The organism is Sabulibacter ruber, from assembly GCF_017355955.1.
Classification (GTDB): domain Bacteria; phylum Bacteroidota; class Bacteroidia; order Cytophagales; family Hymenobacteraceae; genus Nibribacter; species Nibribacter ruber_A.
This window is the reverse complement of record NZ_JAFFID010000001.1, coordinates 1-57,671: the sequence shown is the minus strand read 5'-3', so window position 1 is coordinate 57,671 and position 57,671 is coordinate 1. Positions and strand designations below refer to the sequence as shown.

The window sequence follows — 57,671 nt, the reverse complement described above, 5'->3', positions numbered from 1 at the left end:
TGAATACAAATGAAAACTAAGGAATTAATATTCATTAAGATGCTTGGGCTTGCCATGACAATTCTGTACGGCTGGAGCTTTCTATGGATTTCTATAATGTACTTGTATGGCGGATTGTATTATCCTATCAAAGAATCAGGGATTAGAAAGTATATTCCGTTTGAGATTACTGTTGTGGCCTTTTCTACTATTATCATTGGGCTAATAATCTTCTATGTAAAAAGAAAATCATTCTGGTCAGTTTTACTTCAGAACATAGGATTGATAATAATATCAGTTCCTTTATTCGCGACTATTGTAGGATACTTTGAAAATGGATTCGACGAACCAGAAAGTTTAAAATTTGTTTACACCAGCATATTTTCCTTACAATACTAACCATTAACTTAAATGACTGGGTAAAAATAAAAAAGCCTACCGCTAACAACACCTAAACGTCAGCCTTAGGCCGACGGCCTCGCCCGTCGTTTAGCCCAGTACGTTGTATGGCATTGAATACATTAAAAAACAGCACAACATCAATTAAACTGATAGATTAAGTAAACGCCCAGAAAATATTAATGGACTTATATAACTTTATCCTAGGTATAATCTTCCTTTTAGTTGGGATAATTCTCATCTTGATTGACAAACGGACAAGTCCTAAAGAAGGTAAGTGGCTCACCTATGGAAATGTAAAGTATAAGTTCGGAATTTTATTTTCTGTTGGAGCAGGAGTAATTTACATCATTTCAGCCTTTTAAAAACATAAAACCGTTCTGATTTATAGCTGTTTTCCCCAAAATACGCGCAAAACGATTAACGGGCTTATTTGCGTTTTCGGCGTGTTTTTCCGAAATAAGGCCAAAAACAGATGGATAAGAATTGACTGAACTTCGGGAAAGCTGATTAGCGGCTCTTTTCCTGAAATCAGGCCAAAAACAGAAAGAAGAAATGCGCGTGGCAACCGCTAAAGAACAACGCCATACAACAACGCATAAACGTCACCATCGGCCGACGGCCCTCGGCGTCGTTTATACCAGACGTTAGCATCAATTAGAATTATAGAATGAGATTTTTCTTAATAATAATTATTTTCTCCATAGGTCTAACTTTCAACTCTTGTATGTTTAAGGTGCCATCAGAATTAAAGCAAGGATTTAAATATTGCTATGATGGAAGAAATACTGGTTTGGACACCTTATTAAATATAAAAGGGTATTATACTATGAGATCAATAAGAGGCTTTTATCCACTAAAGCCAAACAAAGCCTATTACAGCTCAAATAACATTTATAATCGGAATTATGATTATAATACCATCAAGAACATTGATACATCTAATATTTATTTACTGCTTTATCCAGATGGCACATTTTTATTCAATTTTTTCCCAAGCCACCATCAGGAAAACATAAATAATTACTTTAAACAAATTATAGAAACTACCAATAAAAGAGAAAAAAATATTTTTTATAAGGCTTACCGTTGGGGGAGTTATATTGTTTCTAATGATACGATTAAAGCTCAATGGTTCAATATACCAAGGAGTTTAAATGATCATTGGTATGGTGGAGAAATTTGGTTCAAAATTATATCAACTAATGAGATACAGGAAATTGACCATCCAAAAAGTTCGGAGTTAAAAGAAAAAGCAAAAAAGGAAGGAATTGCCACGTTTAAATCGCTTCCAGCAAAATTCACCCCAGTAGAAGTATTACCAACCCCTGATGCTAAACTTAAAGAAGAGGATTGGTTTTGGTGCAAACCTAGGGATCTAAAAGAAACTAAAAGTCGCTAACCACACCTATACGGCAGCTACGCCGCCGCATAGCCCATTACGTTAGGTCTAATTTTAAATATTTAATAAATGAAGTTAATAATTTTGCTTTTCCTGCCAATAAGCTGGCTATTAGGATTGAATGAATGTTCTTCGTTAAAAACGGGAGTTTTCAAAATGGTTACTACAGTTGAAGACTCTTCTCCAATTACGACTATAATTGAAAGAACTGGTGATTTTCAGTACGAACGGATTAAAGAACTGGGACTTGAAATAAAATATAAAGTTGAATGGATAGATGAATGCACCTACAAACTTGTTTGGGTTAAAACAATAAGAGATGGAAATAGTATTGGATATCCCACCAACCAAATTATAACAAACACAATCACAAAAGTGACACACGATTATTACATGATTTCCTCCATTTCAAATTTATCCAAGGAAAATTTTGAGGGAAGAGTTGAAATAGTAAAAAGGTAAACGAAAACAAATAACAAGCTGTTTTCGGGCTCAATTTTGAAAATCAGGCCAAAAACAGAAAAAGCCGTGCGGTCTTTGCAAAGATAAAACTAGACCTAACAACACCTAAACGTCATCTCCAGCCGACGGCTATCGCCGTCGTTTAGCTTAGTCCGTTAGCACAAATGAAAACCATAAAATGAAAAAGGGCTTACTTTATCTGGTGCTCATCTTTTCTACTTCCTGTGCTGAAAACAAGAATAATTCCTCTTTCAAGGCAAATGAAACCCTCGTTGAGAACAGAGAGGCTTCACCTCTGATAGATTTAAAAGAAAAGTTTAAATATCCAGGACTGAAGAGCTTTGAAATTGATACATTCAACTGGGACACAAGAATAGGTAAATATCAGGAACTGGATAGCAGTACATTTAAGCTGGTTTGGCAGGATGGTAAGCGGAACTTTGTCGGGCAAGGCTATGACAGAGATTACTTTTACTCTTGGCAGAAAAGAAACCCAGAATTAATTGAATTTACGATTCTGACTCAGGACGAGAGTAGCTCTTGTGATTTGCTACATTACTGCATTTACGATAAGAATGGAAAAGCAATTAACAGTTTCATAGTCGCAGCAAGCTGCGGTGACGGTGGTTGGGGGAATAAGACCACTGGCAAGTTTATAACAGAAAACATCTACGAACAGATAAGTATTGATTTGAACACCGAAATCGTAGATTCTGAGAACACTAAATTTAGCACAGAAGGGGATTCAACCGTCACGCATTTCACTATAGCGAAAGACGGTAAAGTGACAGAGAAGGAAATTTCAAAGTCCCTCATCAGGGAAGAAGAATAAAAATCACTTGTGCTAACATGATGCATAAGCCATGCTACGGCCGACGGCCTCGCACGCTTTTTATACCAACCGTTGTATGGTATTGATAAATATAAAATGAAAGAAGCTTTATTACTTTTCTTTTGCTGTTTCACCCTTTCTTGCTCCTTTGCCCAGGACGGAGAAAAAAGAACAACACTTGGATTAGACTTCTCAAAAAAGGAACTGGCTGAAGCGCTCAAGAACACCGATAAGACACAGATACTTGTAGATAAGGTAATAAAAGACAAACCTACAGCAATCAACGTAGCAGAAGCAATACTGTTCAGCATCTATGGTAAAGAGAACATAGTGAAACAGCGACCTTATGAAAGTTACCTTATTGACGGCTACTGGTTAATCAACGGGACTTTGCCACAAGGCTGGGTTGGCGGCACATTCCTAATAATCATAAACTCGACAAACGGAAAAGTCATCAAACTCACGCACGGGAAATAAGACTTCTGTAATCGGCGTTTCTGACCTGATTTTAGAAAAACAGGTCAGAAACAAAAAAAAAATGCGCGTGGCAGGCGTAAAAGAACAACACCATACAACAACAGCTAAACGTCATCTCGGCCGACGGCCTTCGCCGTCGTTTAGCCCAGCCGTTAGCATTAAATTAGAAATATGAATCAGTTTTTTGCCTTTGTACTACTTATAGTCTCTGTTATCCCTTTACGGGTTCCAGAACCAAGTAATGAACTACTGATTGACTCAGAATACAAAGGGAATATTGCCGTATATGACCAACCAAGTGGAAAGGTAATTGCAACGGTTAAGCAGAACTTTGAAGAAGGGGATTTTATGGTTCTTACCGCCACAAAGCAAAACACCGATTTCCTGTATGGAACATTAGAATACTCGATTTCTGGTAAACAGGTAAAGGGCTGGATTAAGAAAGACAAGTTTATCGGTATCTATGCGAGAAACTATGAAGCAGGAAAGCAATTAAGCCTTTATGCAGAACCAAGGAAATCTTCAAAGATTAGCTCGACAATACAGGAATACGACAACAGATTATTTCAAGTAACATCAATCAATAAAGGCTGGGCATATGTTAAAGTTGAGTTCAAGGGCAAAATTAAGCAAGGCTGGCTCGCTCCTGACATGCAATGTGCAAATGTATATACATCCTGTAATTAAAAGGAAGATCTACGGCTAACATTGTATAAACGCCAGCATCAGCCGACGGCCTCCGCCGCCGTTTAGCCTAACCGTTGAGCGGTATTAATTAGATGAAATTATTGATTCCTTATATCTAATGAAAATCATTAATTTAATAACAGGTGCATTATTGTTAGGTATTATAAGTTGTACTCAGGTACAAGAGAAAATCAGCCTACAAGAGGAAGATGCCAAAATCAAAGCCATGTTAAAAGGTTTTTATACCTTTTATATTACAGAAATGGCTAGTAGCAATGATTTAAAATTATCTGGGGAAAGATTAGATTCCATTGCAAGAAAACATAGTACAGTTGCTCTCTATAATAAGATTCCTGAAATAATTAAAGCTACTGACTCTGACCCTTATCTATATGCTCAAGATAGTAACATAGATTGTTTAAAAACTTTAACCATTGTTAAAGATCCTAGAAATGATAACCGATACGTCGTATCTTATACCGATATTTATAGTGACCCCAAAACTGATTTCAAAATTTATTTAGGTGTAATCAAAGAGAACAATGAATACAAGATAAATTCAATTGAATACAAATAATTTTCATAGGACATTTTTTTGTTAAACTTTGCAGCTTTATTAAAATAGAAAGTAAAAAGCATAACAGCGCCCTACAAATTAAAAAGCCATACTTCGGCTAAGCCTCGTTTTCCTTTTATACAAACCGTAGGACATTTTAAAAATGAAAAATTGAGATATTTAGTCATTCTATTATTCAGTGTTGCTTTATTCAGCTGCGACCCTGTACACAACCTGACGTTGAATAATCAATCAGGCAATGCGATAGAAGTGCTTTATCGACCAAGCCTTGACGATATTCCAACTGACGGCATACAAATTGAAAAGGAAGAAATTCAAGGACAACAGCTGGATAAGATAACCTTAGACTCGGCTGAAATATTAAGAATTGGTAGAGTTACGGCAATGTATACACCGACAGCAGACGACGTTGAACTTGATTATTTAGAAATAAGGAATGGTCAAGATACTATTCGGCTGACAGGAAAAAGAGCAATACTCTCAACTATACAGAAAATAGAAAGCCTGGACTGGAGGCTTGTAGTAAAATAGAAAAACGCTTTACAACAACGTGTAAACTCCAACACTGAAATGAGAGACTAGATTCAAATACACATGTAAAAGTGTCCGACATAGGTCCGAACCAAAACAAAAAGCCCTGTAAGATTTTAACTTACAGGGCTTTCTACATTTCAGCGGAGAGGGGGGGATTCGAACCCCCGATACCGTTTCCAGTATACACACTTTCCAGGCGTGCTCATTCGACCACTCTGACACCTCTCCGTGGTCCTTAATTTTCGGAATGCAAAGAAAGGGAGAAGTATTGGCTTTTGCAAATATTCCCCTCACTTTGTACAAACTATCTGGAGGTCATCTCCCCTCGTAGATCGGTTTGCAGTACTTCGGCTATTTTTTCTTTAGATAGATTCTGTGCCAGCACAAACATCAATTTGGTGACCGCTGCCTCAGTACTAAGATCATAGCCGCCTACTACGCCCATCTCTTTCAGGTACATACTGGTTTCGTACTGACCTTGGTGCACCTCGCCTTCCTCACACTGCGATACGTTCAGAATAGTGATGCCGCGGTCGATGGCTTCCCTCAGCAGAGCCAGGAACCAAGGGTACGTGGGTGCGTTACCGGCCCCAAAGGTTTCCAGTACCACTCCTTTCAATCCTTCCGCTTCCAGAATCGCTTTGATAAGGGTGGGGCTGATACCCGGAAACAGTTTGATGATAGCTACCTGGCTTTCCAGTTCCTGGTACACGTGCAAAGGCCTGGTGGGCGCGGGGAGAATTGCCGGCGGGTTGTACTCAATGTCAATGCCTGCCTTGGCAAGTTGCGGGTATTTACCGGAGTGAAAAGCGTTGAAGTGCCGGCTTTCTACTTTCGTAGACCTGTTCCCACGCAGCAGCACGGTATTAAAGAAGATGCTTACCTCGGGCACCAGGGTTTTGCCCATGCGGTGGGCAGAGGCAATTTCCAGGGCGGTGATCAGGTTACGGCGGGCATCGGTTCGCATTCTGCCAATGGGCACCTGGGCACCGGTGAAAATGACGGGTTTCTCCAGGTTCTCCAGCAAAAAGCTCAGGGCCGAGGCGCTGTAGGCCATGGTATCGGTTCCGTGCAGGATCACAAAGCCATCATATTCCTGGTAATTCACCTGGATGATCTGAGCCAGCCTGATCCAATGGTCCACGCCCACGTTGGAGGAATCAATGGGCGGGTCCTGGCTAAGCACGGTGAGCATCACCTTGAACTGCCGCATCTCGGGAACGCGATGAATTACTTCACTAAAATCAAAGGGCACCAAATGCTGGTCCTCTTTGTCAGAGACCATGCCAATGGTACCACCCGTGTAAATAAGCAAAATGGAAGCCTCTGGATCACGTGGGGCTGCCGTATTGATATTTACCTTTAAAAACTTCATAACATCAGGCAAAGAGGTTTCTGGCGTTGGCGGTGGTCACCTCGGCAACCTCATCTAAAGTGAGTGATTTAACTTCTGCGATCTTCTGCGCCACAAAAGGAAGATATGAGGGCTCGTTCCGTTTCCCGCGCTTGGGTACTGGTGCAAGATACGGACTGTCTGTTTCTAATACTATGTGTTTTAGGTCTATTGCCCGTAAAACAGGCTCCAAACCGCCGTTCTTGAAAGTACTTACGCCGCCAATGCCCAATAGAAAGTTCTGGTCTATAGCCGCTTGGGCTTCTTCTACTGTTCCGGAAAAACAATGGAAAATTCCGCGCAGAGAACCGTCCTGCTGCTCTTTGATAATCTGCAGCGTATCCTGGAAAGCATCACGGGTATGAAGCACAATAGGAATCTGGTGGTTTTTGGCCCAACCGCACTGAATACGCAGGGCTTCCTGCTGCTCTGGTACAAAGGTTTTGTCCCAGTAATAATCCAGGCCAGCCTCCCCTACTCCTTTGAAAGTTCTTTTCTCAAACCATTGTTCTAATTGAGACAGCACCTCACGGTAGTCCTGAAACACATGGCAGGGGTGCAGTCCCAGCAGAGAATGACACCAGGGGTGCCGCTGCTCAAGTTGGAACATGGCCTCCAAAGAAGCCAGGTCAATGTTGGGCATGTAAATCTCGGCCACCTGGGCGGCCTGGGCCCGCTGCAGCATTTCCTCAACGTCCTGGCTGAACTCCGGGGAGAAAACGTGCGCGTGCGAATCTATGTAGTGCATGTACTTGAAAACTAAACCTGAACTGTTTTAAGGCTGTTTTTGGGAAACTACGCCTAAAACGACAAAGATAATTCAATTCCCGGCCATTCTGGTTAATAAAGCCTCCCCTTCCACCTGATCTTGAATGGCAGAAAAAAGAAAACGATCAATACTAAGGAAGAAACCAGAAGGTAGATCTCAAGCCAAAGCAGGTCAAGCCAATTGGTTTTCCGGTTCACCCGTTTAAGGCACAAATGCACAAACAGGCTTTGGAGCAGCAATTTGGCTACGAAAACCCCTCCCGCCACAGATAAAGAAGTATGGAGAAATAGCGGAAGCCAGACGGGATAGTACGAAGAGTGAATCACAAACAGCAAGAGCATGTACCAGGGCAGATGTACTGAACCGCGCATCCAGCGGCGGCGCTGGTTAAGAAAGGTAAGCACATCTGGAGCCGGAGCCGATAGAGCCAGCACTTGCGGCCCGTACACGTTGGTGGAGGAATATCCTTTAGAAATAATTTCTTTGAACAGCTGCACATCCTCTGTGATAGAGAACGGAATGCACTCAAACCCTCCTACTTCTTTATACGCCCGCCGGGTAACCAGCATGTTGTTTCCCATGGTTGAGACTGGAACCTGTCTGTCTGCCACCACTTGCATGAGGCCCAGGTTATAGAACCAGTCCAGGGTTTGCAGGCGGTCAAACAACCTGGTTCCGGTAGTGGTGGTGATTCCGGTGACAATTCCGGTTGTGGGCCTTACCTGTCGTAACATGGTTTGTACCCACTGCGGGGGCACTTCAATATCGGCATCGGTAATGAAAAAGTACTCAGAGGTAGCCAGGCCGGCAAGTTGGGCCAGCACGTTGGCTTTCCCTTTGGTGGAGGGCAAATCCTGGGTAATGGCAACGCAGTTTATGTACGGGTGGCTTTGGCTGAACTGAGAAACCAATAGCCGGGTGTTGTCGGTAGATCGGTCATCCCCTACCAGTACCTCCAGCTTCTCTTTGGGATAAGCTAACCGGCTGATAGCCTCCAGGCAGTTAAGGATGTTCTTTTCTTCGTTGCGGGCGGCAACCAGGATACTGACTTTGGGGAAGTCCTGCAGCTCGGGCATCTGGGCCGGTCTCCTGAACCACCATAGCAGCAGCAAGACCACAAACAAACTGAAATACAGGAAAAGAAATCCTACGGAAAAGAGCATTCGCTACAGGGTTTTGAAGGAGTAACCCAAGGTAGAGAAATGCTGGAGAAGCCGGGGAAGCAAAAATCTGAGATTACGCTCTGCCTTTAAGCTGTCATGCATTACCACCACACTGCCGGGCTTGGTTACCTGAATGGCTTTGGCCAGGCATTTTTCAGGCGAGAGCGTGGCGTCAAAATCATAAGTGAGGCTGCTCCACATCACTACTTGGTACTCTGCTGAAAGGGTACGCAAGTAACTCCAGTTCAGTTGGCCGTGCGGCGGTCTGAAGAGCTTGGTACCATGCGTTTCTGCCCCAACCTGCCTTAAAGCCGACTGGCATTGCTCTACTTGCATCAGGTAGGTTTGGGTGGGAAGTTGGTAGGCTTTTACGTGCTGATGCGTATGGTTTGCCAGCTTGTGCCCCTCCGCCAAGGCCTGCTTTGCAATCTCAGGGTACCGCTCCAGGTTCTCGCCTACGCAGAAAAAAGTGGCCTTGGCATTGTACCTGGCAAGTTGCTCCAGCACAAACGGAGTCACCTCCGGAATTGGTCCATCATCAAAGGTGAGGAAAATGGTTTTGTCTTTGACCGGCCTCCTCCACCAAACCTTGGGGAACAGCCATGGCAAAACGGGTGGGGTTTTGTGGAAGCGCATTGGTTCTTAACGCGGATTGTTAACCTGGTTTCTGCCTGCTATTTACTCTTTTCCAAGCTTTAGCCTTACAGATGCAGTGCATGCTGCGGTCTTATACTTCTGTTTTACCTCCTGTTCTCCAAAACCAGGCCTAAAACAACCAGCAAAACGGGAAGCAAAGACGAAAGCTGCAAAGCCTTTTCACTGCACCTGTTTTGGGCTTGTTTTATTTAAACCGGCAGGAAAGCAGGGTGATGTCATCGGCGAACGAGGCTCCGTTGCTATAGGCATTGATCTCATGCAGCAGTTGCCGGTGGATGTTCATGGAACTTACGTAGCGGCAGTTTTGCAGCACCTTGATAGTATTTTCAAGCCCAAACTCGTCTTCGTCCTGGTTAAACACCTCGGTTAACCCATCGGTGTAGCAGAACACAAAGGAATTGTGCGGCACGTGGATTTTGGTCACATTCAGGAACGGTAACTCATCAAAGATACCCAGCATGGTGCACCCTTCTTCCAGCAGACGGTAGGTGTTGTTCTCGTACAGAAGAATAGAAGCGTTATGCCCCGCATTCACGTAGCTGAGTTCACGGGTGGCCCGGTTGTAGATGCCTAAAAAGCAGGTGATGAACTTCTCGGCGATGGCGTTGCGGTAGATGAGATCGTTCAGTTCGCTTACGATGGTGCTGAGGTTATTGGTCTGCCGCAGGATGGTACGCAAGCCAGCCTGAAAGTTGGACATCAGCAGCGAGGCCGGAACCCCTTTACCCGATACATCGGCCACGCAGAACAGGAACTGCTCTTTGTCAATGGCAATGTAGTCATAGTAATCGCCGCCGATGGAAGAGTGCGGGATGTACGTGGCGTACACAGAGAAGTCTTTGTTGTTGGGCAGCGACTTGGGGAAGAGCATGTTCTGCACCTCGCGGGCAATCTCAATCTCCTTGCGCATGGCTTCCTGGGCCAACCGGTTACGCTCTAACCGGCGGTTTTCCATGGCCACCAGAATGATGTTACTCAAGGTCTGCACAAAACTAAGTGCCCCCAGGGTGGTGTAATAGGCATTCACGTTCCCGATCATGACAAACGCCAGAATGCGGTTGTTGTGCATGATAGGAATGACGGTTTCAAAATCCTGCCACCGGCGGTCAACGTCTATGCTGGCCAGCGAGGTGATCTCTCTCAGCTCGGTGATGGCCGAGGGAAGCTCAATCTCCCTGAAGTTATGGTCGGTGCCAAAGCAGACTTTACACTCCCACTTCTCATCCAACAGGAACAAAGACAGACGCCTGATGTTCAACTGCGCCAGCAACGTGAAATGGTAGATTTTATAAAGAGCCTCTTCAGGAAGGTTGTTATTGATAGCCTTGGTGATTTCCAACAGGGCAGCCAACTCCAACTTTTTCAGGTTCAATTCCTGCTCAACTGTAGGAAATTTCAGTTCAGTCATTTGGTTCAATATTATCCGCTTCCCGGGTAAAGTCGCTCTTTCCTGGTGGGGTGAGTGGCTTTGGCAAGAAAGCACAGGTGATGCAAAGTTACTAAAAATAGGCTCCGCTTGCGGCAGTATAAATCCTAGATTTCTAGCCCGGGAATACGCAATTATGCGGTTTCAGGTAAGCTTCTATAGTGGGTTGAAACTCAGCAGGAAACCACCCTGGCAACTGCCTCTTAAGGTATAAAGTTACCGGGAGTTATGCGTAAGGAGTCCCTCCTTGGTTGCCAGGAAATAATAGGCATGGCCTTCTTTTTCAAAATGCTCCGGGTCATAAGGCACCTCGGTGTCTTGGTCGGGGTAAAGGCATTTGATGTAGTTCATGCTGATCAAGCCCCGTAAAGCCTCGCGGAGCGCTGGTTCAGGCAAGCTTAGTTTTTCCTGTAATTCCTCAAAAGAAGACACAAAATAGAGCTCGTCTAATATGTCAAATTCTTGGTCTGTCATGCAGTTTTCAGTTGGCGTCCCTTCCATTGGTAACGGCCCGTTAAGCCTAAAACCGAGGTTAGCACTATATAGGGTACGTACACCAGTTGTAGCAACCAGATGAGCGAAAGTAATTTCTTTTTACCAAAAAAGCGTAGCACCTGAAACAAAAGTAAGGCATCTGCGCCCAGTTTCAGGCCAATCACCAACAGAAAATACCACCACGACCAGGTTCCTCCTACGGCTTTCGCCAGGGCTGTTAAGACAAATACGTTTGCCGCCAAAACCAGTAAGGCCAGCAGTTGCGAACTGCTGGAGGTGTAGTGCTTCCATTTGCTGGCCCACCTGATCCGCTGCTGGAAAAAAGTGGAGAGGGCCTGGGCGGCCGGCGTACTGACGATGGCTTCTTTTGCCTTCAAAAACGAGATTTTACCCGGAAAACGCTGGTGCATTTTGTGGAGCAGGAACTCATCATCTCCAGAAGGAATCTGTTTATTTCCTTCAAAGCCGTTTACCTCGTAGAACGCTTCTTTCTCATACGCCAGGTTGGCTCCGTTACACATGGTTGGTTTTTGCAGGGCAATGGAAGCCGCTCCCATCCCAATCAGCGCTGAGAACTCCAGGGCCTGTAATTGCTGCCAGATGGTTTTTGTGGGCGCGTACATCACCGGGCCGCTCACCATCTTGGCCTGTGTCTGGTACCGGATGTGGTTGAATGAGGAAAGCCACAGAGGGGAAACCCTACAGTCGCCATCGGTGCAGATAATCCAATCGCCTTTGGCATGGTTGATCCCGGTTTCAAGGGCCGCTTTTTTTTGCCTCTTTCCAGGAAAAGTGCTCAAAAACAGAAGCCGAAGATTCAAGGCGCTTTTCTCCTGAAACTGCTTTACCAAGTGCGGGGTGCTATCCTCAGAATAATCATCCACTACTATCACCTCATAGTGAGTGGTTGGGTATTGCTGGTTCTCTAAATCCTGCAGCAGGTGCAGAATATTCTCTGCTTCGTTGCGTACCGGGATGATGACCGTGAAGAAAACCGGCGGAATGTCCATGGCGGGCCGGGTGACCGGAAGCGTACGCCACGCACTACGGGCTTTTAGCACCACCCAGGCATAGGCAGCCACCACTAAAAAGGCCAGCAATTGCATCACTGGGAGTTGGAAAGTTTAAGCGGGAGCACAAAAATCAGCCCAATGGCGCTTGGCAGGGCAATGTTCAGCGTCCATAAAGAAAGGCTGGCCCCCAGTACCAACAGCGGGTCCTGCCCCATCAGCCCGAAGAAGTGCATGGCCGAAAGTTCCCGCATACCAATATCTGCCAGGGCGTTGATAGACGGCACCACAGATTTCATCAGAAACGTACCGGCTACGCCCCAGACGTATTCCGGCAGGGTTAAATGGATACCGAAGGCCCAGAGCAGGGCAATGAATTGCCCCATGAACACCAGGTACCTGGCCAGGGAAATCAACAACACGTTTCTGAGCTCTTCTGGAGAATACTTTCCTATCACGGCAAAATAGTGGACCCACCTTCTAAGAAAACTAACCCGCTCCAATAACCCGATGGCCCACTGGAAACTGAACAGCAGTGCCAAAGCCCAGCCGTTCACCAAGAGCAAAGCCGCCGCAATGGAGAGCCCCACCGGTGACGCTAACGGCAGGTAATACTTGAACACAAAGTACCCTATGGCTCCTGAGCCCACCAACAGCGTGGCGAACAACTGGCACAGGCGGCCCAGCAGAATAGCGCCAATGGCATCGGCGCGGTCTTCTTTGTGCATGGTCAGGATGCGGCCGGCGTAATCACCCACTCGGTTAGGCGTGACAAAGCCCAGCGTGAGCCCCACCAAAACGGCCCGGTAGGCCTCCAGGTAAGAGAAGGTTTCTATTTTTTTGGAAAGGTATTGCCACTTAGAGGCTTCAATGCCCCAGTTTACGGGCAACAAGGCGGCCGCCACAAACAAAGCAACTCCGTTAGTTTCCCAGATCTGGCGCAGCGTAGCCCAGGAAAACATGCTGTTCTCACTGGCTTCCAGAATAGAAAGGCGTAGGTAATTGAGCGTTAATCCAAAAACAACCAATTTTCCTGCTACCACCAAAAGGCGCCGCGATATCAGGAGTTTGCCTGATTGTTTGTATTTTTGTACTTCATGATTCATTCAACCGCAGTTCTTCCCAATAATAAGTTAATCTTAGGCGTAGACCCGGGCACCAACGTTATGGGCTATGGCCTGTTGGAGGTGAACGGTTCTAAAATAACGGTTCTTCAGTACGGAGTTCTTCAACTGAAAAGTTACTCCAACCATGCCGTTAAGCTTAAGAAAATTTATGATAGCACCCTTCGCCTCATCACAGAATACCTCCCCGATGAAATGGCGATAGAGGCTCCGTTCTACGGCAGCAACGTGCAGTCTATGTTAAAGTTGGGTCGGGCCCAGGGAGTAGCCATTGCCGCTGCCTTGTCCCGCGATATCCCCTTTGTGGAATACGCCCCAAAGAAAATAAAACAATCTGTGACCGGCAACGGAAACGCCTCCAAAGAGCAGGTGGCGGCCATGTTACTTCAGATCCTGAAGATCAAGGAAGCCCCTAAATTCTTGGATGCCACCGATGCCCTGGCCGTGGCCCTCTGCCACCACTACTCGCAGGGCGCCAACCAGAAAGCCGGCGGAAAATCCTGGAAAGCCTTCCTGCAGGAAAACCCAGACCGGATGGCCAAGTAAGCTATTTGTTCATTGCTGGTTGCTGATGGTTTTACTATCGGCAATCATAAAAAAGGCATCGCTCCGTTTCAGGCCACTTTTTAGAAGATAAGGCCTAAAACGGAGCGATGTTTTTTCTTGGATGAAGTCTATTTTTCTGGTGTCTACCTTCCAGCGACTATCCCTTACAGTTCTTGTCTGATTTTCTCTGCGATTTCCTCCATTTCCTCTGCCTCAAACCTCTGTTTCGGGTTGCTGAAGTTCATGTCTGAGATCTGGTTGAGGGGCACCAGGTGCACGTGCGCATGGGGCACCTCCAGGCCGATCACCGCCACGCCTACTTTTTTGCACGGAACTGCTTTCTTCACCGCCACGGCCACCTGCTGGGAGAACTTGTGCAGCTCGGCCAGGGCGTCTGGGTCCATGTCAAAGATGTAGTCAATAGGTTCCTTCGGGATAACCAACGTGTGGCCTTTCACCAGCGGAAACACATCCAGGAACGCCAGAAAGCGGTCATTTTCCAGAATCTTGTAGGCAGGCACCTCGCCCCTGATGATTTTAGAGAAAATAGTTTCCATGGGCAGTATTAACGGGAAATTTCCAGGATCTCAAACTTAAGTTTGCCGGCGGGCACGGTGATCTCAGCGATCTCCCCTACCGATTTACCCAGCAATCCCTTCCCGATGGGAGACTTCACCGATATTTTACCGGCCGCCAGGTTAGCTTCTTCCTCGGCTACCAGCGTGTAGTTCAACTCCATGTTGTTGCCCAGGTTCTTCAGCTTCACTTTAGACAAGATGAGAACTTTGCTCAAATCAAGGTTAGACTCGTCAATAAGACGGGCGTTGCCAATTACTTCCTCCAGTTTGGAAATCTTCAGTTCCAAATGCCCTTGGGCATCTTTCGCTGCGTCGTATTCAGCGTTCTCACTTAAGTCCCCTTTGTCCCGGGCTTCTGCCAACTGGCGAGCCACTTCGGCACGGCCTTTCGTCTTCAGTTCATGTAACTCTTCCTTGAGCTTCTGCAAACCCTCTGGGGTGTAGTAAGATACTGTTGCCATATTTTTAATGGGTTAGTACAATGATTAAAAAAGAAGAACGGCCTTCCTGTATGGAGACCGTTCTTATGCTAAGGTACCACAAATTTTGTAAACAACATGCATTTGGGCTAATATTTTGTACGCAACCAGTAGCCCAAATGTGCTGTACAATGCAGTCAAAACAGCGGTCTCTTTCAACTGCTTTTTACTTGTTTTTTCTAAAAAAGGCCAAAAACATTACCTGCTTTGAAACAAAAAATGGCTTTTGGTTATATTTTTACAACGTATGTCAGAATCCACCGAACCTCTTCTCAAGCTTGCCGCGGTAGACATAGGATCTAACGCCGTGAGATGCCAGATCTCCAATGTCTTTAAGTTTGTTGACCACACCCTGTTCAAACGGGTAGAGTACATCCGCTACCCTATGCGCCTGGGCGAGGACGTGTTTGCCACGGGGGTTATCTCCAGACCCAAAGCCGAAAAATTCATCAAGCTGCTGCACGCCCTGCACCTGATCATGCAAGTGCACGAAGTAGATGACTTCATGATCTGCGCCACCTCGGCCATGCGTACCGCCACCAACGCCCCTGAGTTGCTGGATGAAATTGAAGCCAAACTGGGCCTTCAGATCCAGGTGATTGACGGAACCACGGAAGCAGATCTCATCAACCTGGTCATCAGGCAGCAATTAGACGGGCAGAACTACCTGCACATTGATGTGGGCGGCGGTAGCACTGAGTTCAACATCTACGTGAACCGCATGAAGGTGGCCTCCCAGTCATTTGAGCAAGGCTCCATACGGCACATGCAGGGCGAAGACTCCATTGAGATCTGGCAGGCCATGCAGAAATGGGTCACAGACAAATCCCGCCTCTACCACCTTACCCGGGCGGTGGGTACCGGCGGTAACATCAATAAGATCTACGAACTGGCCCGCCAGGCCGAAGGAAGACAGTCAGACGGGCAGCCTATTTTCCTGAACCAGATAGAACGCGTGGTAGGACATATCGCCAGCCTTTCCATGGAAGAGCGTGTGAAGGTTCTCCTGCTCAATGCCGACCGGGCCGATGTGATTGTGCCGGCCGCCGAAATCTATCTATCAGCCATGAAGTGGGCCAAGGTAGACTCTATGCTGGTACCTCAGGTTGGTTTGAAAGACGGAATGCTGCAGGCTTTGTATGAGCGGCACCAGGGAGCCACCCAGCACCATTTCAAGCTTGATTTCTAAAAAAAAACCTCAAAACAGAAGAGGCGGCTGATCATCAGCCGCCTCTTCTGTTTTGAGTCTATCTATATGGAACTGCCTAGAACAGGCAAACCTCCTGCGTAATCTCTGAACCAAGATTATAGAACTCACGGTGCATGTTGAAGATCTCCTCCCCTTCAGCGGGCTGGCGCTTGATGTAAGAGCCGTCTTCGCGCATGATGTAGGAGTTCTGGTTGTCCATGAGGTTGAAGCGCAGGATGTTGATGGTCTGGCGCTTCAGGTCCTCGTGTACAATGTAGAACAGGGCCTCAATACGGCGCTCAAAACTGCGCACCATAATATCGGCGCTGCCGCCCAGCACCAGCGGGTTGCCGTTGTTGTGGAAATAGAACAAACGCGCGTGCTCCAGGTACTCGCCCACAATAGAGCTTACCTGAATGTTCTCGCTCAAGCCCTCACGTCCTGGTCTCAGGCAACAGATGCCGCGCACAATCAATCTGATCTGCACCCCGGCCTGGGAGGCGGCATAGAACTCGTCAATCACCTCTTTATCTTCCAGGGAATTGATCTTGATCACGATGCCCGAGGGCAAGCCGTTCTCCGCGTTAACCTTTTCCTGCCTGATTAGTTCAATCAACTGCTGCCGCATGTCTTTGGGAGCCGTGATCAGGTATTCATAATTCTCGGGGTAAGAATGACCCGTAATTACGTTGAAGAACTCAGACACGTCATGGGCGTAGACTTCGTCGGTGGTCAGCAGGCTGATGTCGGTGTACATGCGGCTGGTCTGCTCGTTGTAGTTTCCGCTGCCAATGTGCACGTACCGGGTCACTTTTTCCCCCTCCTTCCGGATGATCATCATCATCTTGGTGTGGGTTTTGTACTTGCTGATTCCGTAGATCACAAAGCAACCCGCCTGCTCCAGCTTCTCCCCTTCCTTAATGTTCCGTTCCTCATCAAAGCGGGCTTTCACCTCAAACAGCGCCGAAACGTGTTTCCCGTTCTCGGCGGCTTTGAGCAAGGCGGCAGTCACGCGTGAATTCTCGGCCAGGCGGTAAATGGTTTGCTTGATCCCCAGCACATATGGGTCCTCGGCGGCTTTCTCTAACAGGGTCACAATGGGTTCAATGCTGTTGTACGGGTGGTGCAACAGCACATCATGCTCCTTGAGGTACTCAAAGATGTTGTCCATGGCCCCGGGCGGAAGCGTGGGTGATGGAACGGGAGCCGGCGGCCGCTGGATTTTATTGGCAAAGTGCGGGTGTTTGATGATCTGCCAGAGCGATTTCAGGTCCAGCAACCGGTCAATGGAAAACACGTTGCCGTTATCTATGTTCCAGCGCTCTTTCAGGAGTTTCATCATGTACTGAGACGGAGCATGCTCCACCTCCAGCCGCACCACCCGGCCCTTCTTCCGGTTTTTGAGCTTCTGCTTCACCTCATGCACAAAGTCCTGGTCCATGTCATCGCTTTCTTCCAGCGTGAAATCACCGTTACGGGTGATGCGGAACAGGTTCACTGATTCAATCTCCACGTTGCGGAACAGCTTGTGGATGTTCCAGCGGATAATCTCCTCAATGGGCACAAAGATGATTTTGTTTTTGCGCGAGATTTCGAAAAAGCGGGTCAGATTCCCCGGGATCTGCACAAACGTGATGCGGTTCTGCGGCTTGGCTTCCTCTGAGGTACGCGTTACCACCCCAAAGATGAGCAACTGGTTCATCATGAGCGGGAACCCGTGGTAGCTGTCATACACCATGGGCGTAAGCAGCGGGAACACCGTGTTTTTGAAGTACGAGGCCGCTTTGTGCTGTTCGCCTTCGGTGAGGTCCTCTACCTTGCAGATGTTGAAGCCGTGCTTCTCAAACTCGGGCCTGATTTCCTCATAGGTCTGGCACTGATCGCCCACAAACCGGTGGGCCAGGTCCATCAGCTTTTTCCGGAACGGCAGCTCCCGCAGGCCAGAATAGTCTATGCGCTCCTTGCCGTAGTCTATGTAGTTGTACAAGCTGCCCACCCTGATCATGAAGAACTCATCCAGGTTAGAGGCGGTAATGGCCAGGAATTTCAATCGGTCAAAAAGAGACGTATCGGGTTTGCGGGCTAAATCCAGCACCCGGTAATTAAAACGTAACCAGCTAAGGTCACGACTGATATAGTTACTTCTCCGGATTTGCTCCGAGGCCTTGATTGAATTCATAGCAGTGGGTCAACTTCTCCTTTATCTGATGCAGTCTCTTCTTTTGCTAAAGTAATAGCTTTTTATGCCCAAGCGCAATAGAAAAGCCTGCTACAAGCAGGCTTTTCTTCGTTAGGCTTTATACGTATCAAACGTCTACTTTGGCGTATTTCGCATTCCGTTCAATGAAGTCGCGGCGTGGAGCCACTTCATCGCCCATGAGCATGGAGAACAAGTGGTCTGCCTCAGCGGCTGACTCAACGGTCACTTGTTTCAAGCTGCGGGTATCTGGGCGCATGGTCGTCTCCCACAACTGCTCGGGGTTCATCTCCCCAAGACCTTTGTAGCGCTGCACGCCCACGGTTTCCTCTTTTCCTTTGCCCAGTTCGGCTATGGCTTCCAAACGGTCTTGCTCGGTCCAGCAGTAACGCTCTTCCTTGCCTTTCTTCACCAGGTACAACGGTGGTAACGCAATGTACACGTAGCCGCTGTCAATGAGGTCGCGCATGTAGCGGAAGAAGAAGGTCAGGATCAGCGTCCGGATGTGTGAGCCGTCCACGTCAGCATCGGTCATGATGATGATTTTGTGGTAGCGCAGTTTAGTCATGTTCAGCGCCTTGTCATCCTCCGGTGTCCCGAAGCTCACGCCCAACGCCGTGATGATGTTCTTGATCTCGTCGTTCTCGTAGATGCGGTGCTCCTGGGCTTTCTCCACGTTCAGGATCTTACCCCGCAGCGGCAGAATGGCCTGGAACTTACGGTCGCGGCCCTGCTTGGCAGAACCACCCGCCGAGTCACCCTCTACCAGGTACAACTCGCAGTTCTGTGGGTCATTGTCAGAGCAGTCGGCCAGTTTACCAGGCAAACCAGAACCGCCCATCACGTTCTTGCGCTGCACCATCTCGCGGGCCTTACGGGCCGCTAAACGAGCCTGCGCCGCCAGAATCACTTTCTGGATGATGATTTTAGCTTCTTTAGGGTTTTCTTCCAGGAAGGTGTTCAGGATCTCTCCCACCACCTGGTCCACGGCCCCCATCACGTCTGAGTTCCCCAGTTTGGTTTTGGTCTGGCCCTCAAACTGCGGCTCGGCCACTTTCACCGAGATCACGGCGGTCAACCCCTCGCGGAAGTCATCGCCCTGGATCTCCACTTTGGCTTTCTCCAGCATCCCGGAACGCTCAGCATAGGCTTTCAAGGTACGGGTAAGCGCCCGGCGGAAACCAGCCACGTGGGTACCACCTTCGTGGGTGTTGATGTTGTTTACGTAAGAGAAGATGTTCTCTGTGTAAGACGTGTTGTAGTTCAAGGCAATCTCCACAGGGATACCGCCTTTTTCGCTCTCCACGTAGATGGGCTCTGGAATCAGGTTCACCCGGGTTTCTTCCAGGTAAGACACAAACTCGCGCAGACCGCCCTCAGAGTAGAAAGACTCGCTCAGGTATTCGCCTGGGGTTACTTCCTCACGCAGGTCGGTGAGGTTGATTCTGATGCCTTTGTTCAGGAACGCCAACTCGCGCAAACGGCTGGCCACGGTCTCGTATTTGTATTCGGTTACCGTAAAGATGCTGGCGTCTGGGTGGAAGTGAACGGTGGTACCGTTTTTATCGGTGGTTCCAATCTCGCGCACCGGGTACGCAGGCACCCCAATATTATAGTGCTGCTCGTACACTTTGCCGCCACGGTGAACGGTTACGTGCAAATCGGTGGAAAGCGCGTTCACGCAGGAAACCCCCACGCCGTGCAAACCACCAGATACTTTATAGGTGTCTTTATCAAACTTACCGCCGGCGTGGAGAACGGTCATTACCACCTCAAGGGCGGAACGGCCCTCTTTCTGGTGAAAATCTACCGGAATACCACGGCCATTATCTGAAACGGAAACGGAATTATCTGTATGGATGGTGACGGTAATCTCGTCACAATGACCGGCAAGGGCTTCGTCAATGGAGTTGTCTACAACCTCCCACACCAGGTGGTGAAGACCTTTGATGCCGATATCGCCGATGTACATGGCTGGCCGTTTACGCACTGCCTCCAGGCCTTCAAGCACCTGGATACTGTCTGCGGAATAAGCGGTCATGTTGTTTTGTTCGATGTCACTCATTGAGTTTTTCGGTGGATTATTAACATGCAAAAATACCAAATTTTATCGGGCTTTGCCAGTTTTTACCCATTAAATATAGCGGTTAACAAATTTTTTATTCCAGAAAGCACCCAGCTACTTAACACTTTATTCTGAGCCCTCCGCAACGCCCATAAAGCTTCCACCCGGCTAACCCTTTGTTTCCACCCTTTTCTCCTGAAAGGAGGCTATAGACAAGATTTTCAGGCAGGTTTGTATTACTCCATAGCAAAACCATCTAGAAATGGTACAGGAAACAAACGATTGTACAGAATGACTAAAGGTCTTGTACTCTCTTGTTTGAAGTTAACCAACCTGTAGCCTGAGCAGTTGCCTTAAAACGGACTCGTTCTTTAAGTGATGCGTCCGTTTATCGCCTACATTTCTCAGGTTGCCTGTAAACCCAGACCTCCCTTCTTTGCAACGAATGTATTGACTTGGGTTTAAGGCTACCTTAAAGATGGAGTGGAAAGGAGTTTCTAAAAGACGGATGATTACCCAATGGGAATTTGGGTTGGGAAAATCTATCTATATAAGTATGGGTTCTGTTTCTAACCTGGTTTTCAGAAAATGGCCATAAAACGCAGCTTCAAAACACATCAGCCGCAGCCTGTTTTTCAGCCCCATTTTGAAAGAATGTCTAAATCTGAGTTTTTTAGGCAAGCAGCGTATTTTTTCGGCTTATACGGAAAAAAGGTCCATTTTAGGGCTCAGAGAATTGTTTATAACGGTTAGAAGTACTGATTATTTGGCAAAATGCAGGTTTCTTCTTAAGTTTCCGACTCGAAAGGAATAAACCGCACGACTTACCTTTTGTACCTCGTGCCTTAACCCGCACCAATCTCTACAAACTCTCATGAAGGACGTAATTTTAGGCATTGACATCGGTGGTACGAACACCAAATTTGGGTTCATTGACCGTGATGGCATCATCTTAACCCAAGGCGAGCTTCCTACTACCGAAGGGGAAACCGTACATGATTTTCTGCGCATCCTCTACAGCGAGGTGCAAAACAAGTTCAAAAAGATTGAAGACGAGGCAAATGTTATTGGCGTAGGCGTAGGCGCACCTAACGGTAACTTCTACACCGGTACCATTGAGAATGCTCCCAACCTCAAATGGCACGGTTCTGTGCCGTTGGTAGAGTTGCTTCACTCTTACTTCAAACTTCCGGTGTACCTGACCAACGACGCCAACGCTGCGGCCATTGGCGAGATGATCTACGGTGGTGCCAAAAACATGAAGAACTTTGTAGTGGTAACGTTGGGCACCGGACTTGGTAGCGGTATTGTGGTGAACGGCGAGCTGGTGTACGGCCATGATGGCAACGCCGGTGAGTTGGGCCACACCCTGGTAAACGTGAAGGGCAGCGGCCGCGTGTGCGGTTGCGGTCGCAGAGGTTGCCTTGAGACCTACGTTTCTGCCACCGGTATCAAGCGTACCGTGTACAAGTTCTTAGCTGACTACACCGATTATAGCGAGCTGCGCAACGTAAGCTTCAATGACCTGAACGCCGAGATGATTACCCAGGCTGCCAAACGCGGTGACAAAATCGCGATTGATTGCTTTGAGTACACCGGTAAAGTACTGGGCATGAAACTTGCCGATACGGTAGCCCACCTGAGCCCAGAGGCTATCTTCCTGTTCGGGGGCTTGACCCGCGCCGAGGAGTTCCTGTTTGATCCGGTTCGTTACCACATGGAGAAAAACCTGCTGAGCATCTTCAAAGGCAAAGTAAAGATATTGCCTTCTGGCCTGGGCTTGAGCAATACCGCTGTAATGGGCGCTGCCGCCCTTGCCTGGAAAGAATTGGAGCGTGTGCCCGTAGCATAAAACATATTCTACAGAAATCAGAAAGCCCGAAGGTGACTCCTTCGGGCTTTTTTGTTTTAGTTCGGGTTCAGGGAAAAAGACAGCAGAGCTCCTCTCATCGTTAAATTTTATCCGGGCAAAGCCAATACTTACAATAAAGTATTGATTTAGAAATCAGCTTCTTTTATTTTAGCTAAGGCAAATGCTATAACCCACCTTAGCAGGTATACCCAATTATATAGAAAATTAAATTAGACCTCCCCTCCTCCTTAACGGTAGATTAAACTCAAGAAACACTACTTCCTTAGAATTACCCCAGATTGGTTCAGAATTAGAGTATCACATAAAGGTCCTTCCCTGCCACCTGTAAAGCTTCAGACAATCACTACCAGGAAGCTTTCCTGCCTTTGACTCTTCTACAGCTTTGTATCAAACCAATCAGAACCATGAAGAAGTTTGTACTATCTACCCTGATTCTTTTGTCAATTGGCTTGCATTTAAGAGCCCAGAACAGCGCTCCTTACTGGAGCCTGGCGGGCAACAGCAACGCAGGCACCGCCAAACTAGGCACCACCAATGGCGTTCATCTTCGGCTTTTCACCAACAACCAGGAGAGAATGAGAATTACCGCTCAGGGCTTGGTGGGTATTGGCACTACCAACCCAGCAGCCCGGCTTCAGGTCAACAGCGGGGCCAGCCAGGATCCTTTTCGGGTATCGGTGAACAACTCCACCAAATTTCTCTTCAACAGAAACGGAGGGCTTAGTGTAGGGCTGGACCTTGCCCCACCCAGCAATGGCTTACTGGTCAATGGAAACGTAAGCATAGGATCTACCTCGTTTGATCCTGATGTAAAGCTGCAGGTGGTGAATGACTCGCTTGAAGGAGCGGGCATTTACACCGTTGGCGGAGTAATTGGCTTAGAAGCTGAAGCTATGCACCCACTTGGTACCGGAATATCTGGGTACGGCGAATATACTGGGATAGAGGGCTTTGCCGGATTTGACATGAATGCCTATGGCGTGTTAGGGCAATCTGGCAATGTAGGTGTGGGTGGCTTTGGAGCTCAGTACGGCGTTACTGGCCACAGTATCAATGGCCCGGGAGTGGAGGGACGTAGCATGGATCTATTTGGTGGTTACTTTGAATCAGAGACAGATGTGGGGCTGTATGCTACAACAAATGCAGACACCTACGCCGCAGTGTTTGTTGGCGACATCTATTATTCCGGTTCCTTTCAGGCTAGTGATAAAAGCCTGAAAAAGAATGTGCAGGAACTGGGCGATGCCTTACGTATTCTGGGCCAACTCAAGCCTGTCACTTACCAACACCGCGACGATAATCAGTTTGCGAAACTCTCCCTGCCCAAAGGGAATCATTTTGGGTTAGTGGCGCAGGACGTAGAAAAGGTTTTGCCTGATCTGGTAAAGGAATCTTCCTTAGTCCTGAGCAGCGGCACCGACCTACAAAAAAGGATTTCTCCCGAAGGCAAACTACTCCGGCAAACAGACCAGAAAGAGACCACGAGAGAAAGCATCAACGTGAAGGCTGTCAATTATGTGGAGATGGTTCCCCTGCTCATCAAAGCCGTACAGGAACAGCAGCAAATCATGCAGGACCAACAGGAAACCATTACCTCCCTCACCGAAAAGGTAGCTCAATTGGAAAGGGCTTTGGGCACCTCTGCCAGTGGCTCGCTGGATTCCAGCGCGAAAGGAATTTCACTGGAGCAGAACCAACCCAATCCGGTAAACCAGGCCACCACCATCAAATACAGAATTCCGGGGGGTGCCCAGGCCCAGATAAGGGTTTATGACTCCATTTCCGGAAGATTGCTGAAAACCATTCCCGCCCCGGCGCATGGCAGCGTAGATATGAACGCCAATGATTTACCAACAGGCAAGTACATCTACAGCTTAGTGGTAAACGGAAAAGTGGCTACCTCTAAACACATGGTGGTAGCAAGGTGATCTTATGATTGATCAAGCAGAAAGGGCTGTTCTCATCAGGAACAGTCCTTTCTGTTTATTACAAAGACTTAGGCCACATCCATTCTCATCCTTCAAAGAAGGGCTATCTTCTTTTTTGTCAGAGTTCTAAAAACAGGTTTGAAACAGATACCAACTTCTTCTTTTACCCTTCCACTCCCCTTGTAAGCCAAACAGGGAAACACATCTCCTGAATGGCTTTTCTGAAATCCTACTTACTGATCTATTTAGTTCATCATCAAAACAAAATCATGAAAAAGACTTTACTCCCCTTGCTCCTGGTATTAATTATGGTCTGCAATACAAAGGCGCAAAACAATGCTCCCTATTGGAGCCTGGCGGGTAACAGCAACGCTGGCCCGGCCAAACTTGGCACTACCAACGGAGTCCACCTCCGGCTTTTCACCAACAACGCAGAACGCATGCGGATTACCGCGGGTGGCTTGATCGGGATTGGGTCCACCTCTCCGGATGCAAAACTGGTTATCAATAGTGGTACTACCGTTGATCCCCTTAAGGTACTGGTCAATAACTCCCCTAAGTTTCTGGTACACAAAGAAGGTGGGGCAAGTGTTGGTTTTCAGGCCATACCGCCTGCTAATGGCTTATTGGTGAACGGGAATGCTGGAATCGGGACTCCCACACCAAATCTCAGTTTCAAACTGGATGTGGTCAACACTTCTCAAGAACCCTTTACCGGGGGCATCTCTACCGCCGGCCTGGACTTTGGCTTACGCGCAGATGCCACCGGGCAGTACGGGTATGGAATAGTTACCCAAGGCGGATTATCGGGGAAGGGGATTCTCAGCTATGGGGGCTTCACCGGTATTGAGACCGATGGCGATTGGTATGGCCTCTACGCTAGTTCTATAGAAACCGGGGTATTTGGCTTTGGAGAATACCAAGGGCTGTTTGGGTTTAGCCCCTTCGGAATTGCGGTAAGAGGTGACAGTGACTATGGACCAGGGGGCGATTTCTTTTCTGTGAACAGCCCGGGAATTGTAGCTTCCACCATTAACGGCTTTTTTGCCGGCGTATTCAACGGGGGAATTTTCAGTTCCGGCACCTTCCAGGCAAGCGATAAAAACATGAAGAAGAACGTCCGCGAGTTTGGGGATGCCATGAGCATCTTACACCAGTTAAAACCTATCCAATACCAGTACCGCACCGATGCCCAATACGGCAAACTCTCTCTACCCAAGGGAAATCACTTCGGGTTGGTTGCCCAGGACGTGGAGAAGGTGCTGCCCGATCTGGTCAAAGAATCTGAACTTACGCTGCCCCCCAGTCCTGATAACCGGAGAAAGCCCCAGCGGGCTGGCGAACTCTCGCCTGCTACTGCTCTGAAAGAGGAGAAAAGGGAGTCTATCAACGTGAAATCGGTCAATTACGTGGAGCTGGTGCCTTTGCTTATCAAAGCAGTACAGGAACAACAAGAAACCATTACTTCTTTGACTGAGAAAGTAGCCCAGCTGGAAGCTGCTTTGCATAAAAACGAAAGCGGTGCACCCGGCACCGGTTCAATGGGGATTATTCTGGAACAAAACCAGCCCAACCCGGTGACCGATGCCACCACTTTCTGGTACAAGATTCCGGCAGGAGCCCAGGCCCAGATTCAAGTGTATGACTCCGTATCCGGCAGGTTGCTCAAAACCATTTCGGCACCCGCCAGCGGTAAAGCGGAGATGAACGCCAATGACTTACCGGCGGGTAATTACATTTATACTTTGACTGTAAACGGGAAAGTAGCCGCCTCCAAACACATGGTGGTAGCAAGGTAGATTTCTCATCTTTTTATGAAGCCTGTTCTTAAAAGAACAGGCTTCTCTTTTTGCACTTAAGCCCAAACAGAATCTCCTACTACAATCTAAGAACACGTTACTCCTGCAGGTAAAAGGAATCTGCTACCGCTCTTCAAAGCAGCTTTCCTTTCAGGAATTTGCTACTCATCTCTGCTCTGTGATTTTGAACTGGACAGGTGAACTCCTGTTCCTTCCTCCTCCATTCCCCCGCAAAGCCCGGCTTCTGCCCGGTCTTTCCTGCTTTCGGTTTTCAGCCCTATTTCTTCAAACCTACCCCAAACCATGAAAAAGATTCTACTTACTTTTCTGGCGCTGCTCACCCTTACGGTTGCCATCGCCCAGAACACAGCACCCTACTGGAGCCTGGCGGGGAACAGCAACGCTGGCTCTGCCAAGTTGGGCACCACCAATGGCGTAAACCTCCGGCTCTTCACCAACAACGCCGAAAGAATGCGGATTATGGCCAACGGTTTAGTTGGGATTGGCACCACCTCACCCCTTTCTAAGTTGCAGATCAATAGTGGCACAACGGTAGATCCGCTGCGGGTTACCCTCAATAATGCCACCAAGCTGCTGTCGCACCGCAACGGAGGGCTGAGCGTTGGTTTCGATGCCACTCCGCCCCCAAACGGCTTAATGGTCAATGGAAGCGTAGGCATTGGCGCAGCGCCGCCAGACCTGAATTATAAACTGTATGTCTCGGCCGTTGGAGGTTCCTCCCCCAGCATCGGGATCCGCGCCGCGGGAAGCCAATTGGGCATTGTTGCAGAGGCAACGAACCAACGAGGAACCGGGCTGACTAGCCACGCCGGCCCTAATGGAATTGGCATCCACAGTTACGGGGACAGTATTGGGCTTGATGCCCAGAGCAAAAACATTGGAGTCAGGGCCTGGGCCACGGATGCGTACGGGTATGGCCTTTACGCCCTTGGCGGGTACCCTCTTGGAACCGGAGTCTATGCCACTGGTGGGTTTATTGGGATTGAAGCGGAAAGTGAGGTTTTTGGCATCAGAAGCAGTGCCTTGAATACGGGCGTTTACAGCACCGGTGATAATATTGGTGTGCACGGGTACAGTTCCTCTGGGAGTGGCGTTAAGGGAGAAAGCGAAGCAGGATTTGCCGGATATTTCACTTCCAATTACGGAATAGGTCTTTACGCCTCCTCAGTGTTCAATGATTATGCGGCTGTATTTCAAGGAGATGTCTTCATTTCCGGAAGCTTTGAAGTAGGTGATAATTCCCTCAGGAAGAATGTGCAGGAGGTGGGCGCGGCCATGGAAATTTTAAACCAACTGAAACCTGTGCAGTACGAGTTCAGCCAGGAAAACCAAAACGCCCGGTTGGGCCTGCCAAACGGAAGCCATTATGGGCTGGTAGCTCAGGAGGTGGAAAAAGTCCTGCCTAACCTGGTCAAGGAAGCTCCCTTGGTTTTGAAGAACCCTGGTGAGACTACCAACGGCACTCCTAAAGGGAAAATCTCACAAAGGTCAGACCTGAAGGAAATCAAAAAAGAGACCGTACGGGTGAAGGGAGTTAACTACAGCCAGTTCATTCCCCTTCTCATCAAGGCGATGCAGGAGCAACAGCAAGTGATGCAGGAACAGCAGCAAGCCATGCAGGAACAGCAACAGACCATCGCTTCCCTTTCCGGAAGGATTGCCCAGTTGGAGGCCCAATTAGGCAGTAAGTGCGATGGGCTACCCGGTACGGGCTCCAGCGGAATCTCCTTGGAACAGAACCAACCAAACCCGGTAGATCAGAGCACCACGTTCCGGTACAAGATACCCGCCGGGGCTCAGGCCCAGATCCACGTTTATGAGGCAACTTCCGGAAAACTGGTCAAAACGGTCTCTGCCCCGGCTACGGGAAATGTACAGATGAATGCCAGTGACTTGCAGCCCGGCAATTATATCTATACTTTGACTGTCAACGGCAAAATGGCCGCCTCCAAGCACATGATGGTAACCCGATGATTTGAGGCAAATTACTATTGAAAAGAGAAGGCTGTTCTTAACGGTACAGCCTTTTCTTTTGTCTTCATCAATCAGGGAGATAACAAAAGTTGATTCCTCCTTTTAAGAAAGTTTATCTGTTCCGTTTTTGCGCCTAATTCTGAAAACAGCCCCAAATCAGAGGGAAAGAAGATATTCTCGCGCGTTTCCGTTGGAGGAAAGATGCCTTGCCCTTTAACAATTCAGCTCCAGTTTTTATCAGGTTGCTTCTTTAAGCGTTTAGCGGCATCAATCACGTCCTGCAGCTCCACAGGATCATTGAAGGGGTTTTCGTCCAGGGCGGTGACGCGGTTCAGTTCTTTCTGCCATCTGCGCAGCTCAGCAATGTAGGGTTCGAACTCCACCCGCCTCAGGATTTCGCCCTCGGGTACCAGGTCACAGATGCCGTTGTGCAGCCACTCGCCGGTGTGCCAGTCGGGCATGTCTACGGCGGGGAACAGGCAGACCCCGTGCAGGTCTATGCCCGCGTCCACCGCCGCCAAGGACTCATCCATGATATCGCGGAGCCATTCTTCCCTACCGTCTTTCAGGCCGCTGGTTTCCCCTATGATCATGGGCCGTTGATAGCGTTCCCAGACCAGGTGCAGCAGATCACAAAGCGGTTTGATGCGGTCATCATCTGGCGGAAGCGCCTGGTGCGGTCCCTGCTCCCGGTACTCCATCTGCCCGAAGGAATAGTTATTGGCGCCCACAATGTCCAGGATTTCAGGGGAGCCGCCCAACTCAGGGTGCTCTTTGCCAGCTATGATGTCCCAGGCCAGGAACGTGTCTACGTACGTTTCGTGCCAAGCGGCAGCCTCCAGGTCGGGCCGGTCTTTGGGGGCCACCACCTGCACCAGGGGATCAATGTGGACCATCCGCGCCTCCGGGACCACTTCCCTGATGGCTTTCACTCCGGCAATGGCGGCCTGGCACAAGTCTATTCGTAACTTGAAACGGTCTTCTTTGGTCTTTTTGTAAGGAGCCACCCAGCCCCATTCCCCGCCGCAAAAAGAAAAGAACGTGATTTCATTGATGGGCGTGAAGAAGTAAGGACCGGGAAGTTTAGGGGTCACGTACTCGGCGGCGGCTTTGCAGTAGGCCGCGAAACGGTGGGTGAACTCAGGGCTGAAAGGGTCCAGGTCATCTGGGTAGCCGTAGTGGCACAGGTCCCAGATGGGCAGGATTTTGTGCTGCCGCATGGCTTCCAGCATGGGGTCTATGCAGGAGAAATCATAGGTACCTCCCTTGTCTACGAAGGGCCAGGGAATCCCCTCCCGGCAGACGGCAATCCCCAGTTTGTGCAGCAGTGCGTAGTCTTGCTGCACAAACCTATCGTGCTGGGTTTCGGCCACCAGGTTGCGGCGCTTTCTGTCTTTCCAAAGAAAGGTGGAACACTCAAAACCCGAGATGAAGAACGTAGGGAAAATACCGGGGCGCTGTGCCATAGAGGTCAGATTTATATCCTTCAGAAAAGCTCTTATTCTGGTAATCCTATCCGGAAACAAAAATTTCCTTTAACCCCGGTCCCGCCTAAAATTCCCAAATTCAAGGAAGAAAGGATCGTTCCAATCAATTCTCCGCAGTAAAATGACTTCTTTCAGGGACGGAAAATCCAGGTATCATCAGATGCTCTTAGCGGGAAAATACTTACACCTTCTACCCTGCTGCCTAAATTCCGTACAAAGAACAGGTACTTATTACCGTACAGCGAATTACACACCTTACTATACTACAAAAACTATGAAAAAGATCATCATGACCAAACTGCTGGCCCTTGCGCTGTGTGCAGGGCTGGCCTCTTGCGGCGGCGAAGACAAACCAGGTGCCACTGAGAAAACGGGCAACACCAACACCGAAGACCTGGTGGAAGGTGCCGACGGCGGCTTAGACTCCTTGAACCTGGAAGACACCACCCAGACCAACTCAACCACCGGAGGCGGAAGCCAGTAGACCAGTTATTTTAGACTGCAAACAAAAGGGCCGTTTACGTGCTGTTTTTCTCTAAACAGCACGTAAACGGCCCTTTTGCTGGTGGTAGCAATATTTACTTCCGGGAAGAGAACAGCCACCGGAAAACACCCGGAAACTCCCGCTGCCAGAAGGCCTCGTTGTGTTTCCCGTCTTCGTGCACCTGGTACTTTAAAGACGCGGGCTTCAGGCCTTGCTTCAGGAGCAGATCACGCATGCGAGCCATATCGGGCACCATCTGCTCTCCCTCCAGAGCTCCGGCCATCATATACAGCTTCAGGTTCTTAGCTGGTTTTGTTTTAGCCGCATATTCATAGAACTCCGGCGAAACCCAGAAAGCGGGAGAGAAAACCCCTGCCTTGCCATATATCTCCGGATACTTCAACGCGGCGTACAGGGAAATCAAACCGCCCATGGAGCTGCCGGCTACCCCAGTGTGTTCTGGTCCGGGCAAGGTGCGGTAATGCGCGTCTATGTACGGTTTTAAGGTTTGCGCCAGAAAATCCACGTAGGCATCGCCTTTGCCGCCGCCGTATTTGGCATTGACCCAGGGCGTGTACTCGTTCATCCGTTCTTCGCCGCCGTTGTCAATGCCCACCACAATCACTTCGCGGCCTTCGGTTTGGAACAGCTTGTTCAGGGTTTCATCCACGCCCCATTCGCCGCTGTAGCTGTAAAAGGCATCAAACAGGTTCTGCCCGTCATGCATGTACAACACCGGGTACTTTTTACCCGAGGTAGCGTAATTGGGTGGCAGGTACAACCAGATTCTGCGGGATTTTTGCAGCTGCGGCATCCAGAAGTTGTTGTTCATCACCAGCAAATTGGAGGTAGCGGTATGCGCTTTCCCCGCCGAGGCGAAATTATCCTGCCAGTTCTCTACCTGAATCCGCATGGTGTCTTTATCGGACTTTGGCTTGAACGCTCTGTTTCCCCTACCGGCTCCGTTGGCCAGGGTCTCTCCTTTTTCCCAATCGCCCCGGGTGATTTTGTACTCCAACTCACCTTCGCCCGCCGGGAGGGTCAGGTAGTACCGGTTGTTGGCGGCTTTCCTGAACGCGAAGTTTGGGTGCCGGGGATTCCAGTTGTTGGCGTTTCCGGCCAGGTACAGGGTATCCTCTTTGGGCGTTTTCTGGGGTACTTTCTCAATCTCAATAGTGACCTGAGCCTCAGCGTTTAACCCCTTAAAAAGGAAAAACAGGCCCAAAACGCTGGAAAACCCTTTAGAACATTTCATATTTTGGCATTTTTAAAACTAGGAAATCGATTTCTTAATTAAAAAAGTGTAGATTTACCTCCATGATTTTGCAATATTAACAATAGTCTCAGAATTAACTAGCACAGGTATTGTTTGGGGGTGAAGAACTTACCTTTTAGCCTCAGAAGTTTTAAGGCAGTTTCTGCCAAAACAGGCTCTACATGGAAAGTTGGAGACAACAGCCTAGAGAACTTCTGCCACAAACCTCTTGCTGGTACTTACCTGAACCACAATACTTTGCAAATCTGAAGTAAAGTTGATTCTTGACCTTATGAAGCACCACTCCAATTTTCTAGCGAAAGGAATTGCTTTCCTAAGCATTCTTATCTTTTCTTATTCAACCCAGGCCCAGCAAAAAGCCTCCATTACCCGCGTGGACCCAACTAACTGGTGGGTGGGCATGAAAAACCAGAGCCTCCAATTGCTGGTATATGGCCCAAATGCCGGTTCTCTGGCCTATTCAATCGATTACCCTGGCGTGAAACTGGTGGAAACGCACAAAGTGGAGAACCCCAACTATGCCTTCCTGGATCTGACCATCGCGCCCAACACCAAACCCGGGACCTTTACCATCAGCGGCCGCAGCGGCAACCAGAAACTCAACCGCAAATATGAACTGAAAGCCCGTGATCAGCAGCCCAAAGGCCAGGGTGCCACTTCCGCTGATTTCATCTATTTAGTGCTGCCCGATCGTTTCTCTAACGGTGATCCCAAAAACGACAAGTTCAAGGACATGGCCGACACCCAGGCCGACCGGAACAATCCTTTCCTGCGGCACGGAGGCGACATACAGGGCATCCTGAACCACCTGAACTACATTGAAGAACTAGGCGCAACGGCTCTGTGGTTGAACCCTGTCATTGAGAACAACCAACCCCTGACCGATGAAGGCGGGGCGATGCGCAGCGCCTATCACGGCTACGCGTTCACTGACCATTATGCCGTAGACAAGCGCTTCGGGGGGAATGAGGCCTATAAGAAATTGGTGCAGGCGGCGCACGCCAAAGGCATGAAAGTAGTGCAGGATGCCGTGTACAACCACGTGGGCATCAATCACTGGTTTATCAAAGACATGCCGTCTAAAGACTGGGTGCACCAGTTCCCAACTTACACCAACACGTCACACAAGTTCCAGGCCATCATTGACCCGCACGCCTCTAAAGCCGACTGGACCGTGATGATGAACGGTTGGTTCGTGCCCCACATGCCCGACCTGAACCAGAACAACCCCTTCATGGCCAATTACCTCATTCAGCACGCCCTCTGGACCGTAGAAAACTTTGGCGTGGATGCCTGGCGCATTGATACCTATATGTATAATGATGATGCCTTCATGAACCGCTGCAACCAGGAGTTATTGGACGAGTACCCTAACATCCACATCTTCGGGGAGTCCTGGGTGAACAACGTCATCGCGCAGTCGCGTTTTACCCGCAACAACATCAACTTCCCCTTCAAGAGCAACCAGCCCGGCACCCTGGATTTCGTGCTCTGGACCGCCATGAACGATGCCCTGAACCAGAACTTCGGCTGGGACGAAGGCGTGAGCAAAGTGCACCAGGTTTTGGCCCAGGACGCCGTGTACCAGGACCCCATGAAACTGGTCACTTTCCTTGACAACCACGACATGAACCGCTATTTCTCCGTGATTGGTGAGGATTTCAATAAGTACAAAATGGGCCTCACCTGGATGCTCACCACCCGCGGCATTCCTTCTTTGTACTACGGCACCGAAATTCTGATGAAGAACTTCAAAGACCCGTCAGACGCGGAGGTGCGCAAGGATTTCCCCGGCGGCTTTGCCGGTGACAAGGAAAACAAGTTCACCGCCGCTGGCCGGAACGCCCGTGAGAACGAGGCCTTCAACTTTGTGAAGAAACTGGCCAATTACCGCAAAGTCACTCCGGCCCTGCACTCGGGCAAACTCATGCAGTTTGTGCCGCAGGAAGGTACCTACGTGTACTTCCGCTACGATGATTCCAAAACGGTTATGGTAGCCACCAACTCCACCGACAAAGAAGTAGACCTGAAAACCGAGCGGTTTACGGAGCGCATGAACGGCTTCACCAAAGCCCGCAACGTACTTTCAGATCAGAACCTGAGCAACTTGGCCAACATCAAGATTCCGGCTAAAACCGCTCTGGTACTGGAACTGCAGAAATAGCCCGTTTTACACCCCAATTCCTCAAAACCCCGGAAAAACGAAGAGAAAATATGAGTACCATTAAAGCTTGCCTTTTTGACCTTGACGGCGTACTGGTTGACACCGCCGTGTACCATTTTAAAGCGTGGCGCCAACTGGCCCAGACCCTCGGCATTGATTTCACCGAGCACGACAATGAGCGTCTCAAAGGCGTGAGCCGCGTCCGTTCCCTGGAGATCATCCTGGAGATCGGCAACCAGACCATGGAGCAGGAGAAAATGCTGGCCCTCTGCGAGCAGAAAAACACCGAGTACCTGCTGGATGTAGCCAAAATGACCCCAGACGAGATCCTGCCCGGCGTGGTGGATTTCCTGAAAGCCCTCAAAGCCGAAGGCATCAAAATCGCCTTGGGATCGGCGAGCAAAAACGCCCAACTCATCCTGGAGCGCACCGAGCTGCTCCCCTACTTTGACGCCATCATTGACGGCCGTCACGTGGTCAACGGCAAGCCCCACCCAGAGGTATTCCTGAAAGGCGCCGAAGCATTGGGCGTGCAGCCAGAAGAATGCGTGGTGTTTGAAGACGCTGTAGCTGGCGTGGAAGCCGCCAAAAACGGAGGCATGCTGTGCGTAGGCGTTGGCCAGCCAGAGGTGTTAACGCAAGCCGACATCGTGGTGAAAGACATGACCGAGATGACCGTAGAACGCCTGCACACATTAGAGCAGAAAGCTTAACCCATATTGAGGCTTTTTTCAAAAAACAGCCTCAAAACAAAAAACAACCGGGCATGCAGATTGTCCCCCTTTGAAGGGGGTTGGGGGATGAAGGCCGTTTGAAGAACCGAAAAGCTACAGCTAAGATAAGCAAGAATGAATCTCTGGAATTAAATCATTTGATGACTATGGCGCGGAAGTTACTTCCGTGACTTCCGAAAAAGTTTCCATAAGGCACGGAAGTAACTTCCGCGCCATAAAATAGAAATGTATTTCTTGGTAGTGAAAATCTGCTAAAGCAATCATCCCCCTACCCCCTTCAAAGGGGGACGAAGAAGTACCTATAAGTAAATCCATTTTGAGGCTGTTTTCCAGAAACCGGCTTTGAAACAGAAAACCAGAATATAGAAAATAAGTCCTGATACGTGTGTCTTGATACTTGATACGAACGATTATGAAACAATACCTTACCGTAGATGAGTGGTCTATCATTGAAGAAGGATTCCACCCGCATTATAACCAGATCACCGAGAGCGTTTTCAGTTTAGGCAACGGCCGCATGGGCCAGCGCGCAAACTTTGAAGAGGCATTCTCCGGCGAGACGCTGCAAGGCAATTACGTGGCCGGCGTGTACTACCCAGACAAAACCCGCGTGGGCTGGTGGAAGAACGGCTATCCAGAGTACTTCGCCAAGGTACTGAACGCCGCCAACTGGATCGGCATTGACGTGAAAGTAGACGGCGAAACCCTGGACCTGCACCACTGCCAGGTACTGGAGTTCCGCCGCGAGCTGAACATGCGCGAAGGTTGGTTGGAGCGTACGTTCACGGCTCAGCTGACCAGCGGCAAACAGGTGCGCGTAAACGCCAAGCGGTTTACCAGCATCGTGGACGATGAAGTAGGCGCCATCCGCTACAGCATCACGCCGGTGAACTTCAGCGGTACCCTCACCCTCACCCCGTACGTGGACGCCGACATCATGAACGCTGATTCCAACTACGACGAGAAGTTCTGGAACGAAATCTTGCAAGATGCACAGCCTACCGAAGGCTACGTGATCGCCGAAACCAAGAAAACGTTCTTCCACGTGTGCACCGGCCAGAGGTTTGTGGTCATGCAGAACGGTCAGGCGGTGGAAGTAAACGCCACCCCTGAAGAGCGCACCAAATACATTGCTTCCACCTTTGAGCTTCCGGTGCAGGAAGGTCAGGAAACAGTGTTGTATAAATATGCCGCAAACCTTTCCTCGGAGAACCATCCTAAGGAAGATTTGCTAACCAACACCAAAAAGGTACTGGCCGCGGCTACAGAGAAAGGCTTTGAGCAGATGCTGCAGGAACAAGCCGAAGCGTGGGCCGCCAAGTGGGAAGAAAGCGACATTATGATTGAGGGCGATGCCACTGCCCAGCAAGGCATCCGATTCAACATTTTCCAACTGAACCAGACCTACACCGGCGAAGATGAGCGTCTGAACATCGGTCCGAAAGGCTTCACTGGTGAGAAATACGGCGGAACCACGTATTGGGACACCGAGGCGTACTGCCTGCCATTCTACCTAGCCACTGCCGATCCGCAAGTAGCCCGCAACCTGCTGGTATACCGTTACAAACACCTACAGAAAGCCATTGAAAACGCCGAGAAATTAGGCTTCACCGGTGGGGCCGCGCTGTACCCCATGGTGACCATTAACGGCGAGGAATGCCACAACGAGTGGGAAATCACTTTTGAGGAAATCCACCGTAACGGCGCTATCGCGCACGCCATCCATGACTACATCCGCTACACCGGCGATGACAGTTACCTGGCCGAGTACGGCCTGGAAGTGCTGGTGGGCATCTCCCGCTTCTGGGCGCAGCGCGTGAACTGGTCGGCGGCCAAAAACCAGTACGTGATGCTGGGCGTGACCGGCCCGAACGAGTACGAGAACAACGTCAACAATAACTGGTACACCAGCACCATCGCCACCTGGACGTTGGAATACACGCTCAAAGCGCTGCAACACGTGCAGAACGCAGATGCAACCCGCTACGCAGAACTGGTGCAGAAAATGAACTTGAACGTGGAGAAGGAAACGGCAAAATGGCAGCACGTGATTGACAACATGTACTACCCGGTAGACGAGGAACAAGGCATTTTCTTGCAGCAAGACGGCTTCCTGGACAAAGAACAGACCCTGGTGAAGGACCTTGACCCGATGGACCGTCCATTGAACCAGAAATGGTCTTGGGACAGAATCCTGCGCTCGGTGTTCATCAAACAGGCCGATGTGCTGCAAGGCATCTACCTCTTCGAGGACCGTTATGATTTGGACACCATCCGGAGGAACTTTGACTTCTACGAGCCGCGTACCGTGCATGAGTCTTCACTTTCGCCATGTGTGCACTCCATTCTAGCTGCCAAATTAGGCGATGAGCAGCGCGCCTACGAGTTCTACCTCCGCACAGCCCGCCTGGATCTGGACGACTACAACAACGACACCGAGGACGGTTGCCATATCACAAGTATGGCCGGTACCTGGATGTCGGTGGTGCAAGGCTTCGGGGGTATGCGCGTGCGCAATAACCAGCTGTTTTTCAACCCATTCATCCCGTCCGGTTGGACTTCTTATTCCTTTAAAATCCGCTTCCGTGGGCATCTTCTCAACATCAAAGTGACCAAAGATAGCGTGACCATTGAGAATCAGGCGGAGAAAGCCATCACGCTGAACGTGTTTGACCAACCGCAGACCATTGAGGCAAACGCCAAAGGTGAGTTTGCGCACCAATTGGTATAATATTTCAAAAGGTAACCTTTCTACTATGGAGCGGATTTACTTCCGTGATTAATGTAAAGTAGAAGTCACGGAAGTAAATCCGCTCCATAGTAGTAGCATACCTCAACTTCTATTTTAGGCCTGATTTACAGAAATCAGGCCTAAATCAGAAAACCACTGGCGCGAGACTGAAGTCTCGTGACAAAGGATGACTGGAGTCTCCAGACTCCCTACGTACCCGGGCCAGGGAGCTTTGACCAAACTCTTGTAAAAAGCCGGGAGTCTGGAGACTCCCCCTACCGTCAGGCACGAGTCTGGAGACTCGCGCCAGTTTAAATGTAACTTTTGCCACCCGATACAAGCTACATGACACCTAATTCTAATAAACAACCGTTTCTTTCCTTTGTGTTGCTAGCCGCACTGGCGGGAGCCTGCACTTCTACGGCACCTACCACCAGCACAACAGAAACAAAAGCATCGGCCCCAGTGATGACAACACCTACCCCCGCCACTGATCCCAACACCACCGAGGAAGAGATCCAGGACCATAAACTGGTGATCTACCAGATGATGACGCGCCTGTTTGGCAACAAAAAAGCGCTGAACAAAACCTACGGCACCCTGCAGGAAAACGGCGTGGGCAAGTTCAACGACATCACCGACAAGGCGCTGCAGGAGATCAAGAAACTGGGCGCCACGCACGTGTGGTACACCGGCGTGATTGAGCACGCGCTCATGACCGACTACTCCAAGTTTGGCGTGCACCTGGACGATGCCGATGTGGTGAAAGGTCGGGCCGGATCGCCGTACGCCATCAAGGATTACTATGACGTAAACCCCGATCTAGCGGTGGACGTGAAGAACCGGATGAAAGAGTTTGAGGCTCTAGTGCAGCGCACGCACAACAACGGACTCAAGATGATCATTGATTTTGTGCCCAACCACGTGGCCCGCTATTACGGATCAGACGCCAAACCCAACGGGGTAGAAGATTTTGGGACTCAGGACAATAAAACCGTTTCGTTCAAGGCCAGCAACAACTTCTACTACATTCCCGGCGAGGCCTTGAAAGTGCCCAACACCTATAATCCTTTGAGCGGCAACTACCGGGGTCCGCAGGAAGACAGCAAGTTCAACGAGAATCCAGCCAAGGTAACCGGGAACGATGTGTTCAGCGCCTCGCCCAGCGAGAACGACTGGTTTGAAACCGTGAAGCTGAACTACGGAGTAGACATTCAGAACAACCGCACCAAGCACTTCTCACCTACCCCAGACACCTGGGGTAAGATGCGTGACATTTTGCTGTACTGGGCCGGCAAAGGTGCTGACGGGTTTCGCTGCGACATGGCCGAGATGGTGCCCGTGGAGTTTTGGGCATGGGTTATTCCGCAGGTGAAAGCCAAGCACTCAAACATCAAGTTCATTGCCGAGATCTACAATCCCAAAGAGTACCACAACTACATCAGGACCGGTGGTTTTGATTACCTATATGACAAAGTAGGCTTATACGATGGCGTGCGCCGCCTGATGGAAAACCGCGGCCAAGGCAACACCGCCGAGATCACCAAAGTGTGGCGCGAAGAAAGCCGCGGCATCTCCAACCACATGTTGCGCTTCCTGGAAAACCACGACGAGCAGCGCCTGGCTTCTTCTGAGTTCGCGGGTACTCCGTGGGCGGCGGTACCAGCCATGACGGTGAGCGCCACCCTGGGCAGCGGTCCGGTGATGGTGTACTTTGGGCAGGAAGTAGGCGAACCCGGCAAAGGCCACGAAGGCTTTCAGGGCGAAGACGGCCGGACCACCATCTTTGATTATTGGGGCGTTCCGGCGCACCAAGCCTGGATGAACGGCGGCAAATTTGACGGCGGTAAGCTCACCGAAGACCAGAAACGCCTCCGCGAGTTCTACACCAAACTGCTGAACCTGAGCACCAACCGAGAAGCCATCCGCAAGGGTAAATTCTACGCCCTCACCGCCGAAGAAAACTCCGCCCCGAAAGGTGTGTACGCGTACCTGCGCCACACCGCCGAAGAGCGAGTGTTGGTGCTGGTGAACTTCAACCGTGAAGCCGCCAATTACTCCTTAACCTTACCTACGGCTGCGTTGGCAAACATGGGTGTAGAGGCCAAAGGCTCCTTCATCTTGCAGGACCTGCTCACCGATACGCCTCCCCTGTTATTACAGCCTTCAGTGAAAACCAGCATCACGCTGGCGCCGCTGAGTGCCCACGTGTTTTTGCTGCAGAACAAATAAATCTCCAAACCTGTGAGGCTTTGAAAACCTCTCAGGTTTTACTTTTTAGACTTGCGTTTCGGGCCTGATTTACCGAGATTATTCCAGAAACGCCTTAACTGAACGACAAACAAATCTTCACCCTTTAAATCTTTGCCCATGGCACAAACCATACAGGCGCAAGCCAAACCCCGTCTGAGTTTCTGGCAGATCTGGAACATGAGTTTCGGGTTTCTGGGGATTCAATTTGGGTTCGCGTTGCAGAACGCCAACGTGAGCCGCATCTTTGAAACACTGGGCGGCACCGAGATCGCTCTTTACTGGCTGGCTGCCCCGGTGACCGGCCTGTTGGTGCAACCCATCATCGGTTATTTGAGTGACCGTACTTGGAGTCCGGTGTTTGGTCGCCGGAAGCCTTTCTTTATGATCGGGGCATTGCTGGCCTCGCTTTCGCTGTTGATTATGCCCAACTCTTCGGTGCTTTGGATGGCGGTAGGCATGCTCTGGATTCTGGATACGTCCATCAACGTGTCCATGGAGCCGTTCCGTGCCCTGGTGGGCGATTTGCTTCCGTCTGACCAGCGCACCAGCGGTTTTGCGGCCCAAACGTTCTTCATTGGCGTGGGTGCCGTAGTGGCTTCCCTCCTGCCCTGGATCTTCAACAACTGGGTAGGTATTCCTAATACCGCCCCAGCCGGTGAGATTCCGCCGTCGGTAAAATGGTCGTTCTATTGCGGCGGCGTGGCGTTCTTCCTGTCGGTGCTCTGGACGGTGGTGAAAACCAAGGAATACCCACCCGAAAACCTGGAAGAATTTGAACGTGAAAACAAGCAGACAACATTCTGGCAAGGCGTTTCAGAGACGTTCTTCGGGATTTTCAAAATGCCGAAAACCATGCTGCAACTGGCCTTTGTGCAGTTCTTCACCTGGTTTGCTCTTTTCGCTATGTGGATCTTCACCACGCCGGCCATTACTAGCCACGTGTACGGCGCCACAGACACAACCTCCAAACTTTACAACGAAGGGGCTGACTGGGTAGGCGTTTGCTTTGCCGTGTACAACGGAATCTCGGCCGTTTTTGCCTTACTTCTACCAACGCTGGCCAAAAAAACCAGCCGCCGCATGACGCACCTGATCTGCCTTGTGATCGGGGGTTTGGGCTTGATCTCGATGTACTTCATCTCTGATCCTAAACTGCTGCTGGTGTCAATGGTAGGCGTAGGCATTGCGTGGGCCAGTATTTTGTCCATGCCATACGCTATTCTGGCGGGTTCTTTGCCAGCCAAGCGCATGGGCTACTACATGGGCGTGTTCAACTTCTTTATTGTGATTCCGCAGATTGTGGCTGGCTCGCTACTGGATTTCATCAACAAGAACATCTTTGACGGTCAGTCCATCTACACCCTGGTGCTAGGCGGCTGTTCCATGATCCTGGCCGGTTTTATGACCTTGATGGTGCGGGACGTGGATGAGAAAGTTGACTAACGGAGCTTTCTTTTTCCAAAACAGAGAAGCCCGGGACATAGTCTCGGGCTTCTCTGTTTTTAGACTGTTTTATAGAAAACAGGCCAAAAACCGATTCTCGGAAATGGGTCTGAAATGCTGTAAGAACCGGTAGGCAATTATGCTTTATTGCTGATGACCACCAGATCCATGGGTTTCACCTGAACGCTCTTCATCGGCTTCTTGGAGAACACCTCTTTGTACTGGCCTTTCTTGAGCAGGTCATGGCTGAAGGAAACGGGTTTGCTACCGCGGTTCACCACCACAATCACTTCCTCATTCTCTAATTTCCGGCTGAAGGCATAGAGTTGCTGCGCATCGTCCGCCGCCAGGGTGGTGTAGTTCCCCCGCTTGATGGAGGCATACTGGTTGCGTAACCCGATGTACTTTTTGTACCAGTTATACAGGTCCTGGTTGAAGACCACCTGATCGGGCTCATGCTTCGTCTGGTCTGGGTTGTGGGTCTCGGGTTCGTACTTCAGGTTCTGCCACACCATGGGTTTGCGGCAATCCGGGTCGTTGGCGCCCCACATGCCTACCTCATCGCCGTAGTAGATCATGGGAGAACCCAGGTAAAGAATCTGGAAAGCGGCGATCAGCTTTTGCTTCTGCAGTTGCTCGGCATTGGGTTTGCGGGCGTTGTACTGTTTGTTGTTGCTCTTTTGGCTCCAGTTAAAGTACTTGCCCCAGTCGCCAAACTTCAGCCCATCGGGGTTGGCGACGGCACTGCCCAGACGGGTGGCATCGTGGCTGTCCATGAGGTTCTGCATGTTCAGGGCCACTCCTTCGCCAAACGCCTCCCGCAGTTCCTTCAGCTTGGTATCAAACTGGGTGACGGTGGAAGCTTTTTTCTCCTGGATAAAGAAATCATGCACAAGGAACGCGAAGTTGTAGTTCATGGTGGCGTCAAACTCATCGCCGCTGAGGTAAGGCCGGGTTTCTTCAATGGAGAAAACCAGCTCTGCCGTCATATAGGCATTGGGGTTGATGCTACGCACAAACTTGCGCCAGTCTTTCCAGAACGGGTGCCCCACGTCATAGGCCACATCCAGGCGCCAACCGTCAATGCCGTTCTTGATGCCTTTGCCCATGGGGTTCATCCAGCGTTGGGTGGCATTGAAGATGTACTCTTTGGGGCCGGCCACAATGCCTGTGTTGTCTTCTTTGAATTCAGGCAAGGTGGAAACACCAAACCAGCCTTTGTACTTGAACTCGGTGCCTTTGGCCGGATCGCGCCAGCTTTCCACCATGAACCAGTCTTTGTACGGCGAGGCCTGCTGGTTTTTCTGCACGTCTTTGAAGGCGAAGCTGTTCACGCCCATGTGGTTAAACACGCCATCAAAGATGATGTACATGTTGCGTTTATGCACCTCCTCAATGAGTTTCAAGGCCAGTTTATCGGCGCTGGTCCACGCCCAGGTTTTGGCATCCAGCGGGTTTTCCTGCTCCATCAGCTTTTTGTCGCCTTCTGGGTCTGGGCCTAAGGTAGGGTCTACGTGATGATAAGCCAAGGCATCGTACTTGTGCGAGGAAGGAGCCCAGAAAATAGGGTTCAGGTAAATGGCGTTGATGCCCAAAGACTGCAGATAATCCAGCTTGTTGATGATGCCCTGCAAATCGCCCCCGTAACGGCGGCGCTGAATGTTGAAGTAAATGTCTTTGCCGTTCTTCTGCTCATACGGCTGCAGCTGGTACCAGTCACTCGTCCAAGGATGAATCTCAAAAGGAGAAGTGACGTCAAACGGGTAAGCACCGGCTTGGTCGGTTACTTTAGGATCATTTTTGGGATCCCCGTTGTAAAACCGATCCGGGAAGATCTGGTACCATACCACCCCTTTGCTCCAGTCTGGGGTGAAGTCTTTCGGTTTTTGGGCGGACACCGCTGCGGGTTGGAAAAGCAGGGCCTGAGCAGCAAGCAGCGGAATAAAAAGTTTCTTCATAGGATGCGTTGTTCTCTTAGATAAAAAGTACTTCGTTAAGGAAGACTCATGATGAAAAAGAAAGAGCCCTGAGAAAAGGATGATGCTTTCTCAGGGCTCTTCAAGTTATTTCTTCAGCACCACACTGCTGTAGGCCGGAAGCACCACAGAAGCACCCTTCTGCTTGGCTCCCTTGTTGTTTTTGAAGTGCACGTTTTTGTAAGCAGCCAAATTCTCTGGCAAGGAAACCGTTACCTCGTTTTTAGACAGATTATGCAAAACGAGCAGAGATTCGTCTTCCTGCGTTCTCACAAAGGCACTCACGCCAGCGGTTCCTAACTGTAGTGGCTCCAAAGCACCATAGGTCAGAGCTTTGCTGTTGTTCCGAAGCGCAATCAACGATTTGTAATGGTTGAAAAGCGAGTTCTTGTCTTTCATCTGGGCGGCCGCGGGGGCCACCGCTCCTTCGGTGTTGTATTTGGGCTGCATCCAGGTGGTGCGGCTCTTGTCTTTGCCTTTCACATCCCAGAGGAACGGCTCCCGGATGTTTTCGTCGGGCTTCTTCCCTAGCATACCAATCTCCTCGCCGTAGTACAGGTACGGGGAGCCGGGCAAGGTCAGCAACAGGGCCGTCGCCATTTTGGCTTTGTTCAGGTCACCGTTCACGGCGCTCATGATGCGGTTCTGGTCGTGGTTGGTCAGGAAGGTGGCGTCCACGTACTCGGGGTTCACCTTCTCGTAGAAATCCCGGATCTTTTTGTGATTGGCCACCAAGTCACCGGCGTTTTCCTCGTTCACGGCTTTGGTGATGGCAAAGCCCATGTCAAAGTTGAAGAGCGCCGGCAAGCCTTTCAGGTACGGACCCACAATCTCGGCGGGGGCCCACACCTCTCCTACCAGGTACACGTCTTTGTTCACTTTCTTCATCTCGTTCCGGAAGTACACCCACCAGTTGTGGTTGTCCTGAGGTCTTTCATCGGGGAAGATGTGGCGGGCGGCATCCAGGCGGAAACCATCTACCCCCACCTCCGTGAACCAGAACCGGCCTATCTTGAAGATTTCCTCCCGCAGTTTAGGGCTGTCGAAGTTCAGATCGGGCATGCCGCTGTAGAAGTAGCCGTAGTACAGGTAATCACTGCCTTCTACCTTGTGCCAGTGTTGCGTATTGAAGGAATCAGCGCCGGTAGTTTTGCCTTCACGTTGGGTTTGAGGATCGTTTTTGTGGGTCCACACATAGTAATCGCGGTACGGGCTGTTCTCGTTTTTGGCGGCATCTAGAAACCAAGGGTGTTTATTTGAAGAGTGGTTGATCACCATGTCCATCACCACTTTGATGTTGCGTTTGTGCGCCTGGTTAATGAACTCCTTAAAATCTTCCATGGTCCCGTAATCCGGGTGGATGCCGTAATAATCGGTCACATCATACTTATGGTAAGAAGGCGACGGGTTCATGGGCATCAGCCAAACCGCTTCCACACCCAGGTTCTTCAGATAATCCAGCTTGGAAGTCATGCCGTTGATGTCACCTTTGCCATCCCCGTTTGAGTCAGCAAAAGACTGTACAAAGATTTCATAGGTGATGCCGCGCGGCCACTGGCTTGCTTTTTTATCCTGGGCCTGCACAGACGCTGGGGCGCCCAGGGCACCAATGGAAAACAAGAAGGAGAGCGCAAGGTGGGAGAATTTAGGCTTTTTCATGTAGGTTAATAAGGTTGGAATTGAAGGCACTCCATGGTGTTGCTAGACAGCAGGAAAACAGGTTTCCGCTCCTTTCTGCCCTCACCACGGAGTACCGATGTTAGAGGGAAATAAAAGTTCTGGATTTTGAGCCTGTTTTCAGAAATCAGGCCCAAAACAGAGGAAGTCTGTTTCCCGCCTGATTTCTGAAAACAGGCGGGAAACAGAACCAGAAAGTTTACAGTCGCTGCAGTCCTTTGGTCTGGTTTTTATCGGCCTCCGTGAAGCTGATGGCGTACCCGCCGCCCGGGGCCACGAACTGCGCCAACTTGGATTTGTTGGTCACCACCACTTTGCGGATGTTGTAGGCCTGCGGGTTGGTCTTGTAGTGGGCGTCCTTCGCGTCGGCGTAGATGGTGGCTACGTAGGTCTTGCCCTTGTCCAGGAAGTCAAACTTGATGTTGGAGGTGCGGGCCTCGTTGCCGCCTACGCTGCCCAGGAACCATTGACCGGTGTTTTTGGCCTTGCGGGCCACGGTCACGAACTCGCCGGGCTCGGCCTCCAGGTACTTGCTGTCGTCCCAGTCCACGGCCACGTCTTTGATGAACTGGAACGCATCAGGGAAGCGGTCATAGTTCTCGGGCAGGTCGGCGGCCATCTGCAGCGGGCTGTACAGGGTCAGGTACAGGGCCAATTGGTTCGCCAGCGTGCTGTTCACGTGCGATTTGTTGTCTGGGTTGAGCTTGCTCAAATCCATCTCGAAGATTCCGGGCGTGTAGTCCATTGGTCCGCCAATCAGACGGGTGAAAGGCAGCACCGTCACGTGGTTGGGCTTGGAGCCCCCAAACGATTGGTACTCCGTGCCGCGCGCCGACTCATTCCCGATCAGGTTGGGGTACGTTCTGGCGATCCCGGTTGGGCGCACGGCCTCATGAGCGTTCACCATGATCTTGTAGTCGGCGGCCTTTTCAAGGGCATGCTGGTAATGGTTCACGATCCATTGACTGTAGTGGTTCTCGCCGCGCGGCAGGATGTCGCCCACGTAGCCGCTCTTCACCGCGTCGTAGCCGTTGTCTTTCATGAACTGGTAGGCTTTGTCCATGTGGCGCTCGTAGTTACGCACCGAGGAAGACGTCTCGTGGTGCATGATCATCTTCACGCCTTTCGACTGGGCGTACTCCCGGATACCTTTCACATCGAAGTCCGGGTACGGGGTCACAAAATCGAACACGTAGTCTTTGGAGTTCCCGAACCAGTCTTCCCAGCCCACGTTCCAGCCTTCCACCAACACGCCGTCAAAGCCGTGCTTGGCCGCGAAGTCAATGTACTTCTTCACGTTGGCCGTGTTGGCACCGTGGGTACCGTTTGGTTTTGCTTTGGAGAAATCAGTGATGCCCAGTTGCACGGTGGGATAATCATTGGTGTAAGACCAGGTGCTTTTGCCGGTGATCATCTCCCACCAAACGCCCACGTATTTCACGGGTTTGATCCAGGAGGTGTCTTTGATCTTGCTGGGCTCATTCAGGTTGTAGGTCATTTTGGAGGCCAGGATGTCGCGAGCATCGTCGCTCACGATCACGGTACGCCACGGGGTGCTGCGCGGGGCCTGCATGTAGCCTTTGTCGCCAATGGCATCAGGCGTGAGCCATGACTCAAACACCATGTTCTTGTCGTCCAGGTTAAGGTGCATTACCGGGTAATCAATGAGCGCGGCCTCGTGCAGGTTGATGTAGAGTCCGTCATTGCTCTTCATCATCAGGGAGGTCTGCACGCCCGTTGGGGAGAACGGTGTCTGCGACAGGTTCGCCGTCACGGCCTTGGCCATGATGCCCCTGATCTCGGAGAGCTTGGAGGTGGTGTAGTCGTACTCTTGGGTGTCGTAGTCCCCCGCGATCCAGTAGGCGGTGTGGTCGCCGGCCATGGCGAACTGCGTCTTCTCGTCTTTGATCACGAAGTAGGTGAGGTTCTTCTGGGTGGGGAACTCGTAGCGGAAACCCAGACCGTCATCAAACAAACGGAAGCGCACGACCATCTGCCGATCGGTGCCTTTTTGGTTGAGGGTCACGGCAAGTTCGTTGTAGTGGTTGCGGATGGTTTTCACCTCGCCCCACACCGGGTTCCAGGTCTTGTTGAAAGAAGAGGTCTTGGTGTCGGCCACCGTGAAGTTGTCGTGCAGCGAGCCCTGCAGGTTCACCGCCTTCTGCTCCATGTTGGCGTCTGAGCCACCCGAGGCCGCGTCGGCCGCCTTCGTCTTCAGCTGGAAACCAAGCTTGCTCTGCTTGATCACCGGCTTGCCTTTGTAGCTGAGCGTGTAGGTGGGCACCCCGTTGCCCTGCAGGGCGAACCGCATCAGGAATTTGCCGTTGGGGGACTTTAGTTCCTGGGCGTTCACCACCCCAAGGAAACAAAGCAGAAGGATTGTCAGAAAAGAGAATCTTCTCATGTTGTATAAGCGTTTGGTTGAAGGGAATTAGAATTGAATATCTGTTTTGGCGCCCCTTTTATGAAAGGAGCTCCAAAACAGGAGAAGGCAACCATTGCCTGCGTTTACCCCAGTTATTTTCTGTTTTACACCTTTATCTCAGAAAACAACCCTAAAACAGGTGCACCATATCTGGTTTCAATGTTTGAGGGAAGCGAGGTACCGTTTTGCCTAGCGGGTAATCACCAGCCTTTTCAGGGTAATTTTCTCGCCTGACTGTACTTTCACAAAGTAGACGCCACTCTCCCAGCCGGCTGTCTCCAGCGTGTAGTTATCGCCCAGGAAGTTAGTTTGCTGCAGAATTCTACCAGACACATCAAAAACGATCAGCTGGTTTCTTCCGGAGGCTGGTTTACCCAGGGAGATGGTTACTTTGCCGGCCGAAGGGTTAGGAAAAAGCTTTAGACCAAGGCTTTCCGCTTCAGGAGAAATACCGGTTGCAGTGCTTGGGCTGAGCTTTAAAATCAGGGTTTGATCTACGGCTAAAGTTACCCCAGCAATGGACCAGTTGCTTACCCCACCTTGTTGGTTTAAGGTAACGTTACCCATGCTTTGGCCACTGTAGAGGTCCGTCACCCGGTAATTTCCGGCAGGCAAGGATGATACCGCCAATGATATTACCGGGCTAGACACGGCCTCAGCACCGAAATTACTCACTACCACTACTGCTTCTTGTTCAAAGATGCGTGCGTAACTCAACACCGATGCATTACCAGAAGTCATGTCCTGGTGATACCCTTTCCGGAGAGCGGGTTGCGCGTGCCTTATCTGGATGAGCTTCTTGTAGTGGTTTAACAATGAATTGGGGTCTGCAGATTGTGTCTGCACATTGAACTGCGCGTAATTGCTGTTGACGCTACGCCACGGGGTAGCCGTAGAGAAACCGGCGTTAGCACCCGGGGTCCACTGCATAGGCTTACGGATGTCTTCATCAGGTTTGGCCCCCAGCATTCCCACTTCCTCGCCATAGTACAGGAACGGAACACCCGGCATGGTTAAATACAAAGAAGCCGCCTGCTTCATGTGGGGCAGATTACTACCCAGTTCGTTCATTACCCGGTTCTGGTCGTGGTTGGTCAGGAACGTTCCGTACTGCAACTTAGGATAAATGCGGTTCACTACGCTTAACTGATTCCGGAGAGAAGTTGGGTTGTTATTTTTTACCGAGTTAAGAATAGCCGATGCCAAATCAAATTCAAAAGCAAGATCCAAGCGGTTGTTCTGCACGTACGGCACAACGGCCGCCGAATTAGACCAGGCCTCTCCCACTGTGAAGGCACTTGCCTTGGTTCCCTTTACCACCTGGTTGAATTCCTGCAGCAGGCTGTACGTTTCCGGGGTGTTTTCCATGTTTCGGCCATCTTCATCCAGGTACTTTACCGCATCAATCCGGTAGCCATCCACTCCTTTGTTTAGCCAGAAACGGGTGACATCCCACATAGTGCTTTTCAACTGCGCATTGCTCCAGTTAAGATCTGGCATACCGCTGTAGAAAATACCATAATAGTAGTTGCCGTTTCTTGGATGCCACACGGTTTGCCCACTTGGCCCAGTGTACCCCGGATTGGTGGTGGACCAAATGTACCAATTGCGGTAAGAGTTGGTGGCGTTGCTGCTGGACTCTGTGAACCATGGGTGTTGGTCTGAACTGTGGTTCATCACAAAGTCAATAATCACTTTGATGCCTCTGGCATGCGCCGCAGCTAGGAATTCTTCAAAATCGGCCATAGAACCATAGTCAGACTCTGTGGCGTAGTAATTGGTCACGTCATAACCATGGTAGCTGGGCGACTCCATCATGGGCATGAGCCAGATACCGGTTATGCCTAAATCTGTGGTGGTGTTGGGATCTCCGTCATTGAGGTAGTCCAGCTTTTGGATCAGGCCTTTGAAATCACCTTTCCCATCAGCGTTGCTGTCATAGAAACTGCGCACAAATACCTCATAGAAAACCGCGTCATTCCACCAGAAGGTGCTATAGTCTGTTTCTGGAATAATGACGGAGCTTGTTTCACAGGTGCCAAACCGGTACGCCGGAACCTGGGAATTGGCAGCAGTTGCATTTACTGTTCGGTTGATGTTTCCTCCGCCATCATTCAAGCCACAAGCCTCTGGTACTAGTTCTGCCCCAGCCCAGCTGTTGCCGTTGATAAACTTGTACTGGAACAGCCCACCGGTAGGCAGTGTAAGCTGCACTTCATAAATGCCATCCCGGTCAGGGTCTGTAAGCAAAGTAGAAGCAGGATTCCAGTCGGTGCCCTGCCCTGCTAAAGCCTGAAAATTGCCAGCCACGTGCACTCCGTTGGGCGACACCGTCTGCTGACTCATGTCAACCCTAAACGTTAGCTGCACCTGCTGAGCCATCACGCCAAAGAAGGGAGCAACAGCGGTTAAGAAGCAGAGGTAAAACTTTTTCATAAAAAGAAGGAGAAACAAAAGAAAGACTCAGCTACAATTCCTAATCCTAAGATTGATCAGGTAGCCCTCTGTCTTTTTAATTAATTATGATGTTTAAAAATAATAAGATAGGCCTTTTTAGATTTTTGGTCGGTTTTGGAGAAAACAGACCAGAATCAAGGCAGTTGGAAGTGCTCAATCTTGATTTAAAAGAAAAGAGGTTACCTCACTTTTCATACAGGAGATAACCTCTTTCTTTTTCATTCAACGCAATGATTTTATTGCTTGGTTAAGTTAAAGGAGCCATTTCCTACAGTGAAATCTACATCAATCTTGTAGGTGCCGGAAGTAAGGCCTTTGGTTGAGAAATCACTCCCGCTTCCCTGGGCAGCTAATGCACCTTGGGTGGCAGTACCAGAACCAAATCCCCATTTGTCACTCCATTGCTCGTACTCAGGAAGTAATAGGAAAGCTTTTTCTGCAGTAATAGGAATAGTGATGGAGTATTTACCCTCACCTGTCTTGGTGAAATCCTGACCAGCAGTAGGGTTCCAACCAGCTGGAGTGGCATCACCCACAATCACAATCTTGTTTCCGAGGGTGAACCCTGGTTGGCCAAAGGTTGAGATTGAAATTCTGGCAGGGTTTGTTTTACCGTCCCATACAGCAGACTGTACAAAGCCGTATCTGTTTTTACCTGTTGCAGAAGCATCGCCTTTAACAACTACATACTCTACACCAGATTTTTTTGGAACAGCAGCAGCAATTTTGTTTGTACCTTCAAAGGCAACCATTTTAACGCCATTGGCAATACCTGTGGCTCCTTTTTCTACCACGTAGTAGTCACCGCTACCAGCTGCAAGGCTGTTATCCAAGGTGGCCACTACTGTAAGCATGCCAGATTTAACGGCTTCAGCAGGAACATTCAGGATCTCGGTTGTTGGAGTGTTAGGAGTAACTACCGGAAGGTCTTTCCAGTTGAAAGCCGTATGCGAAATAGTGGTTTCCCCGTTGTAAGTAAAGTCTGAATACTCAGCACCTGTAGCATTGGTCATCTGTTTATCCCAGGTACCACGGGTGATTTTATATTTATCGCCACTTACCAAGTGCATTGCAATTTCATAGCAAGTAGCACTTAAACGAGTGAATCTGTGTGGCCCTCCGCCACCGTCCCAGTCAGCACCACCTTCTCTGGCACCAAAGCTACCCGTCAGGTAGATGGTATTGTCATTTGCAGGCAAGTTTTCACCCTCAGGAACGTACAACCTGATCCAAACGGTTTTGCCTTGCGGCAATGCATTGGTGTACTCACAAAGAACAGGACTTACATTGTTGATGACATTGATAGTATAGGAGCCAACACTTTGCTCTCCGTTTTTACCAGTCATTTTGTAAGTGACTGTATAAAGACCTGAAGGAGCTACGTTGTTCCCAGGAAACGGAACTGTCATGTTTACTCTATTCAGATTCTCATGAGTAATTCTGTTCAGAGTATTGGATGCTACTACAGTTGAAGAGCCTTGCGGAGTAATCTCCACCACCACGCGCTCTAAATCTGTTCCGGCAGCTTTGAAAGAAACCGGAATATTAGCACTTGCATCTGATACAACTACAAGGTCATACTCCTGATTGCGTAGTTCCTCAAAGGATGGTTCTATTTCATCCTCGCTACACCCCAAGACAAATAAGCTCAGGATGAAACTGAAACAAGTAAATAGAAATCTAAAGTTTTTCATACAAGTATCTCTTTTCTATTAATAACCAGGATTTTGCTTAAGGGTAGGGTTGTTTCTTAAAGCTTCAGAAGGTATAGGGAACAACCGATAGATACTTGAACTAGGCGCCTTAAAGGCGCGGGCAGCTGTGAAAGTTCCGAAGCGGATCATGTCCTGACGACGGTGACCTTCCCAAACCAGCTCACGACCTCTCTCGTCATACACTTCATTCAGGGTAAGGGTGCCTTCCAGATCATCAAGTCCCGCACGGTTTCGTACCATGTTCACTAACTCTCTAGCGGTAGCCTCAGAACCACCACTTCTCAATAGGGCTTCGGCTTTGGTCAACAATACGTCAGCATAACGGAACACAGGGAAGTCGTTGGAAGAACTGTTACCTGGCTCAAACGGAGGTACCGGAAGGAACTTGGCATTTCTTGCCCCTTCAGACTGGCCAGCACTAGTTAGAGAGGATAGCGTGAGAGAATAGTTCACACCACCTGGTTGGGGTCCGATTAGCCATTGCTTTTTACGCTTATCATTATCGCTGTATTTGTTTACAAAATCCTGGTGAACGGTAGCACCGTTCCAGGTACTGAAACCGAACAGGGCAGTTCCATGTGGGGCCTGCAAGGTCCGGATTCCGATAATATTACGGGGAGCACTTAAGGCATCTACGTAAACTGCAAGAATCACTTCCTGGTCATCTAATCTATCACCAAAAACTGCGCTTGTTCCGGCATTGTTGTATAGATTCGGCGTTAATGTAAAGCCACCCTGGTTGATGATTTTATCAGAAGCTGCAATAGCCTCAGACCAGCGCGGGGTTCCGGTGTAAACCTCTGCATTCAGGTACAATTTGGCTAAAAGCGCATAAGCGGCCCACTTGTTGAATCTACCGTAGAACTGACCTCCTTTTGTTTCTGGCAGGAACTCTGCATTGTCCTGTATCTCCTTAACAATAAAGTTGAAAATCTCTGCCCGAGGTGTTTGGGGTATCTGGTCTACAGTGAGGTTATTTTGGGTATAGAAAGGAACATCTCCCCAGCCATCCATGAGCATATAGTAGAAGTATGCCCTGAGTATTCTTGCCTCAGCTATTCTTGCTCTATCAGCATTGGCACCTTCCAACAATTCAACGGCCAGGTTAGACTTGAACACACTTCTATAAAGCCAGTTCCAGGTGTTTCCAATAAACTCCTGTGAACCTGTCCAGGTGTGCTGGTACATGGCCCGCCAGATACCGTTGTCATTCCAACCACCGTCATTACGGGTTGGGATAACCATTTCATCGGTGGAGGTCTCGTTCAGGTCATACCAGCCTCTATCAGCGCCAGCAATCCCTTTTCCATTCCAGTCACCGCGTACCTCATTGTATATAGAGGCAAGAGCGGCGTTGATTCCAGCCTCAGTAGCATAGAATTTATCACCTACTTGTTGACCGTATGTACCTTCTTCCAGATCAGTACAGCCAAAAAAGGCTACTGAAGAAGAAAGCATTATAGTATAAAATATTTTTTTCATAAACGTTAGGGTTTCAATAATGCCTTAACATAAGTCAAGGCGTTTGAATTTCACTGTAGATTAGAAAGTTGCATTGATACCCAGAGCAAATCTGCGGGTACGTGGATAGATACCAGTATCTAACCCTGAGCCACTACCACCAGTGGTGCTCACCTCTGGATCAATACCGGTGTAGTCAGTAATAACAAACAAGTTGTTAGCAGTGAAGGAAAGTCTCAGATTTCTGATTGCTCCACCAAACCTTGCCGTATTAAAGTTATATCCCAGGGTAAGGTTCTCAAGACGGGCGTAGTCGCCATCTTCCAACCAAAGATCTGTAGCATAGGTTAGGTTATCTAAACCAAGGTCCACCGCGCTTCTAAGCAGGTTGTTTTGACCCAGGATACTTAAAGTACTAAGCGTTGCTTTTCTGGCATTGAAAATCTTATGGCCATGCGCACCCCTGAAAACTAGGTTTAGATCAAAGTTCTTGTATCTAGCTGAAGGTGTGAACGCCCAAGTAAATTTAGGAAGGGCTTGACCGGCAAGGTAGCGGTCAGGACCAGGACCGTTACCCGGTGTAATTACGCCATCACCATTTAAATCATCAATGATCTGGTTACCGCTTTCATCAATACCGGCATGTCTGTACAGGTAGTATGCCCCTAAAGGCTGATTCATAATCAGGTAAGATACGCCATTGTTACTTGAACCAACCCCAGTGGTACCACCAGCGCCCCAAACTACATAGTTAGTCTCTAAATTGATTCCATTGAAATTACCACCAAGGTCAATCACCTCTGTCTTATTGGTAGTAAGGTTACCAGCAAGGTTTACAGAAAGATTTTCTCTGTCAATCAAGGAATAAGACAAACCAAGCTCAGCCCCTTTGTTCAGGATCTCCCCAATGTTTGCCTTGATAGTCTCAAATGGGTATGGAGGAGTTGGAACATCGTAATCAAACAGCAGGTCGCTGGTTTTTCCGTAATAAAAGTCTAATGAACCTGAAAGTCTGCCACCGTTGAAGAGACCGAAATCTAAACCGGCGTTGTACATCTTCTTAACTTCCCATCTAAGGTCTGGGTTAGCATTTTGCGTAATGGAGAAGTTAGGGATAAGGGTTCCACCAAAGAAAGCAGTTCCGGCACTGTTTGCCAGTAACACTGAATTTAATGGGGTTAACCCCTGCTGGTTACCTGTCTCACCATACCCTACTCTAAGCTTCAGGTCATTGATAAAAGTAATATTTGACATGAATGCTTCATCAGAAATTCTCCAAGCACCTGATACGGCAAAGAAGTTGGCCCATCTGTTATTGGCACCAAACACAGAAGAACCATCTCTTCTGAAGCTTCCGCTAAACAGGTATCTGTCTTTGAAGGAATAGTTGGCCCGAGCCAGGAAAGAAGCAAGCGTCCTGTCGTTCTTATAAGAATTGATGTTTCCCTGCTGGAACAGGTTTGGGTCAGCCGACTGCAGGGCTTGCAGGTTGTTCTCTGTGTCTACCAGGAACCCTCTGGCTGTTGCACTGTAGCCATCATAAATCTGCTTTTGGTACTCGTAAACCCCAATAAAGTCAATGCTGTGGTCACCCACTACAGTTTTGTAGTTCATGAAAGCATTGAAAAGCTTCTCGTCTGAGTTGTTAGAGTTACGAACAGCGATACCATCTGGCAGGTTGTTCAGGAATGCTTCTCTTTCTTCACCAGTAAGGTTAGCAGGTACTTCACCCAAATTCCTGGCCCCCTCAACGGTTGTTCTAGCCGACGTATAGCCTTCGTATTCACGGGTTGTTCTTCTCCAAGAACCAAATACCCCTCCACTTAAACCACCAATGATTCTGTATTCTGCACGCAGGCTCCCGAATAAGTTATTGGCTCTGTCACCATCTACAATCTCGTTAGTGCGAGCTACTGGGTTCAGGTACCCAAAGCTTTGCGGGTCAATGAAGTAAGGTCCGGTATCTTTGTATAAGGGCTCATCTGTATAAATTGGGTCAGTTGGTCTGCGGTTAATCGCTTCCCCTATTCTACCGCCATTGTTATACTCATTTTTTCTAACCGAAGCGTTCAAGTTGAAGTCTAAACTCAACTTGTCTTTCAGGGCTTTCTGGCTTCCCTGAAAACGTGCGATGTAATTATCATAGTTAGATTTTTTGATAATACCTTGTTGCAAGATACCTGTTAAAGAGGTTCTGTAGGTAAAATTCTCCCCGCCACCGGCTACGGCTAGGTTGTGTGTTTGTGTGTAGCCTCTGCGGGTGATTTCGTCAAACCAGTTGGTGTTTCCACCATAATCATTGAAGGTAATACCTCTAGCCTGAGCCGCCGCTCTGTATTCGTCGGCATTCAGCATGTCATATTCCTTAGAAATAATATCAATAGAGCCCACCCCACTATACTCAAGTGTTGTTTCGCCTGCTCTACCTTTTTTTGTAGTTACAAGAACTACCCCAGCAGCTCCTCTTGAGCCATAGATAGCAGTGGCAGAAGCATCTTTCAGAATCTCAATAGAGCTAATCTCAGCTGGCGGAATCTGGTTCAGCAAACCAAGGTCACCCTGGATACCATCCACTACTACCAGTGGGTCATTACCACCAACTAAAGAAGTGATACCTCTGATCCGAATGTTTGGATTCTGGCCTGGCTCACTGCCAACCTGATTGATAGTTACCCCGGCAGCCCTACCTGTAATCTGTTGCAAAGGGCTGGTTACAGGACCTGCGTTGAAATCTTTTTCATCCAAAGCAGCTACTGACCCAGTAAGGTCACGCTTGTTCTGGGTACCATACCCTACTACCACTACTTCTTCTAATGCTTTGGCATCAGAAACCAGATTCACGTTTACTGTAGTTTGGCTTCCTACGGGTACTTCCTGGGTCACGTAGCCAATATAAGAGACTACCAACACCGCATTGTTTCCGGTTACCGGAATCGAGAATCCTCCATTCACGTCCGTAGCAGTGGCAGTGGAAGTTCCTTTCAGCAATACAGTAACCCCAATCAAGGGAGAAGCGCCCTCTCCGGTCACCGTACCAGTCACGTTTCTTTGCTGAGCATAGGCAAAGCCGCTGCACAAGTAAAAGAAGGCAGTGACCAGGGCCAGTAACATTGCCGGCTTCCTGAATAGCCGATTACCTTGCAACCCGTCACTAGGAGGCAGGGTCTTGAGTAACAAATTTGACATAGAATAAGGATTAAGTTGTTTGTGTAAAAGGTGAAAAGCTCCGATTGCCCGTTAAACCATTGAGTAGCATTGAGATAACAACAGTAGAAAATGAAATATTCTCAATTATCCATGTTTACGAAATCGATTTCCTTAGCGATTTATAAATTTTAATTCACTTCTCAAAGAGTTTGACACCACAAAAGAAGAAGATTTTTTAAAAAATTCCCAAAAATTGTTCCTTAAACGGATGCCTATTAAAAAAAACCATCTTCATAACAGGCTTTTTTAAGATTTGTTTAATTAGATTTGTTTCCAAAGCACGTAAACAACAATAAAGCAGGGTTTTCTTCCCCCAGTTCTTTTAAGAAATCGATGTTTCTCTATGGCCAGAACTACTATTCATGACATAGCGAAAGAGCTTAACACAAGCCCTTCTACCGTCTCTAAAGCTCTCAATGACCACCCTTCCATAAGTGCGGCCACGAAGGAGTTGATCAGAACGGCCGCGCAAAACCTTAATTACCGGCAAAACCGACTGGCCTCTTCGCTTAGATCGGGCAGAACGAATATCATAGGCATCCTGATTCCCAGCACCGACATCGGTTTCTTTGGAGCCGTAGTACACGGCATAGAGAAGATAGCCCGCAGTAACGGATATAATATTCTTTTGTTTCAATCCAGTGAAACCGGTGAGTATGAAGTGGAGGGAGTAGAAACCCTCTTGCAAACCAGCGTTGACGGGATTATAGCCTCTATTGCCAAAGACACGTCAAATCTGGACCACTTCTATGACGTAAAGCGACGCAAGGTGCCGCTGGTGATGTTTGACCGGGTGAAGGATGAGTTAACTTCCCCTTCGGTGGTAGTGGATGACTACAAAGGCGCCTTTATGGCAACTGAACACCTTATCCAGAAAGGCTATAAACGCATTGCCCACATCTCTGGACCGCAGCACATCAAAATTTTCAATGATCGTCTGCTAGGTTATGTAGATGCGTTGAAAAAGAATAATCTCCCTGTGGACGATGACTTAATCCAATATGGCCGGAATTCCATTGAATCTGGAAAACTAGGCGCAGAACGGTTGTTATCACGGGACAAAAACATTGACGCCATTTTTGCGGTGGTTGATATTACGGCTTTAGGAGCCTTGCAGTATCTGAAGCAACAAGGAATCAAGATGCCTGAGCAAGTAGGAGTCCTGGGATTCGGGAATGAGTCTTTCACCCCTTACGTAACCCCTACCCTTTCCACCATTGACCAGCAGCCCGCTCGTATGGGAGAAGAGGCTTTCACATTGTTTTTGGAAGCGCTTGGCAAGAAGTCTAATGGGGTAGATACGCTAGAGATGTTAGAGGAACCGAAGAAAATAATTTTAGAGCCAGTCCTTATAGAGAGGGAGTCTACCCAAAGGCCCAAATAAGCGATAACCACCTACAAACCTTGGATGGATTGTTACAATAAGCTTGGAATTAAGAAACAAAAGTAAACACAAAGGCCCCGCTAATTAAAGCAGGGCCTTTGTGTTTACAGAGCCTTATAGACTAGGAAATGTTGGTAACAAAAATAGAAGGATTGTTTTAACCCCATATTTCTATAAACAGGCCAGAAATGGCCTGCTGCTTAACTCCTCCAATTCATAACCTAAGGGAAGTATTCTATATAACACCTATTTAGTTGCTTTGAGGCCCACCTTGGCGGCCTGCAGGCCCTTGCCCTTCACGGTCAGCTCCAGGTCCCCTGCCTCCTCCGTGGCCTGCACGAGCACGACGAGCTTGCCGCTGAACAGCTTCATGGTAGGCAGATGGAACCGCTCCAGCGAGGTGGGGTCCCCGTTGGCGGCGGCCCGGTACTTCCCTTTCCCTTTCACCTGGAAGCTGAGCCGGTCCGTGGCCGTGGGGCAGGGGTTCCCGTCTTTGTCCACCACCGACACGGTCACGAAGGAGATGTCCTTCCCGTCGGCGGAGATCTGCGTCCGGTCCGGCTGCAGCACGATCCGGTGCGGCCTGCCGGCGGTCCTCACCTCCCGCTCGGCCACGGACTTGCCGTCCTTGCCGAAGGCGACTACCTTGACGGTGCCGGGCTCGTATTTCACGTCCATCCACATGAGGCGGTAGCGGTTCTGCGGGGTCCCGGCGTGCTTCCTCTGCACGCCCATGCTCTTGCCGTTCACGAACAGCTCGGC

At 49.3% G+C, this 57,671-nt stretch carries 43 protein-coding genes and 1 tRNA gene; 21 read left to right on the top strand and 23 right to left on the bottom strand.

Going from position 1 to position 57,671, the window contains the following annotated elements; all coding sequences use genetic code 11:
* Positions 1-9: 9 nt before the first annotated feature.
* From JT719_RS00220 to JT719_RS00185, 8 genes are all read left to right on the top strand, one after another.
* Positions 10-378 (top strand): hypothetical protein, encoded by a 369-nt coding sequence (locus JT719_RS00220; RefSeq protein ID WP_207429925.1) that lies wholly within the window; start codon positions 10-12, stop codon positions 376-378.
* Positions 379-1,114: 736 nt separating this feature from the next.
* Entirely contained in the window at positions 1,115-1,780 is a 666-nt protein-coding gene (locus JT719_RS00215) for a hypothetical protein (protein WP_207429923.1), read from the top strand.
* Between the two features lie 69 nt (positions 1,781-1,849).
* Positions 1,850-2,242: a hypothetical protein gene (locus tag JT719_RS00210; protein ID WP_207429921.1), complete on the top strand. Its 393-nt coding sequence runs from the start codon at positions 1,850-1,852 to the stop codon at positions 2,240-2,242.
* A gap of 178 nt (positions 2,243-2,420) precedes the next feature.
* Positions 2,421-3,074: a hypothetical protein gene (locus JT719_RS00205; protein WP_207429919.1), complete on the top strand. Its 654-nt coding sequence runs from the start codon at positions 2,421-2,423 to the stop codon at positions 3,072-3,074.
* A gap of 96 nt (positions 3,075-3,170) precedes the next feature.
* Positions 3,171-3,551, top strand: a complete 381-nt coding sequence (locus tag JT719_RS00200; RefSeq protein WP_207429917.1) for a YbbC/YhhH family protein — start codon at positions 3,171-3,173, stop codon at positions 3,549-3,551.
* 171 nt (positions 3,552-3,722) lie between these two features.
* Positions 3,723-4,238: a hypothetical protein gene (locus JT719_RS00195; RefSeq protein WP_207429915.1), complete on the top strand. Its 516-nt coding sequence runs from the start codon at positions 3,723-3,725 to the stop codon at positions 4,236-4,238.
* Positions 4,239-4,356: 118 nt separating this feature from the next.
* Entirely contained in the window at positions 4,357-4,815 is a 459-nt protein-coding gene (locus JT719_RS00190; protein WP_207429913.1) for a YqhG/Tai3 family protein, read from the top strand.
* Between the two features lie 150 nt (positions 4,816-4,965).
* Entirely contained in the window at positions 4,966-5,346 is a 381-nt protein-coding gene (locus JT719_RS00185) for a hypothetical protein (protein WP_207429910.1), read from the top strand.
* 144 nt (positions 5,347-5,490) lie between these two features.
* On the opposite strand, the gene JT719_RS00180 is transcribed toward JT719_RS00185, so the two are convergent.
* The 9 genes from JT719_RS00180 to JT719_RS00140 all read right to left on the bottom strand — a co-directional run bounded on the left by JT719_RS00180 (position 5,491) and on the right by JT719_RS00140 (position 13,368).
* Positions 5,491-5,577: transfer RNA gene (locus tag JT719_RS00180), tRNA-Ser, on the bottom strand.
* A gap of 76 nt (positions 5,578-5,653) precedes the next feature.
* Positions 5,654-6,724 (bottom strand): asparaginase, encoded by a 1,071-nt coding sequence (locus tag JT719_RS00175; RefSeq protein ID WP_207429908.1) that lies wholly within the window; start codon positions 6,722-6,724, stop codon positions 5,654-5,656.
* Between the two features lie 4 nt (positions 6,725-6,728).
* Entirely contained in the window at positions 6,729-7,490 is a 762-nt protein-coding gene (locus JT719_RS00170; protein WP_207429906.1) for a TatD family hydrolase, read from the bottom strand.
* 92 nt (positions 7,491-7,582) lie between these two features.
* Positions 7,583-8,674: a glycosyltransferase gene (locus JT719_RS00165; protein WP_207429904.1), complete on the bottom strand. Its 1,092-nt coding sequence runs from the start codon at positions 8,672-8,674 to the stop codon at positions 7,583-7,585.
* Positions 8,675-8,677: 3 nt separating this feature from the next.
* Positions 8,678-9,310 (bottom strand): polysaccharide deacetylase family protein, encoded by a 633-nt coding sequence (locus tag JT719_RS00160; RefSeq protein ID WP_207429902.1) that lies wholly within the window; start codon positions 9,308-9,310, stop codon positions 8,678-8,680.
* 205 nt (positions 9,311-9,515) lie between these two features.
* The gene (locus tag JT719_RS00155) at positions 9,516-10,739 is read right to left on the bottom strand and encodes a PP2C family protein-serine/threonine phosphatase (RefSeq protein ID WP_207429900.1); all 1,224 of its coding nucleotides are present in this window, start codon (positions 10,737-10,739) and stop codon (positions 9,516-9,518) included.
* Positions 10,740-10,973: 234 nt separating this feature from the next.
* On the bottom strand, positions 10,974-11,231 hold the full coding sequence (locus tag JT719_RS00150) for a hypothetical protein (RefSeq protein WP_207429898.1): 258 nt from the start codon (positions 11,229-11,231) through the stop codon (positions 10,974-10,976).
* Positions 11,228-12,358, bottom strand: coding sequence for a glycosyltransferase family 2 protein (locus JT719_RS00145; protein WP_242693148.1), 1,131 nt, complete (start codon positions 12,356-12,358; stop codon positions 11,228-11,230). Before JT719_RS00145 ends, JT719_RS00150 begins: the two co-directional genes overlap by 4 nt.
* Positions 12,358-13,368, bottom strand: coding sequence for a lysylphosphatidylglycerol synthase domain-containing protein (locus JT719_RS00140; protein ID WP_207429894.1), 1,011 nt, complete (start codon positions 13,366-13,368; stop codon positions 12,358-12,360). Before JT719_RS00140 ends, JT719_RS00145 begins: the two co-directional genes overlap by 1 nt.
* Here JT719_RS00140 and ruvC point away from each other — a divergent pair.
* The gene (ruvC, locus tag JT719_RS00135) at positions 13,360-13,932 is read left to right on the top strand and encodes a crossover junction endodeoxyribonuclease RuvC (protein ID WP_207429892.1); all 573 of its coding nucleotides are present in this window, start codon (positions 13,360-13,362) and stop codon (positions 13,930-13,932) included. The genes JT719_RS00140 and ruvC overlap by 9 nt on opposite strands.
* Positions 13,933-14,096: 164 nt before the next feature.
* On the opposite strand, the gene JT719_RS00130 is transcribed toward ruvC, so the two are convergent.
* The gene (locus JT719_RS00130; RefSeq protein WP_207429889.1) at positions 14,097-14,489 is read right to left on the bottom strand and encodes an HIT family protein; all 393 of its coding nucleotides are present in this window, start codon (positions 14,487-14,489) and stop codon (positions 14,097-14,099) included.
* An 8-nt stretch (positions 14,490-14,497) separates the two neighbouring features.
* Entirely contained in the window at positions 14,498-14,971 is a 474-nt protein-coding gene (gene greA, locus JT719_RS00125; RefSeq protein ID WP_207429887.1) for a transcription elongation factor GreA, read from the bottom strand.
* A gap of 265 nt (positions 14,972-15,236) precedes the next feature.
* On the opposite strand from greA, the gene JT719_RS00120 reads away from it, so the two are divergent.
* The gene (locus JT719_RS00120; protein ID WP_207429885.1) at positions 15,237-16,178 is read left to right on the top strand and encodes a Ppx/GppA phosphatase family protein; all 942 of its coding nucleotides are present in this window, start codon (positions 15,237-15,239) and stop codon (positions 16,176-16,178) included.
* Positions 16,179-16,254: 76 nt separating this feature from the next.
* Here JT719_RS00120 and ppk1 read toward each other — a convergent pair whose 3' ends face one another.
* Positions 16,255-18,357, bottom strand: coding sequence for a polyphosphate kinase 1 (gene ppk1 / locus JT719_RS00115; RefSeq protein WP_207429883.1), 2,103 nt, complete (start codon positions 18,355-18,357; stop codon positions 16,255-16,257).
* 127 nt (positions 18,358-18,484) lie between these two features.
* On the bottom strand, positions 18,485-20,440 hold the full coding sequence (gene gyrB, locus JT719_RS00110) for a DNA topoisomerase (ATP-hydrolyzing) subunit B (RefSeq protein ID WP_207429881.1): 1,956 nt from the start codon (positions 20,438-20,440) through the stop codon (positions 18,485-18,487).
* Positions 20,441-21,314: 874 nt separating this feature from the next.
* Between gyrB and JT719_RS00105 the strand changes: the two genes are divergently transcribed.
* From JT719_RS00105 to JT719_RS00090, 4 genes are all read left to right on the top strand, one after another.
* A complete protein-coding gene (locus tag JT719_RS00105; RefSeq protein ID WP_207429880.1) occupies positions 21,315-22,292 on the top strand; it encodes an ROK family protein in 978 nt (325 codons plus the stop codon).
* A gap of 425 nt (positions 22,293-22,717) precedes the next feature.
* Positions 22,718-24,241, top strand: a complete 1,524-nt coding sequence (locus JT719_RS00100) for a tail fiber domain-containing protein (RefSeq protein WP_207429879.1) — start codon at positions 22,718-22,720, stop codon at positions 24,239-24,241.
* A 269-nt stretch (positions 24,242-24,510) separates the two neighbouring features.
* Entirely contained in the window at positions 24,511-26,040 is a 1,530-nt protein-coding gene (locus JT719_RS00095) for a tail fiber domain-containing protein (RefSeq protein ID WP_207429878.1), read from the top strand.
* Positions 26,041-26,343: 303 nt separating this feature from the next.
* Positions 26,344-28,035 (top strand): tail fiber domain-containing protein, encoded by a 1,692-nt coding sequence (locus JT719_RS00090; protein WP_207429876.1) that lies wholly within the window; start codon positions 26,344-26,346, stop codon positions 28,033-28,035.
* 221 nt (positions 28,036-28,256) lie between these two features.
* On the opposite strand, the gene JT719_RS00085 is transcribed toward JT719_RS00090, so the two are convergent.
* Complete coding sequence (locus JT719_RS00085) at positions 28,257-29,501, bottom strand: glycoside hydrolase family 1 protein (protein ID WP_207429874.1); 1,245 nt, start codon at positions 29,499-29,501, stop codon at positions 28,257-28,259.
* Between the two features lie 295 nt (positions 29,502-29,796).
* On the opposite strand from JT719_RS00085, the gene JT719_RS00080 reads away from it, so the two are divergent.
* Positions 29,797-30,006 (top strand): hypothetical protein, encoded by a 210-nt coding sequence (locus JT719_RS00080; protein ID WP_207429872.1) that lies wholly within the window; start codon positions 29,797-29,799, stop codon positions 30,004-30,006.
* 94 nt (positions 30,007-30,100) lie between these two features.
* Here JT719_RS00080 and JT719_RS00075 read toward each other — a convergent pair whose 3' ends face one another.
* Positions 30,101-31,261, bottom strand: a complete 1,161-nt coding sequence (locus JT719_RS00075) for an alpha/beta hydrolase (RefSeq protein ID WP_207429870.1) — start codon at positions 31,259-31,261, stop codon at positions 30,101-30,103.
* A gap of 292 nt (positions 31,262-31,553) precedes the next feature.
* On the opposite strand from JT719_RS00075, the gene JT719_RS00070 reads away from it, so the two are divergent.
* From JT719_RS00070 to JT719_RS00050, 5 genes are all read left to right on the top strand, one after another.
* The gene (locus JT719_RS00070; protein ID WP_207429868.1) at positions 31,554-33,446 is read left to right on the top strand and encodes a glycoside hydrolase family 13 protein; all 1,893 of its coding nucleotides are present in this window, start codon (positions 31,554-31,556) and stop codon (positions 33,444-33,446) included.
* A gap of 50 nt (positions 33,447-33,496) precedes the next feature.
* Positions 33,497-34,159 carry a beta-phosphoglucomutase gene (gene pgmB / locus JT719_RS00065; protein ID WP_207429865.1) on the top strand — a complete coding sequence of 221 codons (663 nt, stop codon included), beginning with the start codon at positions 33,497-33,499 and terminating at the stop codon, positions 34,157-34,159.
* 433 nt (positions 34,160-34,592) lie between these two features.
* Complete coding sequence (locus JT719_RS00060) at positions 34,593-36,911, top strand: glycoside hydrolase family 65 protein (protein ID WP_207429863.1); 2,319 nt, start codon at positions 34,593-34,595, stop codon at positions 36,909-36,911.
* Positions 36,912-37,379: 468 nt separating this feature from the next.
* A complete protein-coding gene (locus JT719_RS00055; protein ID WP_207433189.1) occupies positions 37,380-39,143 on the top strand; it encodes an alpha-amylase family glycosyl hydrolase in 1,764 nt (587 codons plus the stop codon).
* Positions 39,144-39,281: 138 nt separating this feature from the next.
* Positions 39,282-40,607 (top strand): MFS transporter, encoded by a 1,326-nt coding sequence (locus JT719_RS00050; protein ID WP_207429861.1) that lies wholly within the window; start codon positions 39,282-39,284, stop codon positions 40,605-40,607.
* Positions 40,608-40,744: 137 nt separating this feature from the next.
* On the opposite strand, the gene JT719_RS00045 is transcribed toward JT719_RS00050, so the two are convergent.
* The 7 genes from JT719_RS00045 to JT719_RS00015 form a co-directional block, all read right to left on the bottom strand.
* Positions 40,745-42,565, bottom strand: a complete 1,821-nt coding sequence (locus JT719_RS00045) for a glycoside hydrolase family 13 protein (protein WP_207429859.1) — start codon at positions 42,563-42,565, stop codon at positions 40,745-40,747.
* 105 nt (positions 42,566-42,670) lie between these two features.
* Positions 42,671-44,242 carry an alpha-amylase family glycosyl hydrolase gene (locus JT719_RS00040; RefSeq protein WP_207429858.1) on the bottom strand — a complete coding sequence of 524 codons (1,572 nt, stop codon included), beginning with the start codon at positions 44,240-44,242 and terminating at the stop codon, positions 42,671-42,673.
* Positions 44,243-44,459: 217 nt separating this feature from the next.
* Positions 44,460-46,664 carry a glycoside hydrolase family 97 protein gene (locus JT719_RS00035; protein ID WP_207429856.1) on the bottom strand — a complete coding sequence of 735 codons (2,205 nt, stop codon included), beginning with the start codon at positions 46,662-46,664 and terminating at the stop codon, positions 44,460-44,462.
* A 210-nt stretch (positions 46,665-46,874) separates the two neighbouring features.
* Positions 46,875-49,121, bottom strand: a complete 2,247-nt coding sequence (locus tag JT719_RS00030; RefSeq protein ID WP_207429854.1) for an alpha-amylase family glycosyl hydrolase — start codon at positions 49,119-49,121, stop codon at positions 46,875-46,877.
* 257 nt (positions 49,122-49,378) lie between these two features.
* Positions 49,379-50,836 carry a hypothetical protein gene (locus tag JT719_RS00025; protein WP_207429852.1) on the bottom strand — a complete coding sequence of 486 codons (1,458 nt, stop codon included), beginning with the start codon at positions 50,834-50,836 and terminating at the stop codon, positions 49,379-49,381.
* 18 nt (positions 50,837-50,854) lie between these two features.
* The gene (locus JT719_RS00020) at positions 50,855-52,339 is read right to left on the bottom strand and encodes a RagB/SusD family nutrient uptake outer membrane protein (RefSeq protein WP_207429850.1); all 1,485 of its coding nucleotides are present in this window, start codon (positions 52,337-52,339) and stop codon (positions 50,855-50,857) included.
* A 60-nt stretch (positions 52,340-52,399) separates the two neighbouring features.
* A complete protein-coding gene (locus tag JT719_RS00015; protein ID WP_242693146.1) occupies positions 52,400-55,429 on the bottom strand; it encodes a SusC/RagA family TonB-linked outer membrane protein in 3,030 nt (1,009 codons plus the stop codon).
* 439 nt (positions 55,430-55,868) lie between these two features.
* On the opposite strand from JT719_RS00015, the gene JT719_RS00010 reads away from it, so the two are divergent.
* Positions 55,869-56,909 (top strand): LacI family DNA-binding transcriptional regulator, encoded by a 1,041-nt coding sequence (locus tag JT719_RS00010; protein ID WP_207429846.1) that lies wholly within the window; start codon positions 55,869-55,871, stop codon positions 56,907-56,909.
* Between the two features lie 246 nt (positions 56,910-57,155).
* Here the strand turns inward: JT719_RS00010 and JT719_RS00005 are convergent.
* A partial coding sequence (locus tag JT719_RS00005) for a DUF4982 domain-containing protein (RefSeq protein ID WP_207429845.1) occupies positions 57,156-57,671 on the bottom strand: 516 nt, incomplete at its 5' end.

Excerpts from the sequence above, each read along its gene's own strand:
- JT719_RS00220 (WP_207429925.1), top strand. The coding sequence starts at position 10 with ATGAAAACTAAGGAATTAATATTCATTAAGATGCTTGGGCTTGCCATG.
- JT719_RS00210 (WP_207429921.1), top strand. The coding sequence starts at position 1,850 with ATGAAGTTAATAATTTTGCTTTTCCTGCCAATAAGCTGGCTATTAGGA.
- JT719_RS00205 (WP_207429919.1), top strand. The coding sequence starts at position 2,421 with ATGAAAAAGGGCTTACTTTATCTGGTGCTCATCTTTTCTACTTCCTGT.
- JT719_RS00200 (WP_207429917.1), top strand. The coding sequence starts at position 3,171 with ATGAAAGAAGCTTTATTACTTTTCTTTTGCTGTTTCACCCTTTCTTGC.
- JT719_RS00195 (WP_207429915.1), top strand. The coding sequence starts at position 3,723 with ATGAATCAGTTTTTTGCCTTTGTACTACTTATAGTCTCTGTTATCCCT.
- JT719_RS00190 (WP_207429913.1), top strand. The coding sequence starts at position 4,357 with ATGAAAATCATTAATTTAATAACAGGTGCATTATTGTTAGGTATTATA.
- JT719_RS00175 (WP_207429908.1), bottom strand. The coding sequence starts at position 6,724 with ATGAAGTTTTTAAAGGTAAATATCAATACGGCAGCCCCACGTGATCCA.
- JT719_RS00170 (WP_207429906.1), bottom strand. The coding sequence starts at position 7,490 with ATGCACTACATAGATTCGCACGCGCACGTTTTCTCCCCGGAGTTCAGC.
- JT719_RS00165 (WP_207429904.1), bottom strand. The coding sequence starts at position 8,674 with ATGCTCTTTTCCGTAGGATTTCTTTTCCTGTATTTCAGTTTGTTTGTG.
- JT719_RS00160 (WP_207429902.1), bottom strand. The coding sequence starts at position 9,310 with ATGCGCTTCCACAAAACCCCACCCGTTTTGCCATGGCTGTTCCCCAAG.
- JT719_RS00155 (WP_207429900.1), bottom strand. The coding sequence starts at position 10,739 with ATGACTGAACTGAAATTTCCTACAGTTGAGCAGGAATTGAACCTGAAA.
- JT719_RS00150 (WP_207429898.1), bottom strand. The coding sequence starts at position 11,231 with ATGACAGACCAAGAATTTGACATATTAGACGAGCTCTATTTTGTGTCT.
- JT719_RS00145 (WP_242693148.1), bottom strand. The coding sequence starts at position 12,358 with ATGCAATTGCTGGCCTTTTTAGTGGTGGCTGCCTATGCCTGGGTGGTG.
- ruvC (WP_207429892.1), top strand. The coding sequence starts at position 13,360 with ATGATTCATTCAACCGCAGTTCTTCCCAATAATAAGTTAATCTTAGGC.
- JT719_RS00140 (WP_207429894.1), bottom strand. The coding sequence starts at position 13,368 with ATGAATCATGAAGTACAAAAATACAAACAATCAGGCAAACTCCTGATA.
- JT719_RS00130 (WP_207429889.1), bottom strand. The coding sequence starts at position 14,489 with ATGGAAACTATTTTCTCTAAAATCATCAGGGGCGAGGTGCCTGCCTAC.
- greA (WP_207429887.1), bottom strand. The coding sequence starts at position 14,971 with ATGGCAACAGTATCTTACTACACCCCAGAGGGTTTGCAGAAGCTCAAG.
- JT719_RS00120 (WP_207429885.1), top strand. The coding sequence starts at position 15,237 with ATGTCAGAATCCACCGAACCTCTTCTCAAGCTTGCCGCGGTAGACATA.
- ppk1 (WP_207429883.1), bottom strand. The coding sequence starts at position 18,357 with ATGAATTCAATCAAGGCCTCGGAGCAAATCCGGAGAAGTAACTATATC.
- gyrB (WP_207429881.1), bottom strand. The coding sequence starts at position 20,440 with ATGAGTGACATCGAACAAAACAACATGACCGCTTATTCCGCAGACAGT.
- JT719_RS00105 (WP_207429880.1), top strand. The coding sequence starts at position 21,315 with ATGAAGGACGTAATTTTAGGCATTGACATCGGTGGTACGAACACCAAA.
- JT719_RS00100 (WP_207429879.1), top strand. The coding sequence starts at position 22,718 with ATGAAGAAGTTTGTACTATCTACCCTGATTCTTTTGTCAATTGGCTTG.
- JT719_RS00095 (WP_207429878.1), top strand. The coding sequence starts at position 24,511 with ATGAAAAAGACTTTACTCCCCTTGCTCCTGGTATTAATTATGGTCTGC.
- JT719_RS00090 (WP_207429876.1), top strand. The coding sequence starts at position 26,344 with ATGAAAAAGATTCTACTTACTTTTCTGGCGCTGCTCACCCTTACGGTT.
- JT719_RS00085 (WP_207429874.1), bottom strand. The coding sequence starts at position 29,501 with ATGGCACAGCGCCCCGGTATTTTCCCTACGTTCTTCATCTCGGGTTTT.
- JT719_RS00080 (WP_207429872.1), top strand. The coding sequence starts at position 29,797 with ATGAAAAAGATCATCATGACCAAACTGCTGGCCCTTGCGCTGTGTGCA.
- JT719_RS00075 (WP_207429870.1), bottom strand. The coding sequence starts at position 31,261 with ATGAAATGTTCTAAAGGGTTTTCCAGCGTTTTGGGCCTGTTTTTCCTT.
- JT719_RS00070 (WP_207429868.1), top strand. The coding sequence starts at position 31,554 with ATGAAGCACCACTCCAATTTTCTAGCGAAAGGAATTGCTTTCCTAAGC.
- pgmB (WP_207429865.1), top strand. The coding sequence starts at position 33,497 with ATGAGTACCATTAAAGCTTGCCTTTTTGACCTTGACGGCGTACTGGTT.
- JT719_RS00060 (WP_207429863.1), top strand. The coding sequence starts at position 34,593 with ATGAAACAATACCTTACCGTAGATGAGTGGTCTATCATTGAAGAAGGA.
- JT719_RS00055 (WP_207433189.1), top strand. The coding sequence starts at position 37,380 with ATGACAACACCTACCCCCGCCACTGATCCCAACACCACCGAGGAAGAG.
- JT719_RS00050 (WP_207429861.1), top strand. The coding sequence starts at position 39,282 with ATGGCACAAACCATACAGGCGCAAGCCAAACCCCGTCTGAGTTTCTGG.
- JT719_RS00045 (WP_207429859.1), bottom strand. The coding sequence starts at position 42,565 with ATGAAGAAACTTTTTATTCCGCTGCTTGCTGCTCAGGCCCTGCTTTTC.
- JT719_RS00040 (WP_207429858.1), bottom strand. The coding sequence starts at position 44,242 with ATGAAAAAGCCTAAATTCTCCCACCTTGCGCTCTCCTTCTTGTTTTCC.
- JT719_RS00035 (WP_207429856.1), bottom strand. The coding sequence starts at position 46,664 with ATGAGAAGATTCTCTTTTCTGACAATCCTTCTGCTTTGTTTCCTTGGG.
- JT719_RS00030 (WP_207429854.1), bottom strand. The coding sequence starts at position 49,121 with ATGAAAAAGTTTTACCTCTGCTTCTTAACCGCTGTTGCTCCCTTCTTT.
- JT719_RS00025 (WP_207429852.1), bottom strand. The coding sequence starts at position 50,836 with ATGAAAAACTTTAGATTTCTATTTACTTGTTTCAGTTTCATCCTGAGC.
- JT719_RS00020 (WP_207429850.1), bottom strand. The coding sequence starts at position 52,339 with ATGAAAAAAATATTTTATACTATAATGCTTTCTTCTTCAGTAGCCTTT.
- JT719_RS00015 (WP_242693146.1), bottom strand. The coding sequence starts at position 55,429 with ATGTTACTGGCCCTGGTCACTGCCTTCTTTTACTTGTGCAGCGGCTTT.
- JT719_RS00010 (WP_207429846.1), top strand. The coding sequence starts at position 55,869 with ATGGCCAGAACTACTATTCATGACATAGCGAAAGAGCTTAACACAAGC.